Here is a 57,671-nt window from a genome sequence, read left to right as displayed (position 1 = left end):
ATCTGTAATTAATTTTTGTGCTCTATATTTTTGGCTCGCTTCTAGATCTAATCTAGTACGCCTCCGGAAATTATCAAAATCTGCTTGTAGTCGTAGATATCGATTATCTGCTTCCTCTAACTTTGCCTTCAGCAATTGAATTTCTTGTTCCTTTTCATCAACTGGAAGGACATCAACTTTTTCTGTTGTGCCATCCTCTTCAAAAATAGTCTCAACCGTTTTATCATCGGTAAGTTCAACATTATCAGTATTTTCAATCTCAACTTCTTCATTTATCGTGTTATTATTCTCATTTGTCAACTTACTCACCTCCCTTAAAGCATTTGCACCCATTTATATTAAAATTCATATTCACAAGTAAGGGCATGAAAAATACGGCATTTCACCTAGGTAAAATAAACGGTTTTTCACCCTTACTCAATATTTCCAGTGCTATTTATTTTGATACAACTTTGTTAAAACAGCCGTTAAATCCTTACTAAAAAATTGTAATAAGCTAATGACTCGAGAATATTCCATTCTTGTAGGACCAAGGATGGCAATCGTTCCTAAATTTTCAGCCCCTGCTGAATAGGTAGCTGTGATTAGGCTGCAATTATCCATGACACTATTATTATTTTCTCTGCCAATTTTGACGTGAATACCCGCTGAATCATTTCTGATTAAGTTATAGATCCACTCTTCTTGGTCAATCATTGTTAGCAGGCTGCGAAGTTTTGCTACATCATGAAACTCCGGCTGGCTTAACATATTTGTTTTTCCACCAAAGAAAAGTTTTTCATTGCTAGGCATTTTTAATGAATCAGCGATCGTATGCAGCATTAAATCATAATTATGGATATGCTGCCTTAAGAGCATGGCAACTTCCTTATAAATTTTATCATTTAAGTCTTCAAGAGGAACTCCTGCTAAACGATCATTCAAGATATTTACTGTTTTTTCTAAATCACTTGCATCCACGGAGGGCGGTAAAGAAAAGGTCCTGTTTTCAACATGTCCCGTATCTGTTACAAAAATAGCCACCGCGGTTTCTTTATTTAATGGGATGATTTGAATTCTTTTCAACTTATTAATACTTACTGCAGGACCAAGGACAATCGATGTGTAATTGGTTAGTTCCGATAATATTTTTGCTGACCTTTGAATAATTTTTTCGAACTCGAAAATTTTCTCAGCAAAAATCGACTGAATAATGGATACATCATGCTGATTTAACACCTGTGGAGACAGGAGATGATCAACATAATACCGATAACCTTTTTCCGATGGGACACGCCCTGAAGAGGTATGTGTCTTTTCAATAAATCCCAACTCTTCAAGGTCGGACATTTCATTGCGAATAGTTGCCGAACTAAAGGAAATTTCCTCTTTTTTCGACAAGCTTCTTGAGCCGACTGGTTGGGCAGATCGAATAAAGTCATCAACAATAACCTGAAGAATTAACAATTGACGATCTGTTAACAACATTTATCACCTCTGTTAGCACTCCTAGTTACCGAGTGCTAATTATATTAATAAATTATCAAAAAAGGGGGGATGGTGTCAATCAAAAAGAAACATAGACGAGCTGAAGTAAGACTGTTAATAAAATCCAATGGTTATCTTAAAAATGCCTGAAAAACTTCATTTCCTAACAATCGGCCCTTTTTTGTTAAAAATATATGATCTTTCCCCACTTCTAACCACTGTTTAGCAGTTAATTCCGCAATCTCTTTTTCGAATAACTGAAGTGGATCAACAGCAAACTTTTCAATAAAGTGACGGACCGATACACCAGCTGTTTTGCGTAAACCTAAGAACATTTCTTCTTCCATTTGTTCTACTTTTGTGGTCTGATGTTCCTCAATAACAGGGAGTATACCACTATTAATTTGGTCCATATATCTTTTTAACGGACCTGTATTTGAACGTCTTATCCCATTTAAATAACTATGTGCCCCTGCTCCAAACCCATAATAGGGTTCGTTGTTCCAATAGGTTAAGTTATGCCTGCTTTCAAAACCAGGTTTGGAGAAATTACTAATTTCATATTGGTTAAATCCATGCTTTTCCATTTCTTCCATTAGTAATTCATACATGGCTGCTTCCACATCCTCACCAGGAGTAGGCAGCTTTCCTTTTTTCAGTAAGTTATAAAAGACCGTTTTCGGTTCAATGATTAAGGAATAGGCTGAGTAATGTGAGATATCAAGGGAAAAAGCTTCTGTTAACGACTCTTTAAAATCAGTTATCGTTTGTGACGGTAAACTGAAGATCAGATCGATGCTGATATTGTCAAAACCTAAAGATTTTGCGTTATCAATTGTTTGATAAACATCTTTCGCTTTATGAACGCGACCGATTTTTTTTAGTAATTCCTCATTAAAGGTTTGCACACCAAGGGATAGGCGATTTACACCTGCATCTTTTAATATTTGTAATTTTTCTTTCGTTAAATCACCTGGGTTCGCTTCAAAGGTAAATTCCAACTGCTTGCTCTTGGGTAAATTCCTGTTAATACTCTCGCAAAAACGATCCAGTTGCTGCTCATTTAACGATGTCGGCGTACCTCCACCGACAAATATCGTTTGCAGATCACTTGTAGGAAAATGGTTAACCGTCATTTTCATTTCTTGATCAAGTGCATTTAAATAGTCATCTACCGGCTGTCCCTTAAGAAATACTTTATTAAAATCACAATAATGGCAAATATGTTCGCAGAAGGGGATATGGAGATAAGCAGATTTAATCATTTCTTTCACTTCCTCTGTTCTTGTAACAAAAAGAGGCTAGAATTCGCCCGAAAAAATGGCTTGTCCTAACCTCCCGCTAGTTTATTTTTTTGTGTTGTTATCATCCATTTTTAAGACAGCCATGAATGCTTCTTGTGGTACTTCAACGGATCCAACTTGTTTCATCCGCTTCTTACCTTCTTTTTGCTTTTCTAACAATTTACGTTTACGAGAGATATCTCCACCATAACATTTTGCTAATACGTTTTTACGCATGGCTTTAATTGTGGAACGAGCAACAATTTTTTGACCAATTGCAGCCTGAATAGGAACCTCAAACTGTTGTCGTGGAATAAGTTCTTTCAGCTTTTCGACGATGATTTTTCCGCGTTCATACGCAAAATCTTTATGGACAATAAAGCTGAGTGCATCGACCTTTTCAGCATTTAACAATATGTCCATTTTAACCAGACTCGAAGGCTTATAACCAATTAGTTCGTAATCAAAAGATGCATATCCTCTTGTGCTTGATTTTAATTGATCAAAGAAATCGTAAACAATTTCCGCTAATGGCATCTCGTAGATGATACTCACCCTATTTTCAGCCAGGTATTCCATCGTAACAAAAATCCCGCGTTTAAGTTGGCAAAGTTCCATAATAGTTCCTACATAATCATTCGGAGCCATCATTGTTGCTTTTACATATGGCTCTTCCACACGGTCTATTTTTTGTGGATCTGGTAAATCCGATGGATTATCCACCTTTATTTCAGAACCATCTGTCATGTGAACGTGATAGATAACACTTGGTGCAGTCGTAATTAGGTCGATTTTGAATTCACGCTCAATCCGTTCTTGAATGATTTCCATATGAAGAAGTCCTAAAAATCCACAACGGAAACCGAATCCAAGTGCCTGCGATGTTTCAGGTTCAAATTGAAGTGATGAATCATTTAACTGCAGCTTTTCAAGCGCTTCACGCAGGTCATTAAATTTCGCTGTATCAATTGGATATAACCCGCAATAAACCATTGGGTTGAGTTTGCGGTAACCAGGAAGGGCTTCTGTTGCCCCATTTTTCGCATTTGTAATCGTATCACCGACACGAGTATCGCCGACATTTTTAATCGATGCAGATAAAAAGCCAACATCTCCGACAGTTAACTCATCAAGCAACGTCGCTTTTGGTGTAAATACACCTACCTCATTCACTTCAAATTCTTTCCCAGTAGCCATCATTCTTACTTTGTCGCCAACTTTAACAGTTCCTTCGACAACACGGATGTAGGCAACAACACCACGATAGGCATCATAGAGGGAATCGAAAATCAGCGCTTTTAATGGTGCTTCCGGATCTCCGGTTGGTGCAGGAACTTTTTGCACAACCTGTTCTAGGATTTCTTCGATCCCGATACCAGCTTTTGCTGAAGCTAATACAGCTTCTGAAGCATCCAAGCCGATGACTTCCTCAATTTCACCGCGGACCCGTTCTGGGTCAGCACTAGGTAAGTCGATTTTATTGATGACTGGTAATATTTCAAGGTCGTTATCAAGGGCAAGGTAAACGTTCGCTAGTGTCTGTGCTTCAATTCCTTGTGCAGCGTCAACGACTAAAACAGCCCCTTCACAGGCTGCAAGACTCCTTGATACCTCATACGTAAAATCGACATGTCCCGGTGTATCAATTAAATGGAAAATATATTCTTCTCCATCTTTAGCTTTGTATTTTAACTGGACGGCATTTAACTTAATGGTAATCCCGCGTTCTCTTTCAAGGTCCATTGAATCTAATAGCTGGTCTTTCATTTCCCGAGAGGTTAAGGCATTGGTTTTTTCCAAAATACGGTCAGCCAATGTTGATTTCCCATGATCGATATGGGCAATAATCGAGAAATTTCTAATTTTTGATTGTCGTTTAAGTCTTTCATTATTGTTCACGGTATTTCACTCCTACTATACTCGCACATATACACTATTTTGAATTATATCAATAGGATTAACAAGATTCAATGGAAACTCTAATAAGATTATTTCCTGAAATAAAATAGCGGCACCCAAAAGGTGCCACTTACACGTTTTAATCAGCTATGAGATCAACTATTTTTTCGGAGGCACCTGATATCCCTTCAGACATCTTCTTTCCCATCGAAGAGAAAAAATTATAAGCACTTATTTCTTCGAGTTTCTTCTTCTTTGCCTCAAGATCATGGCTTGAAATATCATTCCCCAGAAAGGTAGCTCTTAGGTCATTGTCCGTTTCATTTAAACTGACAGCATTTTGAAAATTGGGATCATCATAGCCTTTCATTTTATGAATACCATCATTAGCTAATTGCATTCCTACTAAAACAGAGATTAACATGAGAGCGCTTAAGCATAAGCTTTTTAACATGAACATCTTCATAAAAAATGCTCCCTTACATCTATTGTTTATTGGTTGATTGCTCAACATCCTTGTTAACTTTTTCAGCCTGCCAGTAAAATTCACTAAATACATCCGCAAGAGCGTCAGCTGACCGATTTAATTCTTCAAACGTATTATCCACTCCGCCAAATTCAATTAAGATTGCATTATTGGAAAGGTTTTGGTTGTAGATACTATTAGACCCAGCTTCATTTTTAATGATTACTCCCCTACTTAAACCCTTATATTTTTTTTGCAGTTGATTGTGGAGTTCTGTTGCTAGTTTTGCATTCTTTTCATAATTTGGGTTTTTGCCACCGATTACAAACGCAAGCTTTGCAAAGGACTTTCCATTAATGCTAACTGTTGTTTGGTTCTTGCGGCGTGAATCTCTATGAATATCAATAAAATAATCTAAATCACGGTTTGATGCCATGGCTGCTTGAACAACCGGGCGAGATTCCTGGTACGATTTTGGGTAACCTAAACCTTTTTTATTTAAGTTCGCCTGGATATCAGTTTTATCAATAAAAGTACCGATTCCTCGATCCTCTAAGCTCGTTTTTAATTGATCGCCAATTTTGGTGACGTTAATTTGTGAATGGTAAGCTTTATCAGGATCTGTCACACCTTTGAGATAGGGTAAATAAGATTCCCGCGTATGTGTAAAATAAACATATACAACCTTGTGATTCCCTGTTGTTTGTCCCGGTGTTGAAGGGGGCTTTTCACCTGATGGCTTCTCGATACCTTCTAAATTTTGCAAAGCAGCCTCCCCCTCTGCTTTCATAATTTCGATAGGAGGTGCAGATTCAATTGGCATATTGGTGTAATTAGTACCCTCACCAGCCACAAGAATTTTCCCATCAAATTGAAAGAATCCGGGAAGCTCTCTGCCAAGCAAGCTTCGAGGATCATTTAAATTTATATTGCTTGATAGCTTAAATACCAAGTTGGTTAATTTAGGAGTTGACGTCCAATCTTGTCCAACTGATAAAAAATGATGGTTTTCCCAGCCCATTAATTGATAAAGCAGCTCTCCATTCACGTTGGTTGCAGCCTGATTTACTGAAGATGACATAGGCCGATATTGTGGCTTTAACGAGGTTAATAATCCACTAATAGAGAAAATCATTATCATAAATATTAACAGTAATCCAGCGGCTTTTAGTAAACTTGATCCTTGTACCATAACAAACGTTCCTGAATTTCTAGCTTTCATGGTTCCACCTCGCAAATCGGATTCTAGTAAATCTTATGAAGATACTAGAATCGATAGAACCACTAGTTATATTTTCGAGGCACTTCCTGTAAAACATAGATTTCGAAAGTACCTCTGAAAATTCTTCTATTTTGTATAAAATCCAGCGTTCTCTTGGTCCACTGCACTATGAAGCGAGGAATTCAATCCGTTCGCAATCAAATTTGCCATATCTTCGATAAAAACGTCTACTTCCTTTGGAGTGACCATTAAATTATGTCCGATCGGAGATAAAACCTCATAAATTAATTTTCTTTTTTCATCATCCTCTAGTGTACCAATCATCCCAAGAAACGTCTTACGGTGCTTTTCCTCAGGTAAATCCTCTTCGGTCAATTTTCGCTTTTCTCCGAAACTCATTCCTGCTGGTGCAAGTGCCCTCGAAGGCCGATTTCCTTCACGAAGTTCTTTCCCAAAATGCTTGAGAATAAAATCAATCGTATCACTTGTAATGGAGACGGCATCGACCACGGTCGGAACTCCAATCGCAATGACAGGAATACCCAAGGTTTCCTTACTCAGTTCTTTTCTTTTATTACCGACACCTGAACCAGGATGAATGCCTGTATCAGAGATTTGGATCGTCGAATTCACTCTTTCAATCGATCGTGATGCTAGTGCATCAATGGCAATCACAAAATCAGGTTTTGTTTTTTCAACAACTCCAAATATGATATCACTCGTCTCAATCCCGGTTAAACCCATAACACCAGGTGATAGTGCACTTACGGATCGATAGCCTTCTTCGACATTTTCCGGCTGAAGCTGAAAAAGATGACGCGTAACCAACAAGTTTTCACATACCATGGGTCCAAGTGCGTCGGGGGTTACATTCCAATTTCCGAGCCCAACAACAAGACATGAATCCGTCTTTTTAATCCCAGTTCCCTCCAAAAAGTAAGCAAACTCTCTAGCGAAAATTTCTTCCACCTTTTGCTGTACCTCTGTATTTTGCTGACGAATCCCTTGTACTTCCACCGTTAAATATCTACCAGCTTTTTTGCCCAGCTGTTGTTCACCCTGTTTGGTCACTTCAACTAATGAAATCTTTATGTCATCAACATCTTTTTCCTTAATAATCACGCCTTCAATCTGTGAAAGATCCTTCTCTTGCCCAACAGTTCCTTTCTGCTGTGTAAGGACCATTTCCCTTGCTTCAATTGCCAAATCCGTTCGAACAGAGTACTGACTTAAGTCAATCGACTCACCCATTATTATTCACTCCCATCAAAATTTTCCTAAAATCTAGAAACTATTCCCTATTTTTGCCCTTTCCGGCATAAAACATGCAAATGATATTCTTCTTCGTAGAAACAAGTATTGCATTATAGGCTTCCATTTGATAAAATATTTCATGTTCTGAATTATTTTTTATGAATGTTAAGTCGAGTTCATATAGTGTCTCGATTCTTTGTAGGAGGTGAAAGTAATGCCTAATATTAAATCTGCTATTAAGCGTGTAAAAACAAGCGAAGCTCGTAATGCTCAAAATACAACTGCGAAATCTGCAATGCGTACTGCTGTTAAGAAAGTAGAAGCTGCTATTTCTACTAACGACGGTGCTGCTGCTAAAGAAGTATTTGCAACTGCTGCTAGTAAATTAGACAAGGCTGCTGCAAAAGGTCTTATCCACAAAAATGCTGCTGCTCGTAAAAAATCCCGTCTAATGAAAAAAACTAACGCTCTATAATTGAGCGTAAAAAAACGATTCCCTTTAACAGGAATCGTTTTTTTATTTCTTTAAATGAAATAGAAACATCTCAATCAATAAAGATTTATTCATGCCTCCTGTTTTCATTTGGTAGTCCGCTTCAGCAAGGAGGTCAATTATATTAGCCAATTCTTCATCTGTAAATCTAGGAGCTTGACCGAGAGCAAGTTTGACTCGGAATGGGTGTGTTTTCAAGAAACCTGCTATTTGCTGCTGTCCATATCCTTTTCTCGAGAGCTCCTTCACTTGATAAATTAACCTAAATTGTCCTGCCAACAATGCCAGAATCTTAATCGGCTCTTCATTTTGTTTTAACAAATCATAATAAATTCTTAAGGCTTCATCGAGTTTTCGCTGAACCACTTTTTCAATGAGCGTAAAAATATTTTGCTCAAGTGAACGAGCAACTAATTTTTCCACTAGGCTGACATCAATTCTTTTTTCATCTGCAGCGTATAATGCTAATTTGTCCACTTCACTTGTAATCATAAACATATTTGTTCCAACCAATGCGAGCAATTGTTCAATAGCATCAGGTTCAAATTCAATCCCACTTCTTTTCGCCCTGCTCTTTACCCAGTTTCGTAAATCATGTTCATTTAACTTTTTGGCTTCGACTATTTCAGCATTTCTTTTTAATTCTTTCGTTATTTTTTTCCGTTCATCCAATTTTTCATATGGTGCCGAAATAACTAATACTGAGTAGGGTGCCGGCTCTTTTAAATACATTTCGAACCTAGATAAATTATGATCAATCTTTTCTTTTGATTTTTCAGCCGTTAAAAAAACAGGATTATGTAAAAAGATAACTTTTCTTTCTCCTAAAAAAGGAAAGGTTTCAGCATCTTCGATTGCAACCTCAATTGGCGTTTCCTCTAAATCATAGCTTGCAAAATTAAAATCCTTTTCTTCTTCGTTTAAAATATGGTTAAGTAATAATTGCTTTGTTTCATTTATTAAGAATGTCTCTGTTCCAAATAATAAATAAATAGGAGCAATTTCCTTTTGTTTAATTTTTCTCCAAATATCCACTACCATTTGTCAGCGCTCCCCTTCTCCCACTCATATATATGGTAAAGAAGCTTGGACAATTTGACAAGCATTTAAAGGGAATTAGCACTTATCAATAAGTGCTAATTCCCAATCTATAATGAACGCCTGCAATAGAAGCCCTAGGATATTCTATTGTCTGGCGGAGTTCCTTGTGTAAGTTTAGTGTAGCCTTTTATCAGTCTCACTATTTTGACAACTCTTGTCAGTTAAGGAAAGCATTTTGATGTACGCTGGATTTTTTCTTGAGAATGACTTATACTATATGTGAAATAGGAGGGGTAGACTGTGAATGAATTTGAAAAAGATGTGCAAAGTAAACGAAACGACGCGATTGATTCTGGGGTAGGATTTGGGGTTTCCTTTGGTTTTTTTGCCATAATGTTTATTGTTGCTACAGTCATTAAAGTAATCGGTTCATAATGAATGGCTACATATGGGTAATATAGGAGACTGCATTCGTGCAGTCTTTTTTAATTTTTCTTGAGATGCTTTATCCTATGGTAAATAGGGAGAAATGGTTCCTTTTCCTTGATAAAATTTATAGGTTATTGCTCCTTGCTGATCGGTTCGAAAAATAACTGTATTTGTTTTTCTTAATCGGTTAAGCACTTCTGAATGTGGGTGGCCAAAACGATTTTTTTCACCGACCGAAATTAATGCTATTCTTGGGTTAATTTGATTAATAAAAGATTCTGCACTTGATGTTTTACTCCCATGATGACCAGCTTTTAAAACATCAACCTTTAAATTAGGATATTTTTTTATGATTTTCTCTTCCCCTTCTTGATCAAGATCTCCGCCAAAAAACCAACTAACTCCCCCTAATTGAGCAATAAAGGCAATGGAGCCGCTGTTTCTTTCACCAGCAAAATTCTTTTCAGGTGAAAGGATATAAAATTCATTTTCCCCGCTAATCCACTTGTCTCCTTCTGACACTTTTATGACAGCAATGTTTTTCTTTTTCGCCTCCTCCAAAATGGCAAGTTCAGTAGTTGATGGCTCGACTACAGAAGGCATTAAGATTTGATTTACTTCAAGCTCTTTTAATATCGAGAATGCCCCCCCAATATGGTCCATATCCCCATGTGTTAAGATTAGTTTGTCAATCTTGGTAATACCTTGTCCTTTTAAAAAGGGAACCACTACATCCCTTCCTACCTCAAAGGCACTGGCTCGTTCCCTCCACTTTTCTTCTGTATAATTCATTGTCCCGCCTGTATCAATGAGATAGGTTCCTTCACCATGTGCAAGGTGAATCAAAATACTATCCCCTTGGCCAACATCAATCATGGTCACTTCACCATATGGATATAACCAGTTCCAGCCTTGTTGAAAAATAATCAGCACAGCACTCAATACGATTAGATGGACCTTCCTTTTCGGATACGCTTTAGTTTCCCAAATAAAAAAAATCAAAAGCAGGATTAAAATATACATAATGAGTAAAAACCAATTTGGTCTTCCAGGGATAAAGCGGAAGAAGGTAAAATCAGCAAGATATTCTATAAGATAATTGGAGAGGCTAATGATTGTTCTGAAAATACTAATAAGTATAAGCGGAGTTTTTCCGAACATAAACTGAATGATAAACAAAAGGTACAATCCTGGGAGGTATACAAATGAAAAAAGAGGAATATAGACCATATTGGCGATGATACCTATCATTGAAACCTCAAAGTAATGATACAGTAAGAACGGGAGTGCAGCTAATTGAGCAACTAACGAAGTCGCAAGCATACGCGTTATGGTCTTTTCATAGCCTTGCAAAATATATGGAGCAGACAAAATGATCACCAGACTCACTGAGAATGAGAGTTGAAAGCCAGCATCAAAAATCACCATTGGGTTAAAAAATAAATAGAAAATAAATGCCATGCTTATAGCATCCAGGGGAAAAAGCCTCACGCGAGCTCTTAACTTTACAGTAAGTAACACGAGGAAAATCATCATCGCTGAGCGAATAACAGATGGTGAACCGCCTGTCAGAATGACATAAATCGGCAGGATGAGGAGAAGAAAATTGATCATAAACTGTCTCGTTAGTCCGAATCGAATGCCGATATAAAAAACCATCGCAATTAATAACGAAACATGGAGTCCAGAAATGGCGAGCAAATGAACAATACCGGTTTTTTGGTACGCAGTTAAAACTTCCGGGTCAAACAAATTTCTGTCACCAAATAGTAAGGCGGCGGAAAGCGAAGCGATTTCTATCGGAAAATGTGACTCAAGATAATTAATACCAGAATATCGAAGTTGTTTTATCAATTCCAATGGAGAAGGTTTCATCGGAGAGCAAGTTTGCAATGGGTTTTCTTGTATCTCGATGATCCAATAAATGTTCTTCCTAGATAAATACATTCGGTAATTAAAAGCATTGGGGTTTTTGGCAATCGCCGGTTTTTCCAGAGTGCCTGACACCCTGCATAAACAATGATAAAAGGTTTTCGTCTTTAATAGATCTTTTTCTTGTTCTGATTGGATTTTGTAGCGGATGAGGAGTTTTTCCTTGTACCGTGCATCAGCAGCCTGCACTTGTAATAAGTCACCATCAATTTTTGGGTCCTCGGTATATTGAAGATTAAAGGTGGTAGTGGATGGGGGGATGACTGTTTTATTGGTTGAGACTGCGTGTTGACCGATCAACAAGAAGGTCAAAAAACACACAGCTACCAGCCCAAGTTGAAATTTCATAAATCGTTTGTATTTATAAAGAAGATAAAGATACAGGGTTTGTAATAAGAAAAAAGGAAGAAATATTAATTGAACACATAACAAACCAAATAAAGCTGCAATTGTAAAATAAATATATTTTCCATTCATTTGACTTCTCCATTTAGGTATTTTCATTACAAAATACGGAAGAGCCGGAAATAACCGGCATCAATCCGTAGAATTATTGACTAACCTTCCGTAAATCAATTACTGACTCATGCAGCTCTACCTTCTCAATGGTAACATTTGCCTGCTGAAAAAGTTCAATTGCATACGGGTGATTTTTATAATCCTCCGCGTAATAAACGGTTTTAATACCCGCTTGGATAATCGCTTTACAGCATTGTAAGCAGGGGAAATGGGTGACATAAATTTCAGCTTCTGCTGTCGGGACACCAAATTTAGCACATTGAAGCAGCGCATTCATTTCAGCGTGTATGGTTCTGACACAGTGATTGTCAATCACGAAGCAACCTTCATCAATACAATGGTCTCCACCAGCTATTGATCCATTATAGCCACCAGCAATAATTCGTTTATCCCTTACAATTGTAGCTCCCACTGTCAGCCTAGTACATGTGCTTCTTAGTGCGAGCAAATGGCTTTGTGCCATAAAATATTGATCCCATGAGATTCGTTCCACTTCTCCCACTCCCTTTTATGTTCTTCCACTTAAGTTTAATAGTGATTGTCCCTATAGGTCAATTAGAGATTTACTATATAGCAAGTAAATCTTTAAATTTTTCGAATGTTTTGTCCCCAATACCGCTTATATTTTTCAAGTCTTCAATCGCTTTGAAAGGGCCATTTGTATTCCTATATTCAATAATGGCAGCCGCTTTGGCTGGACCAATGCCAGGGAGATTTTGCAATTCAGTTTCATCGGCCTTATTTATATTAATTTTTGATTCTTTTTGATTACCGCTGGTAGTAATTTGGCTGCCGCCTATGGGTGCAGAAGGAAGTCCTTCCTCTCCCTTAGCAGGGATGTAAATGATCATTTCATCTTGGACATGCTCGGCAAAATTCACCTGACCTTGGTCGGCCTTGTCCGTTAAACCACCCGCTCGACTGATAACATCAATAACCCTCTCACTTGTATTTGCTTGGTATACTCCTGGAAGTTTGATTTGGCCCTTGACATCTACCATTATTTTCTCTGGCAATTCCGGAAGATTTGCAGGTTTCGTCTTTTCTGTTTCCTTCTCTTCCCCTTGAAGTTTCTCTTCACTACTTAGGGAATTAGTGGGAAGAGGCTCAGGGGTATCATTGACATAAAAAAAATAAAATCCACCGAGTGCAATAATCGCAACAACTACAACAATGATCTTGTGTTCAATCAACCAGTCTTTCACTTGAATCCTTCCTTTCTAAAGGTATATTTCACTTACAGTTTTCATATGGTTATAAAAGAAACTTGCATGCGAAGGAGGGTCGGAACAATGAAAATAGGCATTATCGGTACCGGTAATATGGGGAGAATATTGGTGGAGGCCTTGATTGACGGAAAAGCCATTTCCCCTTCCTCTATCATGATTACAAACAGGACAAAATCAAAAGCTATGGTGCTTAAAGATAAATATAGGGAACTAAGGGTTGGAGCGAATCCAAGAGAAGTTGCCGCGGAGTCCGACTTGGTATTTATTTGTGTAAAACCATTAGATGTATTTCAAGTTCTAGATGAAATTAAACCACATTTAAGCCCTGAAAAATGTCTCATTTCTATAACGAGCCCTATCAGTACAAGCCAAATTGAAAAGAAGGTTTCCTGTTCAGCCGTTAGAGTAATCCCAAGTATTACAAATCGCGCATTATCTGGGGTGTCATTGATTACCTATGGGGAAAATTGCAGAGACCATTGGAAAAGGAAAGTAGAGAAATTAATTACGAAGATTGGGGTGCCGTTTCATATTGATGAAAAAATAACGAGGCCTGCCTCTGATATTGTTAGCTGCGGGCCAGCTTTCTTCAGCTATCTTCTCCAAAGTTTCATCCAAGCGGCAGTAAAAGAGACAGAAATTGACGAAGATGCCGCTACAATTATGGCAAGTGAAATGATTGTTGGACTGGGTGAATTATTAAAGCAAGGGCATTATACACTTTCATCACTGCAGGAAAAGGTATGTGTAAAGGGCGGGATAACCGGTGAAGGTATAAAAGTACTGGATAACGAGCTCGGAGACGTATTTGGTCACCTATTTCAGGCTACGCAGGCAAAATTTAAAGAGGATCTAGATAAAGTAGAGACGCAATTCTCTAATTATTAATTTCGCCATTTACTGACAAATTCCTTCTTTTCTCATAATAAAAAGCCATCTTATTTTTTAGATGGCTTTCTTTATTTTTTTCGCTACAAAAAAGATTCGCTCTGATTGTGTTGCGGGCTTAGCATCTTTAAAATCAGCACAAACCTCCAACAATTCAAAACCAGTCTCGACTAACCAGTCTGAATATTGCTGGACTGGATATGTTCGTTGAAAATGAATCTCATCAAATCGGTCATACTTTCCTGTTCGTTCATCCAAAACAAAAAAGCTTAACTCATGTTCTACACTATTCGAACTTTCTCCAGAGAAGCTATTCCAGATAAATGATACATGATCCTCACTGGAAGCAAAGGTTTGATTAATGAATAAATGAGAAATTTTATAAATTGAATGAACATCAAAAATCAATATGCCTTCATCGCTCAAATGCTGGAAGGCGTTTGAAAAGGTCGCCATAACTTCTTGCTCGCTCTGAAGATAATTTAACGAATCACAAAAAATACCGATGACATCAAATTCCCCCTGGCCCTCTAAGTCAGCCATATTCTGCTGAAAAAACGGAATTCTAACCCCATCATCCTCGGCCTTCGCCTGTGCCACAGCTAGCATATCCTCAGATAAATCCACTCCCGTTACTTGAAAGCCGTCTTTCGCTAACCGGACGGAGAGTTCACCTGTCCCACATGCTAGGTCCAGCAAGCGAGTGCCAGTAACGTTATAGTTCACGCATTTATCTTTGACAAACTGGACCCACTCATCATATGGTGCGTCCTTCATCAGCTCATCATAGAGATAGGCAAATTGCTGATAGCTCATGTATTTAGCGCACTGTGGATGTCTTCCAACGGCGCATCGCCCCATAGACGCTCCAATTTGTAATAGCTTCTTTCGTCACGATGGAATACGTGGGCAACAACATCGCCAAGATCAATCAACACCCATCTTGCTTCATCATAACCCTCTATTCTTTTTACGTCATATCCATGTTCTTGGGCTTTTTCTTTCATTTCCTTTGCAATCGCCTGTACTTGTTTATCTGAGTTTCCGTGACATATGATAAAGTAATCAGCAATTAAAGAAATCCCCTTCATATTTAGGGCTAAAATGTCTTCAGCACGTTTGTCATCCGCTGCTTTAACAGCAATTTTTAGTAGTTCTTGATTATCCATTAATCAATCCTCCAGTTTTTTGATTAGATCATTGTACGTATAGAATGTATCAGGGTATATTGTTTGATTCTTTTTTAATAAAAACATGATCGTATTTTGAATGGCCTTAATTAGTGCTTTATCTAAATTTTCTTTAGCCATATCTCGTACCTCTTCCACACCTGGAAAATGACGGCCTGGTTCAATGTAATCGGCTAAATAAATAATTTTATCCAGTAAAGTCATTCCTGGTCTTCCTGATGTATGATAACGGATTGCTTCCAAAACTTCACGATCGCTGATGCCCGCTTCTTTTTCCACCAAGTAGGCCCCTGCAGGTGCATGCCACAATTCCGAATTAAATTCAAGCAAATCCTGCGGAAATCCTTGACCAGTAATGATTTCCTTCATTTCGTCTTTTGGACGAAATTTTGCATAATCATGAAAAATCGCAGCTAATTCCGCTTTTTGTTCATTTCCGCCATATTGTTTTGCAAGTGCTATCGCTGTCTCCATTACTCCCAAAGTATGCTGATAGCGATGATCGGTTAATTGTTCCTTTACAAGCTTTAACGCCTCTTCACGTTCCATATAAATGCTTCTCCTCGATATATTGAACGACCGGATCAGGAAGTAGATAACGAACTGTCTTTCCGTTTTTCACCCTATCCCTAATCATACTAGATGACACATCCAGTGCCGGAACATCTACATAAAGGACAGGGTAGTCTGTCTCACTGCTATACGTCGGTCTTTCAACTCCAACAAATTGGACAAGTTTAATAAGTTCATCAATTTTATGCCATTTCGGCAGGTATTCAATCATATCCGCCCCAATAATAAAGAAAAACTGATGGTCAGGATACTGGTCATTAATCATTTTCATGGTATCAACTGTATAAGAAGGGCCTTGCCTATGAAGTTCAATCGTTTCCACTCGAAAAGCAGCATTTCCACCGATTGCTAATTCCAGCATTTGCAGGCGATCTTCATTTTTAATCGATTCTGATTTTCTCTTATGGGGAGGCTCTTGGTTTGGCATAAACCAAATTTCATCAAGCTGAAGAGTGGAAAGAACCTCATTTGCAATTAAAAGATGTCCATAATGCGGAGGATCAAAGGTTCCTCCCAATATTCCCACCTTCAACATGCGATCGCCTCCTTATACTTTCAATTATGGAAGTTTAATTGTTTTCTTTTCCACAGACTCTTTATAAAGGACAATGGTATTTCCGATAAGTTGAACAATTTCTGCACCCGTACCTTCAGCTAACTGCTCAGCAACGGCCGCTTTATCTTCTTCACAATTTTGCAAAATGCTGACTTTAAATAGCTCTCTTGCTTCGAGTGCATCAGCAACTTGTTTAATCATATTTTCGTTTACTCCACCTTTACCTACTTGAAATATCGGATCTAGGTGGTGCGCCTTTGAACGTAAAAAACTTTTTTGCTTACCTGTTAACATGTTCTTCCTCCTAATTGTTTTAACACATTATCTCTCATTCTTTCCACATCAGGGAAAATTCCCGTCCATTTTTCAAAAGCAAGTGCTCCCTGATATACAAACATATCTATCCCGTTTTGGATGCTTGCTCCATTAAGACGCGCTTCTTGTAAAAATTGCGTTTCAAGCGGATTGTATATGATATCACAAAAGACGGTTTGATTCCTTATTTTATTTAGCGGGAATGGCTGCTCATTAATTTTTGGGGACATGCCAATCAGTGTCGTTTGAATAACTAGATCATATTCCCCTAATGATTCACTTGCCTCTTCAAACGAACAAGAACTAGAAAAAACTGAATAAGGACATTCTTTGATTAGTTCCCAGGCTTTCTCTATCGTGCGATTGGCAATGTTCAAGACGAGCGGATTTTCCTTTGCCAAAGTTAAATAGATGGCTCTCGCAGCCCCGCCTGCTCCAATAATCAGAACCTTTTGGTCTGTTATTTTAGGCAGAAAAGCATTTAAGCCTTTTAGAAAACCAGGGCCATCTGTGTTATAGCCAATTAGTTGACCGTTTTCATTTACAACGGTATTCACCGCCCCGATGTTCGCGGCCAATTCATCTATGCCATCCAGAAAGGGAATAATTTTACTTTTATGCGGTACAGTTACATTAAATCCACTGACGCCCAGCGCTTTTAATCCCTTGACAGCATCCTGTAAATCCACTTCCTTAACTTGAAATGGCAGATAGGCTGCATCGATGTTATAAAATGAAAATAAATCATTGATCATAACCGGAGACATACTATGTCCGATTGGATTCCCCAAAACAGCAAATAATTTCTTCATCTGAATTCCCCCCACCCATGTCAGCATGTGAAAACCTGACCTTAAAGATATCTATTTATATTAAGGATTTTCGAATTAATGCTTGTACACCTTTTGGTACATAGGCTGCTACTTTTGCACCCGCCTCATTTACGGTAATCCAGCCAAGTCCTGAGAAAACGATATCCGTTTTTGCTTCTTTCACAATAAATTCCTGTTTCACAAGCTCAGGAAAAGATTCTAATTGTTCCATACGAGGCGGTGTCAACATTTCCCCCACATGCTTTTCATAGAGTTCGTCCGCATTCTCGATTTTGGTCCTGTGAATATTCAATTCATTGGAAACATAACAAACAAAGGATCTTCGGCCGCCACTAATATAATCAAAGCGGGCCAGTCCGCCAAAGAATAAGGTTTGTCCTTCATTCAATTGAAACACTTTTGGCTTGATTTCTTTTTTTGGGGTGATAATTTTTAAATCCCTCTTATCAACATAATGCGCCATTTGATGATGGTTGATAATACCTGGCGAATCAATTAATGATTTTTCATCATCAAGTGGAATTTTGATAATATCCAACGTCGTCCCCGGAAAATGGGAGGTGGTAATAACATCGGATTCTCCTGTTACTTCTTTAATGATTCGATTGATAAACGTAGATTTCCCAACATTAGTACACCCAACCACATAGACGTCTTTACCATTTCGGTGTTCATCAATGGCCGCCGCCGTTTCCTTAACAAATAAGCCTTTCGCAGCACTTACAAGGAATACATCTTCTGGCTTTAACCCCAGTTCTTTGGCCTCATGCTTCATCCAGTGAATTAGCTTACTATGCTTCACAGATTTAGGCAATAAATCCACCTTATTTCCAACAAGAAGCACTTTATTGCTTCCTACAAAACGGTGTAAACCTGGAAGCCAGCTGCCATTAAAATCAAAAATGTCAACAATCATCACGATTAAGGCATCTGACTTTCCCATTTCATTTAATATTTTTAAAAAATCATCGTCGGTTAAGCTAACATCCTGGACCTCATTATAGTGCTTAAGACGAAAACATCGCTGGCAAATAATCATTTCTTTTTCCAAGGCCGATGTTGGGGCGTATCCTAGTTCCTCTGGGTTTTCTGTTTGGACCTTTACTCCACAACCCATACAAATATGTTGATGTTCACTCACACATTAATCCTCCCATTGAAGCATACCTTTTTTTCGAAACCAATTTAAAATTCTTCTCTCGGCAAAGCGGTTAAATTTTGTAAAAAATCCGTCAGTCTGTGCAACAGGGACAACCAGGATCGTATGAAAACCACCCCGGTTCCCGCCAAGTACATCTGTCAGTAACTGATCTCCAATTACCACTGCCTCTTCTTTTTTAATTCCCATTTGTGAAATGGCCTTGTGAAAGGCAATGGCAAACGGCTTCCTAGCCCTAAAAATAAAGGGGATTTTTAAAGGATCAGAAAAGGCTTTGACACGTTCTTCATTATTATTAGAAACAATTGTCACGAGGATATTATGTTTTCGAATTTCATCAAACCATTTGATTAATTGAGGAGTGGCATTGGGGCGATCCCATTCCACTAACGTATTATCCAAATCAGTAATGATCCCCTTAATCCCTTTTGCATTCAACTGTTCAGCGGATATATCAAGAATGCTTTTAACATGTTCATTCGGTAAAAATTGTTTTAGCACTAAGCTTACACCTCATTGAATTCTAAATATAATCGTTCAATATTTTTTTCTTGTACAATCATAACCAATTTTAACCTTTGTTTCAAAGATTAAATGTAATTTGTTTATAGTCTTATTATTCATCAAAAACTGATAATACATGATTTTAAAATATTATTGCTTTTTATAAGAGCTCCTAAATCTTTCTAAAATAGGATGAAATTAAAAAATTAAAAAAATATTTTTCGACAAATATCTTCATTTCACACCGTTGTGGATAAAGTTATTAACATTATACCCATTGAATCATACACATTTCATCATTTTATAAACAAAGTAATCACAAGTTATCCACCAGAACCTGTGGATAGTTAGAACGATTGTTCTATAGGAATAAATTTGGTAGATTTAGGGTACACCAATTGAACATACCATTTTATGCTTATGATTCATATATTAGAACTATTTATTTTCAAATCGGAGGTGGATTCTGCCGTGCGGAAACTGTCAGATGAATTATTAATTGAGTCATATTTTAAAGCAAGAGAATTAAACTTAAGCCCTGATTTTATTGGACTTATTGAGTCAGAAATGCTCAGACGCTCCTTATACCATAAAATAAAAATGTCGTCATAAAATTAACAATAGCCCTATTAGGGCTTTTCTTTTTGTCTAGCCTCAAGCCCAAGTCGCTGAGGCTGTTTTTCGTTACTGATTTCTCAAAACCCCAAGTTTTTCTCCAACCTTAATGTCCTTAGGTGTCTGAACGTTTGAATCCATTTGAAAAATATCTTTTTCGAATAACAGGACTACGGTCGAACCAAAACTAAAATAAGCCATTTCGCCGCCCTTCACTAATTCTGATCCCTTGTGTGTGGTTTCAATTGAATTAACAAACATAGCCCCAACCTTCACAATTGCAACATGCCCATAATCCGTTTTCACTTCAGTTATAACTCGATAATTCTTGGCGAGTGTTCTAACCCCATATTTTAGCCCCAGCTTATTGACTGGATATGATTTTGAACCAAGCGTCCATTGTTCGGTGACGATCCCATTGACAGGGCTGTGAATACGATGATAATGACTTGGGCTTAAATAAAGAATCATGTATGTACCATTCAAATACTTGGCTAACAGTTGTGGATTTCCCAGCATTTCTTCAATTGAATACGTCTTTCCTTTGACATGAATATCACTCGTCTCTTTAATCGGACCCACATCTTCGATAACCGCATCCACCGGACTGACAACCGAATTCTCACCTTTATCAATTTCTCTTGCATCCTTTTTCAATGTCCTGACAAATAAATCATGAAGAGTAGGATATTCTGATAAGCCCTTCTCCATTTCTTCTTGATTTAAATGATAAATCTTTGCAAAGGATGGTACCACGAAACGACTGACATTTGAACGAGCAAACCTTCTTAAAATTCCTGATGTCCACCTTCCATTTGTTAACTCAATCAATAGACGATAAAAGCCTTGGATCATCTAACTACCCCCAAATAGTGTAAAAATACTCTTTACGAAAAGACATAAAACGCTTAAAATTAAATAATATAGAATGAATGTAAGAAATTATTTACCTTCCGGCTTGTAAGAAAGGAGTGGTGTGGAGCATGTTTTTATTAGACGTACTAGATCAAACAATAAAAAAACTTAAATCACAAACAGCTAATGTTATCACTTTAACAAACTTATCATTGGGCGGTTTTGCCATTGTATTCGGACTTCATGGGAATTTGAGATTAAGCCTGCTGTTAATTTTTATTGCCGCATTGGCCGATCGTTTTGACGGCATGATTGCACGAAAATTTAATATTGAATCCGAGTTAGGAAAACAATTGGATTCCATGAGTGATATTATATCATTTGGCGTGGCACCTGCACTATTACTATATCAAGGAATTTTACATGAATTTGGCGGACCGGGTTCATTTTTTACGGTTTTCTATATCGGTTGTGGAGCCTTCAGATTAGCACGTTTCAATATAACGGAAAGCAATGGCTATTTTACTGGTCTACCAATTACAGCAGCAGGATGCTTGGCAACCTTAAGCTTTTTAGCCATTCCCTATATCCCTTCCCAAACATTCTTATTTATCATCATCATTCTATCATTCCTAATGGTTAGTCCATTTAAACTGAAAAAAGTATAGAAACAGCAAGAAAGCATCAATCAGTCCATGGTTGATGCTTTTTTTTCTAAAAAATTCCTACTTAAATAAAAAAGTTTATGGACAGACACAATTTCCCTTTTCCTTCATAGGAATTAATAATAGGCGAATAAGCCAAAAAAGACGGGGGTAGATGTGGATGTCTGGAATCTTAACAGCTCTCGGATATTTAATGAAGGAATTCTTATTTCTTGTTTCCTATGTAAAAAATAATGCCTTTCCTCAACCCCTATCTGCCGCAGAAGAAAGAAAATATCTTCGATTGATGGCAGAGGGAGATTCCCATGCGCGCAATATGTTAATTGAACACAACCTAAGATTGGTCGCGCATATAGTAAAAAAATTCGAAAACACTGGGGAGGATTCGGAAGATTTAATATCAATCGGAACCATTGGGTTAATTAAAGCGATTGAGAGTTACTCCGAGGGGAAAGGAACAAAGCTCGCCACCTATGCCGCACGTTGTATTGAGAATGAAATTTTAATGCATTTACGAGCTCTTAAGAAAACAAAAAAAGATGTTTCCTTGCATGATCCAATTGGTCAAGATAAGGAAGGAAACGAAATATCATTAATCGATGTGCTTAAATCAGAATCAGAAGATGTGATTGATACGATTCAGCTGAACATGGAGCTGGAGAAAGTGAAACAATATATTGAAGTGCTGGATGACCGAGAAAAGGAAGTAATCATCGGGCGATTTGGTCTTGACCTACAAAAAGAAAAAACACAACGGGAGATTGCCAAAGAATTAGGAATATCACGAAGTTATGTTTCAAGGATTGAAAAACGCGCCTTAATGAAAATGTTCCATGAATTCTATCGAGCCGAAAAAGAGAAGAAGAAAAAGTAGAAAAGCGGAAGCGCCCGTTTAGCGGCGTATGGACTGGAGCGCTTCGACTGAGATAAAGGAAACACGGAGAGCGTAGCGATCCGATGTTGACTTATCGTAGGGAGGAGAGCGAAGTCCACTAGCCGCTGGGCGCTGGAGCTAGACAGTTATCTAAGTTCAAAATTTTATATTTTTAATTTTAAGCAAAAAAAACAGAGCTAAAGATTATTTCAGCTCTGTTTTTCCATTTTGTAAAGGATTATTCCACTTCATTCCACCATCAATAGATTCATATACATCATTCTTATAAGTAGTGAAGGCGATTTGGTTCGGATCTCTTGGATTAATCGCTAAATAAGTAATTGGATTATCATAATCAAGGAATGGGAAAGCGATATTCTTTTCTTCTCCAGTTGCAGGATTGATTGTTTTTAATAGTACTTTTTCGTCTTCCACACTTGAAAATAAAATCGAGTCTCCACTAAATGTAAGTGCCGTAACCATAAATGGATCTGTAATCTGCTTCATGGTGTTCCCATGGTCGGTCGAATAAAAAATACCAGACCTTGTCGACATCGCGATGATATTGCCATTTTTCGGATGAACCGCAATCATCCCAAATGAATCAGCGTTAAAATCCTTTAATGCACTTTTTTTCCACGTCGCTCCATTATCCAGAGAATAATTCACGCCTTGACCCAGTTTTCCATTAGGTTCTTCGTTAATTACATAAAGACCCTTTCCTGAAAAACTCGCACCCACGAAATGGAACAGCGACTGATTATAAAAGGATAATTTCTTGAGGGTTAGTCCTTTATCAACACTCTGAATTACACCGAGTGGGTCCTTAAGACCCGATCCTTTTTGAGGTTGACCGCTTGCGATAAAACCAGCACTTATCGCTTGAAAGCCAAAGTAATCATGTTGGTTCGTTGTTGTTTCATACCATTCAGAACCATTATACATTTTTAGGCCGTCATCTGTAGCTACGTACAAAGCAAAATCATTTCCTGGATAGCCAATACCAAGAATCTGACCTACTTTTAATGATTTCGCCTGGATAATATCAAAGTTTACTTTTGCTATCTTTTCCTTTTCAGGTTTCTGTTCTTGGCTTTTATTTGTGCAGCCTGAGGCCAAAATCAGCATGATTCCTGTCAAAATAGCAAGATAGACTTTCATTGTAATCTTCACTTTTTTCCCTCCATATTAAACTATGAGGTATTCATTTATGAATCCTTATCCATCCACTTATACCCCAGTCCCCATACGGTTGTCAAATAATCGTCAACAGGAAATCCTGTTTTCCGTAATTTATCCCGTAAATTCCGAACATGGGAATCAATCGTCCGGTCTTCTGTTGGAGCGGCATAACCCCATATCGTCGTCAAAAGATGTTCCCGGGTAAACACTTTGTTATGATTCTTCAGTAAAAGCGCTAATAAAGAAAATTCCTTTGGTGTGACAGGTATATGCTGATTCTTGTATGAAACATCAAAAGAATCCTCGTTTAATGAAAGACCATTAAAGTCAATGAATGCTGGATGACCTGCTTGTCTTCTTAAGACAGCGTCTATACGAGCAGTTAACTCCTCTTCGTCGAATGGTTTAGAAATATAATCATCAGCACCCATTTTTAGGCCTTTAACAATATCATTTTTTTCACTGCGTGCGGTTAGCATAATGATCGGGATGTCCCAGTTTTTTCGAATCTCCTTACATGCTTCCCACCCGTCCATTTCGGGCATCATAACATCTAACAAGATTATATCTGCTTTCTCCTTTTCCAAGTAACAAATTGCCTTGAGAGCGGAAGATATTTTAATGCAGTTATACCCTCTAGGAGTTAAATAAAGAGAAAGTAAATCTAACATTCTTGTTTCATCATCAACGAGTAGTATTTTTTTCACTAGTTTCCTCTCCCGTATATTAGATCTAGGATTAAATTATACTACATACGGTTGAAAAACAAATTTGAAGATTAGGTGAATTACTTTTTTATTCCCTTTTGCATCCCATCCTTCGGAAAGCGTAATGTATAGAATTTTTAGAAAAATAACTATATAATAATGAAAGTACAAAAATAAAGGAGGTACATAGAATGACAGCCACTCCATATTCGGATGTGTGGGACCTAGAAATAATTTTTAAAGGCGGCAGTGATTCCAAAGAATTTGCAGACCACTTAACCCTTACTTCAGAGTTAATTGATCTTTTCCAAGCAAAAGCTAGCAGTTGGACTCCACTCAATACAACCGAGGATTCAAAATTCCTACAAGAGTTACTTGAAGACTTTGAGCATGCCGCCAAAAAGCTTCGTCAAGCCGGTGCCTTTGTTGGATGTTTGCAGGCACAAAATACCGAAGACAAGAAAGCATATAACCTGGAAGCAAGAGTGACCAGTCTAAGTGCTGCTTTCCAAACTGCTCTTAGTAGATTTGATAGCTTATTAACAACAATCAACGATGACGTTTGGGTACAGTTGTTAGCAGATGAAAAACTCAAAGTGCTCTCTTACATATTAAATGAACGACGAGATCGTGCAAAAGATAAGCTCTCTAAAGAAGAAGAAGCTATTATCAGCGCCCTTGGTGTGGACGGTTACCATAGCTGGGGTCAACTGTATGATTTAATCGTAGGAAAAATTAAAATCCCGTTTAACGAAAATGGCAAAGAGAAACTACTCTCTGTCGGGCAGGCTTTCAACAAATTTTCCAGCCCAGACAGGGAAATTCGAACAGCTATTTTTGAAAATTGGGAAAAAGCTTGGGGAGATCAAGCAGACATCTTGGCTAAAACACTTAATCATCTTTCTGGTTTCCGTTTAAGTGTCTACAAAAAGCGTGGCTGGGAGGATGTTTTGAAGGAACCGCTTAGTATTAACCGCATGGAAAAGAGAACGCTGGAAACAATGTGGACAGTTATTTCGGAAAATAAACAAATGCTGGTTAAATACCTAGAGCGTAAAGCTACGCTGTTAGGACTTGAAAAATTAAGTTGGTATGATTTAGATGCTCCATATGGAAAAACAGCCTCAAAGGTTTCTTATCAAGAAGGTGCTGAATTTATCGAACAGAACTTTGCTATCTTTGGTGAGAAAATGGCTTCATTTGCCCAGAAGGCGTTTAAAGAACAATGGATTGAAGGAGAAGATCGCCCTGGAAAAGCACCTGGCGGCTTTTGTACTTTCTTCCCTGAAAGTAATCAATCCCGTATTTTCATGACTTATTCAGGCACTCCATCTAACGTCTCAACCCTTGCACATGAACTGGGACACGGATTCCATACATTCGCAATGAAGGGTGTTCATCATCTCAATCGCAATTATGCGATGAACGTTGCTGAAACCGCCTCAACCTTTGCGGAAATGATTGTAGCTGACGCGGCAGTGAAGAATGCGAAGGACGAAGAAGAAAAGCTCGTTTTATTAGATGATAAAATTCAAAGAACGGTTGCACTATTAATGAATATACATGCCCGTTTCTTGTTTGAAACGCGTTTTTATGAAGAAAGAAAGCAAGGTCCTGTTGCAGTGGAACGGTTAAATGAATTGATGCTTGCCGCACAAAAAGAGGCATATAGCAATGCTTTGGAAGAATATCATCCGTTATTCTGGGCTTCGAAGCTCCACTTCTTTATAACCGGTGTTCCATTCTATAACTTCCCATATACATTTGGTTATCTTTTTTCACTTGGTATCTATGCACAGGCTCTTGAGGAAGGCAGGGGCTATGAAGATAAGTACATTGCCTTGTTAAAGGATACAGCCTCAATGTCGGTCGAGGACCTAGCGCAGAAACATTTACAAGTAGATTTGACGCAACCGGAATTTTGGGAGAAGGCAGTCCGTATTTGTCTTGATGATATTAATGAATTCTTGGCTTTGACTGAAGTTAAATAAGATGAAAAAAAAAGCATCGACCGATTATTTTGGTCGATGCTTCTTAATTATTCCACACTAAGTTCAGCTGAAATAACGCAGCTGATTGCCGCAGTAATGACGATAGCCATCACAACCATGAACATACTCTCCACCCCTTAGATAGATCCTGTTCTTTCTAATTTGAATTTATCATATTTTCACAGTAACTAGCTTAAGGAATTGTGGAGATTTTGTTAACAAACACTTACGGCTATTAGCAATTCGATTTCAATATGATATCATTTTGACCCTTTTTTCTTTGGTATAAAGAATAGAGACAATAATAAGATATGCAGCGGCATGATTGTTACCTCCTAATTTTTATGACTAGCTAGGTGGTATCCTTCGAAACCCAGAGACTAGCGCCACGACCTTGCATTAGTAAAAACAACATATTTAAAACCACCTTTCTTATCAGCAAATTTTTTTCTAATTACATCCCACGGTACATAGATGCTTGACGGTCTTTGTTTTGTTCGTACAGCTTCTCAACCATTTCTTGATGAATAGCTTCTTCCGTGCTTACTTTTCTTTTCTTAATCGTAATTGAAAAAAAGAATATATTTAGGGTCATGACAAACCACCTCCTTTAAGTAATCATTTGTAGTGAAATCGCAACAGATTCAATTTATGCTTTACATATCCAAAATGCTCGTAAAAAGGGCACAAAAAGGCCGCAGAAGAGTATCCCTGCGGCTCTGGTTTTTTAGGCACAAAAATACCGCAAGGCGTCATTCTCCCTGCGGCATGGATATGTATTGTAACTTAATTTAAAATTAAGCAATCCATTCCAGACTGGTCGAATGTTTGATATTCATATTCAATTGTTACGATCATTCCAGTTGCTGATACCATACCGTTTAACGCAATCGCTCCAGTTAATGTAAACATCATTTTCCTCGACCTCCTTTTTTGGAATTTTTTACTTACTACGGTAATTATATCCACACACAAATACTTTGTAAACCTTTTTATGGAAACTTTTTTAAATTAATTCAAATGCCCAAAAAGGTGTCAGGCACCATGTGAATTTTTCACATGGTGCCTGACACCCATCCTTTTATGAATTTAATGCTTTCTCGAGATCTTCAATGAGGTCTTCTACGTCTTCTAGGCCGACTGAGATTCTTACTAGACCATCGGTAATCCCTAGTTCAGCTCGGCGCTCTGCTGGAATTGACGCATGGGTCATCCTTGCTGGTACTGAGATTAAGCTTTCAACTGCTCCAAGGCTTTCTGCCAAGGTAAAATATTTCACTTTACTAAGTAATTTGTCTGCATTTTCGGCACTCCCGACATCAAACGAAACCATACCGCCAAATCCTCTCGTTTGTTTTTTAGCGATCTGATGATTCGGATGTGTTTCAATTCCAGGGTAGTAAACTTTTTTTACATTTGTGTGCCCTTGGAGGAATTCCACAATTGCTTTCGTATTTGCTTCCATCTCTTCCAAGCGTATTCCGAGTGTTCTAATTCCGCGAATTAACAGCCATGAATCCTGCGGTCCCAAGATCCCACCGGTAGAATTTTGAACAAAATGGAGCTCCTCAGCAAGCTTTTCACTATTTACCACAGCTAAACCTGCGACTACATCACTGTGCCCGCCAAGGTATTTTGTGGCACTATGCAAAACAATATCCGCCCCAAGTTCGATAGGGTTTTGCCAATATGGCGTCGAAAATGTGTTATCAACAATAGTTAAAAGATTATGTTCTTTTGCAAGCTTTGCGACAGCTTCAATATCAGTAATCTTTAGAAGCGGGTTTGTAGGTGTTTCTAAATGAATGGCTCTTGTATTTGGTCGAATCGCGCTTAATATCGTTTCAGATTTACTTGTATCCACAAAGGTAGAGTCAATTCCCAATCGATTCAATACTTTCGTCATTACCCGAAATGAGCCGCCGTAAACATCATCAGTTAAGATCACATGATCCCCACTGTTAAACAGCATCATCACAGCTGTCATGGCTGCCATTCCAGAGCCAAAGGCAAATCCAGCTTTGCCTCCTTCAAGCTCTTTAATCAATTCCTCAAGCGCATGTCTGGTCGGATTTCCTGTTCGTGAATATTCGAAGCCTTTATGCCCGCCGACACCTTCTTGCTTAAATGTACTCACTTGATAAATGGGAAAGGTAACTGCACCAGTAGCTGGATCGTTACTAATTCCTCCATGAATTAATTGCGTTTTTCTTTTCATCTAAATCCCTCCTTCAAAAATCTTCTTACTTAAGTAACGCTCACTTCCGTCTGGAAAAATAACCACAATATTTGTTCCAGGCATTGCCTTTTCTGCCTCTTTAAGTGCAGCATAAAAAGCGGCGCCAGAAGAACTGCCGACTAGAAGTCCTTCCTTTACAACTAATTCCTTTACATGGTTAAAGGCTGTCGCATCCGGAACAGTATGGATTGCATCAAAGTAGTCCGGGTCCATATACCCTGGCAAGAATTCCATTCCGATGCCTTCGGTCCGATGCGGACCAGATTCCCCGCCATTTAGGATCGATCCTTCCGGTTCAACGATAACCGTTTTAACTGCTTTTTTATGGTCCTTTAAATACCGAGCAGTCCCCATAAATGTTCCGCCTGTACCTGCACCAGCAACAAAAATATCAATTTGACCGTCCATTTGATCCCAGAGTTCAGGGCCAAGCGTTTTATAATACGTAGCGGGGTTAGCAGGGTTGGCAAATTGCTGCGGGCAATAAGACCCTGGAATTTCTTTTAGAAGCTCCTCAGCCTTTGCAATCGCGCCCTTCATCCCCATTTCTGTTGGCGTGTGAACGATTGTGGCCCCTAGTGCTTTCATCAGCTCTTGCTTTTCGATACTAAATTTTTCCGGAACACATAATATTACTTGAATTCCTTTATTTATAGCCGCTAGCGCTAGGCCAATCCCGGTATTCCCTGCCGTTGGCTCAATAACTGTTCCGCCCGCCTGCAATTTCCCACTTGAAAAAGCTTCGTTTAATAGTTCGATCCCAAGGCGGTCTTTTACACTGCCTCCAGGGTTCATAAATTCTAGTTTTGCAAAAATACGAACTCCCTCAGACAAAGGAAATTGTGTAATTTCAACAATAGGTGTATGCCCAATTAGTTCATGTACATTTTTGTAAACCTTCATTTTTTCACCTCTTCTAACTATCGTAAAGCTGCCACCATTTTCATAACCAATGTCGCAGAATTAGTTGCCGCTTTATCGATAAATTGGTCAAAAGAAACTTCAGATTCTTTTCCAGCAATATCAGAAAGTGAGCGAATAATAACAAAAGGTACGCCAAAACGATGAGCCACTTGTGCGATTGCTGCTGCTTCCATTTCGACGGCTTGCAGGTCATGAAATTTTGACCGGACAAAATCGACACGTACAGGGTCCTCCATAAAAGAATCTCCAGTGACTATTAGGCCTTTGACAATTTGGAAGTTTTCAAGTTCTGATGCTGCTGCTTCTGCGACTGTAATTAATTTAGCGTCCGCTATAAAGGCAGCTGGCAACTGCGGAACCTGGCCATATTCATAACCAAAAGCAGTTACATCTACATCATGATGGCGAACCTCCGTTGAAATAACGGCATCACCTACATTTAGTGCAGGATTAAAGCCACCAGCAGACCCTGTATTGATGATGCAATCAGGCTTATATTTTTCAAGCAGAATAGTAGATGACATGGCAGCGTTGACCTTACCAATTCCAGAACGAAGCAGAATGACATCCACTCCATGCATTTTTCCAAAGGTAAATTCACAGCCTGCTATAGTTTCCTGTGTTTGATTGTCGATATTGTCTCTAAGTAAAGTTACTTCTTCTTCCATTGCTCCAATGATTGCGATTTTCATACTGTGACCTCTTTCTTGTATTCATAATTATTATCAGATTTACTGCTTATAATCTTCCTCGGAACCATACATTGTATCCGCAAACACTATTCTACCGCTTTTGTAATGAGCATGCTACAATGTGCTGCACCTTCTTACCTATTCACTCCTAATTGAATACATCAATCCTATGAGTATACTATGGGTTCGTGAAAAACCTGTTCCCAACTTATCATATTTTGCAAATTCGTCAATATTTTCGTTGTGAGATTGCCTCGAAATGTCTAAAATGCGCAAAAAACCTCTCGAGATTTCGAGAGGTTTTTTCAATATCGATTACTGATTTAATTCAGCCAGTTCTTCCACCTTGGTAGGTTTCCAACCTTGACCATCAACCCATTGGAGATATACATTAAACTTTTGCTGTTTATCTTTTGAAGCGACGGTTCCAAACGAGCCATTTGTGGTAGACCTATCTCTTCCCAGCCAATAAACGGTCATATTACCTTTGTCTAAACCAGTTGCATAAGAAATGGCATTCAACATTTCTTGCCAGTCAGCCGAAGACTCGTCATAAACTGGAGTATGCTCGCCTGATTGCGATGTACCAACAGGCTGCCAAGCAGGATTTTCAGTTGCTTTTATCACATTCGAATTGCCGTCTCCCTCTGTCACGACAGCCTGTGATTCATCTGCTTCCTCTGGTGTCGTAGTTTCCTCAGATGTGGAAGAATCCTCTGATGTCGCAGCATCTTCACTTAGTTCTTCTTCTTCGGCAGCAGGATCAGTTACACTGCCATCGTCATTTGTAGTGACAGTTTCAGACTCTTTTTGTTCATCTTTATTTTCCTTTTGCTCTGTTTTTGTACTTTCCTTTTTTGGTGATGCATTGTCATTTCCAGTAGCAAAGATATTATATGCGACAAAAATAATTAGTAAGAGCACAACGATGATTAAACTATTTAAGACGATATTGGTCTTTTTTCTTTTTGAGCGGTAACCTGAACGCGAATTAGAATTCAAATCATTAGTCAAATTAATTCCCTCCTAAAATAAAATACGGAAGCTCCCCTTGGTACAAGGAGCCAGACATTTATAGACTCTCAATATTCTAACATGATTTTATGAGAACTTGAAGGAAAAAACATTACCTATTGCATCCCATTATCTTTTTCATACAGCATTTTAACCATATCAGCAAACAACAAATTTACCCCGCCCTCTGAATCTAGTACATCCAAATTCACTGCTACAAGTACATATTTGGGATTCTCGTAAGGAAAATAACCAGCGAACCATTTATTATGCAACTGCCTGCCTGCTTCATATTTTCCTGTTTCCGCTGTGCCTGATTTTCCTGCTACCTCATATGGCAAGTCCTTAAACCATCTTCCTGTGCCGTTCGGGTTCAAGATAACTTCCCGCAATAACTTTTGCAGCTTCATCGCGGTATAGGGAGAAATGGTATCTCCCTTTAAGCTTTGCTCCGGAAAATTGACCATTGTCGTACCGTTTTTGTATTCAATTTTTGATACGGCCCTAACCATCTCTTTTTCACCACCCCTTGCGATCGTCGCCATCATATTAGCGACGGCTAAAGGGGTAGCCCGTACTTCATGTTGTCCAATCCCGGACATCGCGGCGAAATTAGCGTCCTTCCTTGCGTCCTCAGAAAGAAACACTCTTCCTTTGTCCTCATCCGCGAGCTGTTTAAAATCATTCGTATGATAGATATCCCCCTGCCAGCCAACCGAACCGGTAAGCGACAATTTTTCTGCATAATCTTCTAAAAGGTTGGGATTCATTTTTTGTAATTCACTAGCTAGCTCTCCAAAGGTACGATTACAACTCCTTGCAAAGCTATTCGTGAAATCCAACATTCCATAATTGTATTTTAACTCTGGTTTACCATTGATTTTCTTACTGCAATCAAATAGACGCTTCGGGTCATCAAGATTATGGTCTATGGCCGCAGCCGCTACAACCGTTTTGAAAACTGAGCCCATTATCTGTTGTTTCAACATCATATTTGTCATTCCAGCACCATTGTAGGGGTCATTTTTATTAATCGTTGGCCGCGAAACAAGTGACAACACGCTATTATCCTGAATATTAAGGAGAACCAAGCCCCCTTTTTTTATCTGATAGTGGTCAACTAAATTCTCCGCTTTTTGCTGAAGTGTCCTATCCAGGGTTGTCCGAATATTGACAGGATAAAACGGATTTGCCGGATCCACATATCTTACATTGATTCCAAAAAGCGGTGCACCACCGCCGTCTACATGATAAACCAGCTTTGATTTACCTTCAGGGAGCAGGAATTCACCAAAACTTTCTTCCAGCCCTGACACGCCAATTAAGGTTTTCTCCGACAATTCCTTACTCGGATATCGCTTCTTTAACTCTTTAGAATTTTCACCTGTCATCCCAAGCAACTGTTCCGCTGGTACTTGGGCACGTTCAAACTTTTTTTCTATCGCAAATACACCAGGTATTTTTAAGCTATTGATTCTTTCCATTTGTGAACTAGTAAGTTCATATGGTTCAGGGTCACCATAGGCAAAAGGCTTTTTTGCCCCTTCCACAGCCATCTTAAGGACAGTTATTGGTATTCCAGAAATACTTGAAACCTTGTCGGCCTCCCAATCCATTTTTTTTAAAAAGGGAAAAAGGACGAGAACTGCCACCTTTTTATGTGTGAGCATTGCACCATTTTGGTCAAGAAAGTTACCTCTGCCATTATCAATTACCAGTTCTTGAGTTCTTTGTTTGACACTTTCTTCGAGTAAATTTACGTTATGTTTAGAAAAGGTTTCTGTCTCAATTAACTGAATTTGCATTAAACGTACTAAAAGCAACAACAAACCTGTAATAGAAATAATAAGCCACCCAATGGCTCGTCTTCGCCACATAAAAAACACCTCGTCAAAAGTTTTGACGAGGTTTTCTTATTTCAAACAATATTCAAAAGAATAGTTATAATTTCGATTATTTAATGCTGACGATACGGACGCTCATTTCACCGCCGGGAGTTTGAACCGAAACTTGGTCGCCTACTTTTTTACCTAAAAGGCTTTTGGCGATTGGTGAATCGTTTGATATCTTCCCTTCAAATGGATCAGCTTCAGCGCTTCCAACAATGGAATACGTTTCTTCATCCCCATCTGGGAGCTCAACAAATGTAACGGAACTTCCTAATGTTACAGAGTCACTCGCCATAGCGGCCTCTGCAATAATCTTCGCATTGCGAACCATATTTTCTAAAGTTGTTATACGCCCTTCAACAAAAGCCTGTTCTTCTTTCGCAGAATCATACTCAGAGTTTTCAGATAAATCCCCGAAACTTCTCGCGATTTTAATTCTTTCAACCACTTCTTTACGTTTCACTGATTTTAAGTATTCAAGTTCTTGGACAAGCTTTTCTTTACCTGCTTGTGTCATTGGAAATACTTTCTCTGTTGCCAAAACCCTCACTCCTTCTAGTCATTAAGAATTGTGTATGTAAAATATGTAATATTATGCCAACCGGCATAATAGATAGTAGCGCGTCCTTTAATAAAAGGGCGCGCAACAAAAATAATTTTTCCAGTCTGAATTTTTCTAATTAGACTTTTCTTTTGCTATTGTTTCATAAAATTGACTTTTGTTCAAGAATTGTTTGAATTTTTGTGACCATTAAATCAATCGCCACATGGTTATGGCCGCCTTCAGGGATAATAATATCTGCATATCGTTTCGTAGGCTCAATAAATTGGTTATGCATCGGACGAACAACATTTAAGTATTGGTCAATGACAGAATCAAACGTCCGACCGCGATCTCTAATATCACGAGTCAAACGGCGGATTATTCTTAAATCAGCATCTGTATCAACGTACAACTTGATGTCCATTAAATTCCGGAGCCGCTCGTCCTCAAGTACTAAGATTCCCTCTAAAATAATAACATCTTGGGGTTGAACTGGAATCACTTTGTCAGAACGGGTGTGAATTGAATAATCATAAACCGGTTTTTGAATCGTCTCATAGCGTAAAAGCTTTTCGATATGTTCGATCAATAAGTCGTTATCAAAGGCAAGTGGATGATCGTAATTTGTTTTCAAACGTGCTTCAAATGGTAAATCACTCTGGTCCTTATAATAATAATCCTGTTCTAGCACCAAAATGGAATGATCTTTCAAACTTTCATAAATTGCTTTTGTTACACTGGTTTTTCCGGAGCCGGAGCCGCCGGTTACACCAATAACAACGGGTTTGCGCATCATGCTAGTTCTCCTTTCGCATCATGTTGTTAGGGTAGACCGGTTTGTCCACTTTAAATTGTACAATTTGAAGTGGATGTCTTGCTGCGTCCAATTCAATACCTTTTTCATCCCAGATTTTATCAATGACATGGGTAAAGTTTTGAATTTCAGGTCCGAAAAACTCTACTTCTTCCCCTGGTTTAAAATGATTACGTTGTTGAAGTGTAACCATTTTTGTTTCTTCGTCATAATCCAGTACAAGGCCTACAAATTCAAAATTTGTCTTCTTGCTATGATTACCAAACATTTGCTCTTTATACCCTGGCACACCTTCAAAAAATGCAGGAGCCGTTTCCCGGTTTGCACATTTGTCGAGTTCCAATAGCCAGTCTTTCTGAATGACAAAATTCTCAGGATCCGCGCAATAGGCATCGATCACTTTACGATAAACACTGACAACTGTTGCGATATAATGAATCGATTTCATTCGGCCTTCGATTTTCAAACTATCGATACCTAGTTCGATCATTTGTGGAATGGCTTGAATTAGATTAAGATCCTTCGGGCTCATTGCAAACGGTGCGTCACCTTCTTCATAAAGGGCAACTTCCTGGTTGCTGCCTTCTAACTTGTAAAGGTCATAATCCCAGCGGCATGATTGACAGCAGCCACCGCGGTTCGAATCCCTTGCAGTCATATGGTTGCTCAATGTACAACGTCCAGAATAGGCAATACACATCGCCCCATGAATAAAGGTTTCAATCTCAACATCGACCTTTTCTTTCATTTCTCTAATTTCTTCTGCACTTACTTCCCGTGCCAAGACAACACGTTCTGCCCCTGCCTCTTTCCAAAACTGGGCAGCTTTCCAGTTGGAGAGTGATTGCTGTGTGCTTATATGGATTTCAATTTCCGGAGCAAGACGGCGGCAAGTTTCAATAATTAACGGGTCAGCGACAATTATTCCCGCAATCCCAGTTTCCTTCAACCCAAGTATATATTCATCTAAACCGTCCAAATTTTCATTATGAGCGAAAATGTTGGTGGTCACGTAAATTCTTGCTCCGTATTCTCTCGCAAACTCCACGCCTTCCTTCATTTCTTCGAAGGTAAAGTTATCGGCATTTGAACGAAGTCCATATTCTTGGCCACCGATAAATACGGCATCTGCACCATAATGTACAGCAATTTTTAATTTTTCAAGATTACCTGCTGGAGCAAGGAGTTCCGGCTTCTTTACAATGACACGTTTTCCATCAATAATTTCAGAAATCTTATCTTTAACTGTATTCACAGCTGAACCCCTCCTTAATAAACCGTCTCTTTGAAATAAAATCCTGTATCTAATGAACGATTGGCCGGCTGAATTTCTTCAATTGCCGCTAACAACTCGTCCTTTTTATCTTCATAAGCATCCGGATCTTCGCTAAACAAATCAATTGCTTCACGGTAAGCCTTTGTTACTGCAAGAATATATTCAGAGCTTTTTAGGATTCCGTCGATTTTAAACGAGTCGACACCCGCTTCAAGCATCTCTTGAAGTTCATCAATGATACAAATATCATTTGGACTCATAATATGTGTACCGTTTTCGTCTTCAAAGATTGGATATTTATTTTCTCGTTCCTTATCATGTAAAAACATGTTTTCTTGCATATTTCGATTTTCAATTTCCATTACTTTTCCTTGATACTCATAATAATTTCCTAGCAGCGAACGTTTGGATTGGAACATACAGCTCATGCCGTGAACCTGTACTTCGATTTCCACTTCCGCATTTTCTTTCATTTCAACGATCGCATCCATATTAATTTCTCGTGCTAACACTGCCCGTTTCGCACCTTTTCTACCCCAATAATTGCAAGTGTACCAGTTTGTTCCTGTTGTTTCGGTGCTCCAGTGCAGTTTCATATCTGGGGCAACTTCTCTTGCCGTCATTAAAACGGCCGGATCACCAAAAATTATCGCATCAGCCTTTGCCGCTGATACAAATTGAATATAATCGCCGAGCTCTTCAATTTTTTCATTATGAAAAATCGCATTCATGGCTACATATACTTTTTTCCCTTTTGAGTGGGCTAGTTCGATCGCTTTTTGGACATCTTCTCGGTTAAATTCCCCTGCAAGTCGTAAGCCATACCGTTGTTCACCGACCACAAACGCGTCTGCACCAGCTTCACATAATGGCAAGATATCATTGACAGTCAAAGGAGTTACCAGTAATTCTGATTTTTTCATATCCTATCACCTCTCCTTTTGCTTATCGCAACCCCGTCCCCGACGGGTAATATAACAGAATCAAAATCCGGATGATTCATTAACCAGTGATTAAATTCATTAATCTTTTTGACGAGATTACGTATTCTTTTTGTTTCAATAACAGGTTCAGCAACCAAGCCTTTAAACAAAACATTATCGGTAATAATCATTCCATTATTCGTTAGATATTTAGAATAGATTTCAAAAAACTTTTTATATTGACCTTTCGCTGCATCAATAAAAATCGCGTCAAAAGAGGCATGTCCACTTACGGCATCCTCAACCTCTAGTGCATCACCCTTGATTAAAGTGATTTGATGACTATGTTCCGAACGACTGATAAACTGTTCAGCCAAGTGTATACGGTCCACATCGCGCTCGATTGTAACAATTTGGGCATTTGGGAGCGCCTCTGCCATTCGTAAAGCCGAATAACCTATCGCTGTTCCCACCTCAAGTATTTTCTTTGAATCGTGAATTCGTAATAATTGCAGCATCGTTTCTATACCTGACAGTTCCATAATAGGAACATTATGAACACTCGCATAGTTTTCCATTTCTGTAAACAATAGATTTCGTTCAGAAATAAGACCTTCAATATAAGAATGCAGCTTCTCATTTAACAAGCTGCCCTCACCTCTATCCCTAATAAGAATTGCGCTTGGGCTAGCAATTCTCTAAGTCAAATACTTTTATTATCTCTATAGATAAAACTATTTAGACATGAAAAAATAGCGTTCACAGTAATCTTCAGCATTAACGGGTAGAATTCCGACATAATGCGTTCCAGGCAGCTATGGCCAGGTACCTTACTGTGAGTTACGCTATGGATCATTTATTAAAACACTTGAACCATTTTAACATAGATCAGTATAATATTTCAATAGAAAAACGGAGGAATGATAACATTTCCTCCGTAATGCAATTAATTTTTACTTGTAATATGCTTTGCTTTTTCCTTATTATGCTCTTCCAGTGTTTTAGTAAAAATAACATCACCATCTGCCGTTGCCAAGAAATAATAATAGTCAGTCTTCTCAGGCTCAAGTGATGCTTCAATCGAAGATTTTCCGGCATTGGCAATTGGACCTGGAGGCAGACCCGTATTTTGGTATGTGTTATATGGTGAATCCACTTCAAGATCTTCATATAACACCCTTTCCTTGTGTTTCCCTTGAGCATAGAGAACGGTTGGATCGGTTTGCAGCATCATACCCTTTTCGATCCGATTATAAAAAACACTCGCAATCGTTTTACGGTCCGCTTTTTCGGTCGCTTCCTCTTCAACCAATGAGGCCATGGTTAATAGTTGATGAACAGATAGCTTTTTTTTCTTACTTTGCTCTGAATAGGCAGATACAATCGTCCGGGTTTTATCAAGCATAGCAGTGACCATTTCTTCAACAGAGGGATTATGTTTGTAGAACGGATAGGTCGCCGGGTATAAATAACCTTCCAGTGGATATTTTACTGAAGAATTTAAGATTTCCTCGGTTAAAATATCCGGATATTTTGCCATTAGCGTTTTAATAAATTCTTTGTCATTTAATTTATTAAAAACAACATCTTCCTTCTGTTTTGTTGCTTTCGCCATCATGGCCGCAATTTCTTTCAGTTGTTTTCCTTCAGGAATGGTAATTTTGAAACTAGCCTTAGCCAGTACCTTACCGGTTTTTAGACGGCTAACGATTTCGGGGACATCCATGGAAGGACTTAGTTGATACTCCCCTGCCATAAACCCGCCTTCATTCTTAAGCTTTACATAATATTTAAATACTTTTGCACTTTTTATGATCCCACTTGATTCTAACTTTTCGCCGATACCTGTGACTGATGAGCCAATCGGAATATCCACTGTTTTCAGTTTCTTACTACCTGCGTCAACAGGATTAAGTGCTGATTCTATGTACAAATATCCTCCACCACTAATTAAGACTATTAATAATAGCAAAAAAATTGAAATAATCAAAACAATTTTTCTGACAACTTTTGCTTCTTTTTGATGTTCAAGCATTTTTTTACGGATAACATCTTTTTTGTCTGTTGTCATTTGACTCCCCCTTCCCTTTATACCAACGCATATATAGGTTTTGTAAACTATTAATGTGTAACATTAAAAAAATAGACATCTTAATTATTTCAGCACATAGTACGAAAAATGTCAATTTAACAATAAATTTGTCAGTTTTTAATACAGTAAAGACAAAAAAAACCGGCTATTAAATCAGCCGGTTTATCCATATTCTATTCTTCTTCCGCTTCTTGGTCTTCATTGAAGGTATTGAACACTTCTTCAACCATGTCCCATTCCTCGTCCGTTTCAATTTGCAATAACGGACCATATCCGCCATCCTCCGTAGGAATATAAGCGTAAACATGAATATCAACATCTTCTTCATCATCATCAAAAGATCCTACAGGATAAAAGAATACATAAGATTTTTCGAACTCATCAGAATCAAAAGTAAAAAGCACTTCATGTAATTGTTCGTTACCATTTTCGTCTACCAGTGTAATAAATTGTTCTTCATCATGTTCTTGTTCGTGATCGTGTGCCATTTCTTCACCTCATTAATTTTTACTATCCAGATAGCCTTGCAGGATCATCACTGCAGCCATCTTATCAATTACTTTCTTACGTTTTTTCCGACTCACATCGGCTTCAAGTAATACGCGCTCAGCTGCCATTGTTGTTAGACGCTCATCCCAAAGAACAGTTGGCACTGCAAATTTACTTTCAATTTCTTTTGCAAATTGCATACTCGCTTCTGCGCGCGGTCCAATCGTCCCGTTCATGTTCTTAGGCAGACCGATGACAACAGTATCTACTTGATACTCTTTTATTAATTGACCAATTTCCTCAAAACCAAACACATTTTTTTCTTCATTGATTTTGAGAGTTGTAAGGCCCTGGGCAGTCCAGCCAAATTCATCGCTTAAAGCGACACCGACTGTTTTAGTGCCTACATCTAAACCCAATACGCGCATTCATTAACCCTCTCGCTGTTGTTTTAGATAGGATTTCACTAATTCTTCAATAATTTCATCTCGTTCAAGTTTGCGAATAATATTGCGGGCATCGCGATGACGCGGAATATAGGCAGGATCTCCTGATAAAAGATAACCAACAATTTGGTTGATCGGATTGTAGCCTTTTTCCTGCAAAGCTTCATAAACTTGAAGAAGAACGTCATTTATATCATGCTCAAACGGTTCTTCAGGAAAATTAAATCGCATCGTTTTGTCAAATGAGCTCATTGCATACACCTCGCTTTTTATTTGAGGAGAGAATTGTATTGTCTAGCGGAAGCGCCTGGGCACTTCCGCTTTTTAGCTTAGTTACCTACATTTTACACTACTTTGTCCTATTATCAAATGGATTTTACCCATTCATCAACGAATTGAAGTGCAGCATCCAATTTTTCCGGATCCTTACCACCTGCTTGAGCCATGTCAGGACGACCGCCGCCGCCGCCGCCGCAGCGAGAAGCAACTTCTTTGATTAACTTTCCAGCATGATAACCTTTTTCAATTAAATCCTTGGTAACTGCTGCAATTAAGTTAACCTTTCCTTCATGGGCACTACCCAGAACAATTACGACCGAGCCCAGTTTTTGCTTCAAATCATCAGCCATATTTCTTAAATTATTCATATCAGCACCTTGAACATTTGCAGCTAACACTGTTACCCCATCAATTTCTTTCGCCTTTGATACGAGATTTCCGGCTTCAATATTCCCAAGTTTTGTTGAAAGAGATTCGTTTTCTCTGTGAAGTTGTTTGATTTCTAGCATTAAACTATCAATTCTATTAACAATTTCTTTCGGATTGGTTTTTAGTTTCTCAGCTGCATCCTTTAACAAGCTCACTTGCTCATTTAATGATTTGTAAGCTGATTCACCGGTTACCGCTTCAATCCTTCTCGTTCCAGCACCAATTCCGCCTTCAGAAATAATTTTAAACAACCCAATCACAGATGTATTTGGAACATGGCAGCCGCCGCAAAGCTCTAGGCTATAATCGCCAACCCTTACTACACGGACAATATCACCATATTTTTCTCCAAAAAGAGCCATTGCCCCCATTTCTTTCGCTTCAGCAATTGGCTTTAAGCTGATGTCAAGCTCGATGTTTCTCCAGATTTTTTCATTGACGATTTTCTCGACTTTTTCAAGTTCTTCTGGTTTAATTTGACCAAAATGCGAAAAGTCAAAGCGGAGACGATCTGGTTCTACAAGGGAACCAGCTTGGTTCACATGTTCGCCTAGAACGTCTTTTAAGGCTTGGTGTAACAAATGGGTTGCTGTATGGTTTTTAATAATTTTCACGCGGTTTTCAGCATCAACCTCAGCAGTCACCTTGTCGTTCGTTGTTAAGGTTCCTGATTTAACTACTACTTGGTGAAGATTTTGACCATTTGGTGCTTTTTGAACATCCTTAACCGTTATGCTAGAATCTACACCTGTTATCAAACCGCGGTCAGCAATTTGCCCGCCGCTCTCTGCATAAAACGGTGTCACATCTAGAATTAATTGTACTTCCTCGCCACTAGATGCTTTGTCGACAAGTTCACCATTTTTAATGATTGCTGCCACAGTAGAATTCGTTTTAAGTTCTTCATAGCCGACAAACTTACTTTCAACCTTAACATCTCTAAGGACACCGCCTTGGACCTGCATCGAGTCGACATCTTGTCTTGCTGCCCGGGCACGCTCACGCTGTTGCTCCATTTCTACTTCAAAGCCTTCATGATCAACCTTCATGCCCTCTTCTTCAGCATATTCCTCTGTTAATTCAACCGGGAACCCATATGTGTCATAAAGTCGGAAAATATCAGCACCAGTGATGGTTTCACTGCCTTTCTCTTTTTCCTTCTTAATCACAGTTGCTAAAATCGCTAAGCCTTCATGAAGTGTTTCATGGAAGCGTTCTTCCTCACTTTTGATAACTTTTTGAATAAAATCGGTCTTGTCTTTCACTTCCGGATAGAAATCATCCATGATTTCACCTACGACAGGAACAAGTTCGAACATAAACGGACGATTAATATTAATTTGTTTAGCATACCGGACAGCCCTCCGAAGCAAGCGGCGCAGTACATAGCCACGACCTTCATTTGAAGGCAATGCCCCATCGCCGACCGCAAAGGCAACCGTACGAATATGATCTGCAATTACTTTGAACGCAACATCGGTCTCTTTGTTCTGTCCGTATTTTTCGCCGGAAATCTCTTCTGTTGCCCGAATAATAGGGATAAATAAATCTGTATCAAAATTGGTAGGGACGTTTTGAACAACAGAAGCCATTCGTTCTAAGCCCATCCCCGTATCAATATTTTTCTTTGGCAGCGGTGTATAAGTACCATCCGGGTTATGGTTAAATTGAGAAAATACTAGGTTCCAGACTTCTAGATAACGGTCATTTTCTCCACCTGGGTAGAGTTCAGGATCCGTAGGATCATTTCCATACTCTGGACCGCGGTCATAGAAAATTTCTGTATTCGGACCGCTTGGACCTTCACCAATATCCCAGAAGTTCCCTTCAAGACGAATAATCCGCTCCTCTGGCAGACCAATGGTGTTATGCCAAATTTCATAGGCCTCGTGATCTTCAGGATGGATCGTAACTGAGAGAAGTTCTGGATCCCAGCCAATCCATTTCTCAGACGTTAAGAACTCCCATGCCCATTCAATAGCTTCTACTTTAAAATATTCACCGATTGAAAAGTTACCAAGCATTTCAAAGAATGTATGGTGGCGAGCTGTTTTTCCGACATTTTCAATGTCATTGGTTCTGATAGATTTCTGCGCATTTGTAATTCTAGGATTTTCAGGAACGACACGTCCATCAAAATACTTCTTTAAAGTTGCGACCCCACTATTAATCCATAATAGTGATGGATCATCATGCGGCACAAGTGATGCACTCGGTTCAATGGTGTGACCTTTTTCTTTACTAAAAAACTCTAAAAACATCGAACGAATTTGTGAACCTGTTAAATTTTTCATTAGTAGACCCTCCTTTTTTATAAAAAAGCATACAAAAAAGCCCTCATCCCAAAAACAGGGACGAGAGCTTGTCTCGCGGTACCACCCTGATTACGGATACAAAACACGTATCCATCTCTCAATAATCCCTTAACGCAGGAATACGGCAGTGGTTAGCTGCACTCCAGATTAGCTTTCTGTCGTCCTTCATCTAGAGCTTCTTTCAGCCAGGGAAGCTCCTCTCTTCTACGCAAATGCGTTACAGATGGTCTCTACAACATACTCAATCCTTCAACATTTTCATACAAATAATCATTCTATATCACGAATTATAGCTACCCGAAAAAAGTTTGTCAATCTATCACCCGCTTATGTGGAAGGTTCTTTTGCTTTCCTGCGAATAAAATGATTTTTCGCGTGAATAATAGCCACTTTTATTACCACTAAAACAGGAACAGCCAAGATAAGTCCAAGTATTCCACCGACTTCTCCCCCAGCTGTTAACGCCATCATGATTATTAAGGGGTGCATATGAAGACTTTTACCTACAATCAATGGAGATAGGATGTTTCCTTCTAGAAATTGAAGCCCAAAAACAATCACCATTGTAATCACAACTAATTTTACGGACGATGTGGCAGCGATGATGACTGCTGGTACAGCTCCGATGATGGGTCCAAAATAGGGAATGACATTGGTCACTCCAACAATCAAGCCTAAAATTAAAGAGTATTTTAGTTGAAATATCCAAAACAAAAGGGCTGAGACACTGCCAATGATTACACATACCAGAAGTTGCCCTCTTATGTAACTGCCCAGCGATTCATCAACGTCTTTTAGGAATAGTGTCCCCTTCTTCCGCCACTGTTTAGGGGTAATATACCATAGAGATCGTTTAATCAATTGAAAATCCTTTAGCATATAAAAGGCAATGAACGGAATGATCATCATTATTAAAGCAGAATTAAAAAAACTAATTAAAATATTTACAATGACTGACAAAAGAGAATCGAGCTTTTTTTCAAACGCATCAATTCCATCATTAATTCTAGTTTGCAAGCCGTCGGGCCATTCTCTTGTGTGCGATTGAAGCTTATCAATCCATCCTCTGTATTGCTCTGCTAAAACTGGCGCGCTCTCGGAGAGGTCTTTTATTTGGTCGATCATCGCAGGAACTCCCTTATATACGCAAATACCCAGACCACCAAAAAATAAAATATAGATAAGAAAAATAGCGAGTCCTCGATGCATGCCTTTTTGGTGTAATTTTTCGACAATTGGATGCAGCAAATAGGTGATAAATCCTCCAATCACAAAAGGGAGGATAATAATTGTTGCTGCCCTAAAGACAGGCATCCAAACAAAGCGGATTTTTAGAAACACATAGATGGCAATTAATAAAAGGAGTAAAAACCCGATGCGGTAATACCATTTCATTTGAATCTCCACGTTTTATGCCTCCTTTTCATGTTAGTTTTAGAGACACTTGGTGGAATTATGCATCAGAAAAGCGGTAGCGCATGTTAACAGGTATGAACCGAAACGCAAAAATCCCCCTCGAATTTGAGGGGGATTCAGTTCTAAAATATCGCGCGCCTTACTTTCTTTGTCATTCTTTTCATATTTCGGGCTGACATCATATTATTTCTTGAGGCCACAGAATAGGCAGCCATCCCAGCACCAATAGCAATCATCGTCGTCGTCATCATTTTATTCATACGTTTCACCTCTTTAATAGACGTTAAATAAGTTTACATGGTTAACTTTGATAACGGTCTAACACAAGCGCTTCCGCTTTTTTATCTTAAAGGGTGTAACGACGCTCTTCTTCTTCAAACAAATCATCTAAGGAACTAAGTGACCCGTCTTCTTCGACTTGATGGGTACTGATTAGGCCTTTGTTTACTGTAAGTTCAATAAAGCAATTCCAGCAATAATATTGGTTGATACCAATTTTACCGATATCCTTGCTTTGACAATTGGGACACTTAAACATGGAAAGACACCTCACGTATTATTTACATCTACGATAATGGCATCCTTTCCGATAGCTAAGGGCTTCCCGGATTGAATGACTTGTTTGCCTTCCGTAAGATCCGAAAAGAAGCCATCCGTGATTTCGTACCCTATGATTGTGCCCAATTCTTCCTGAAAATATACATCTTTTAACAATCCAAGCGATTCCCCGCTCTTAGATAGCATCATCATTCCATCTAGAGAATGTTGATGAGTAAGTGTATATTCTAGGTCATCTTTCAGTTTTATCAAATAGCCGTCGTCATCAATCATTATTCCATCTAAGCCGAAGGAAGCCACTTTCTCGATGTCCAGAAAAAAGGATTGTTTGAAAAAAACGCCTTTTTTAATCAGTAAGCCATTTACCTTACCGTTACTTGAGATACATAAATCACAAACCTCACCAATTTTCTGGCCGCTTTTTGTATTAAAAACAGGCTGTCCTTTCAGTAACGAAAATGTCCGCAAAGAGTGTCCCACCTCCTGTGAACATTTATAGTGTTAGTCATTTAACATAAAATCATAAGGTGAAACGTTTTCCATGCCAATCATTGGATCTTCCTGTATGAAAAGATCCTCGTAGGACAAGCCATCGGTAGAATTTTCACCTTCTGCTGTTTTAGGAACGATTGGTTCATGATTTTCTCCAGCATTTGGTCTAGCTGTAATTGATTCCTGGAGCTTTTGGCATAGGGTTGTTTGTCTAGAGAGTTCATCCGCTCTTTCAACGCCCAGTTTGAGTGCATCTACTTCTCCGCAAAGGATCAAGGATTGTTTACTTCTGGTAATCGCTGTGTAGATCAAATTTCTACGTAACATCCTATAATAACTTCTCGTCACTGGTAAGATGACAATCGGAAATTCACTGCCCTGCGATTTATGAACAGAACAGCAATATGCATGCGTGATTTGATTTAAGTCCTGCTTTGTATACTCGACTTCATTGCCTTCATAGGAAATATAAATCATATCCTGCTTTTCGGTATTTTCCTTCGCATAAATAATCGAGATGATTTCCCCAATATCCCCGTTAAAAACATTACTTTCTGGTTGATTTACAAGCTGTAGAACCTTATCACCGATCCGATACTTTACCTCACCAAAAGCAATTTCCTTCCGCTTGCCGTCAGGGTTTGGATTAAATATTTCTTGCAGCAATACATTTAAACGGTCGATTCCAGCAGGACCTCTATACATAGGGGCTAATACTTGAATATCCTTTGCCGAATATCCTTTATTCTTGGCATTTTGAGCTACTTTTTCTACAACCTGAGATACCTGCGCTGTTGAACATTTGATAAATGAACGGTCTGCTTGCTTCACCGTAATATCGGCAGGTAAATAACCCTTTTTGATTTCATGGGCAAGCTCGATTATTGACGAACCTTCTGCCTGGCGATAAATATCGGTTAGGCGGACCGTGGGAATCCGTTCAGATTCCAGCATATCCTTTAAAACCTGGCCTGGTCCTACGGAGGGCAATTGATCTTCATCCCCGACTAGAATGACTTGAATATTTTCAGGGAGTGCCTTAAACAGTTGATTAGCAAGCCAAATATCAAGCATCGACGTTTCATCGACAATGATAATTTTCCCTTCAAGCGAGCTCGCGTCATCACGGTCAAATCCTTCCTGCCCATTAAATCCGAGGAGACGATGTATGGTTACCGCTGGAAGTCCCGTCGATTCACTCATTCTTTTTGCCGCTCTACCAGTCGGTGCTGCAAGCAAAAATGGGAATGGCTCCCCCTTTTTATGGTAATCCTTAGGCTCTAAGGTACAGCCATGCAATTCGGCATAAAGCTCAACAATCCCTTTAATAACAGTCGTTTTCCCTGTTCCAGGTCCACCTGTTAAAATCAACATCGGCGACATTAACGCCGTTTGGATGGCTTCTCGCTGCGTCGGTGCATATTGGACCCCAAGCCGTTCCTCTAAACTTCCTAACGATAGCAGAAACTCAGATTCGGGAAATTGATCTTTATATTCGGTTTGTTCAAGGATCCGGTGGATATTCGTCACAAGCCCTTTTTCTGCAAAATATAAAGAAGGCAAGTAAACTCGTTTCTCTTCCCCCATTAATTTACCCTCTTCTTGCAGCTTAATGACTTCATTGGATATATCTATGTAGTCGATTTGATCACGCTTGTTATCTTCTAATAATACTTTTACTTGCTCCAATAAGTCTTCAGCATTTATGTATACATGCCCTGTTTGCATGCTTTCATTTTCAAGGATGTAGAGACAGGCTGCTTTGATCCGGTCAGGATGGTTTCCGGAAATACCCAGCTGGTAGCCAAGCTCATCGGCCCGGCCAAACCCGATTCCTTCAATATCCTCAACCAGTTGATATGGATTTTTCTGCATAATGTCAAGTGTTTCATCTTTATAGGCTTGATAAATCCGCATCGAAATCTGCGGTCCAAATCCATATTGATTTAAAGCAACCATCACTTGCTCGAGTCCTTGATGCTCCATCAACGTATCGTAAAGTAATTTTGCTTTTTCAGGAGGGAGTTTTGGTATGGAGTCTAGCAATGACGGCTGATTAAGAATTTTGGATATGGCGTCTTCTCCTAAGGTTTCTACAATGTTTTCAGCGGTCTTTTTTCCGATCCCTTTGAACATTTCTCCAGATAAATAGTTGATAACCCCTTGTTTCGTTTGGGGCATGTCCTTGCGAAAATGATTGGTATGAAATTGCATCCCAAACTTTGGATGATCCTTAAATTCTCCGAAAAAGATATAGGTTTCTTGTTCATGAATTTTCGGAAAATAACCGGTGACCACTGCTTCTTTGTCCTCATAAGGATGATTTGTTTCATCGACGCGAATCCTTAGCACGGTGTAAAGGTTTTGATCATTGTGAAAAATGGTCACAATCGGTCTTCCTTTTACGAATTTTCCTTGTTCAGTAAATAAATCAAGTGTATCTTGCTTTTCCATTTGGCTCCCTCCTTTCTGAAAAAATAAGAAAAATTACTGGTTACCTTCGATTAACTTTTTCGCGTGACCAGCAAGTAAATGGTCTGGTTGAATTTCAAGTGCTTTATTAAACATTTCAACTGCTTTCACAGGATTTTCTTGAAAAGCGCAAGTGACACCTAAATTATAATAGGCATCGGAATGTTCCGGATCTAGTTCGATACATTTTTCAAATTGAATCAGCGCTTCAGAAATTAACTCAAGCTGCGCTAGACATAACCCATATTGAAAACGTGCTTCCGCATCATTTTCATTTAACTCGACGCTTCTTTGTAAATATGGAAGCGCAAATTTCCCTTGATCCAACTGAACAAGTGTCAGCCCCAACATGAAGTAATTATCACTTGACTGCAGACCTTTTTTCATAGCTGTCTCAAACATATTCTTGGCTTCGTTGAAGAGGTCGTTACTAAATAACAAGGTTCCAATACTATAATAAGCCGCCGCAGCGTTTTCATCTATTTCAATTGCTTTTTGATAAAAATTAAGTGCCTTTTCGTCGTCCCCAACAGCGGAAAGTACATTTCCGAAATTAATATAGGCAACTGGGTCGTTTGGGTTTTCTTGAATGGCTTCATTAAAGGCCTTTGCCGCCTCTTCCAGATTGCCATCCTGCATGTATTGCACACCTAATTGGTTTTTATCCATTTAAATCAGCTCCAATCCTAAGTGAAAGTATATCATATTTTATTAAAAAAAAAGCCTGACTCCTAGAAAAGGAATCAGGGTCTTTATTAGCCAACATATGTTAATCGTTCACGATTTTTAAAGACGTGGTCAATTGTCCCTCCGCCTAGACATTCATCGCCATTGTAAAAAACAACGGCTTGTCCTGGAGTGATGGCACGAATCGGCTCATCAAAAACGACCTCAACTTGAGCATCTTCTAAAAGACGCACGGTTACTTTATGGTCTTCCTGACGATAGCGGAATTTTGCCGTGCATGTAAATTCAGCTGGCTTTTCTCGGTCCGATACCCAGCTTACGCCGACAGCAGTAATGGAATCTGAATATAGTTTTTCATGATGAAAACCTTGGCCCACATAAAGAACATTTCTTTCTAAGTCCTTACCGATGGCAAACCACGGTTCACCCGCTCCACCAATTCCTAAGCCATGTCTTTGACCGATCGTATGATACATTAACCCCTCGTGCTTGCCTTTGACCTCACCATCGAACGTCTCCATGTTTCCTGGCTGAGCCGGCAGATATTGACCTAGGAAATCTTTAAAATTTCGTTCCCCGATGAAACAAATCCCTGTGCTATCTTTTTTTGTAGCAGTGGCAAGATTCGCTTCTTTGGCAATTTCACGAACTTTTGGTTTTTCAAGATTACCTATCGGGAACATAACTTTACTAAGCTGCTCCTGCGTCAACTGGTTCAAGAAATAGGTTTGGTCCTTATTTTCGTCAAGACCGCGGAGCATCTTATATTCTCCATCACGATATTCAACTTGTGCATAATGACCAGTAGCCAGATAGTCCGCACCTAATTTCAATGCATGCTCTAAAAAGGCTTTAAATTTAATTTCCTTGTTACACATTACATCCGGATTAGGTGTCCTGCCTGCTTTATATTCTTCAAGGAAATAGGTAAATACCTTGTCCCAATATTGTTTTTCAAAATTCACTGCATAATAAGGGATCCCGATTTGATTACAAACGCGAATGACATCCTCATAGTCTTCGGTTGCCGTACAAAAACCGGTATCATCCGTGTCATCCCAGTTTTTCATAAAAATTCCGATGACATCGTAGCCTTGCTGCTTCAACAAAAGTGCTGCCACAGAAGAATCTACTCCCCCTGACATTCCAACAACAACCCTTGTGTTTTTTGGATCTTTTCTTTCCATTGATTTTCACCTCTCTTATGCTGCAAAGTCGTCGAAGATTTATTTTTTCAGACGAGTAACAACTTTAGCTGTTTCCTCAGCCGCCTTGATTACTTCCTCGGTAGTCGTATTAAAGCCAAAGCTGAAACGAATCGAATTAGTTAATCGTTCTGATTGTTTCCCAAACATGGCAACAAGCACGTGGGAAGGTTCAATTGAACCCGCAGTGCATGCCGAACCGCTCGAAACAGCAATTCCCGCTAAGTCGAGATTCACTAGCATCGCTTCCACACTTGTTCCAGGAAAGCTTAAGTTTAATACATGTGGTAATGAATATTCAAGCGATCCGTTTCTGTCAAATTCTACATCTAACTGACGGAGCCTTTCCATCAAGGTCTTTTTCAAATCAAAGAATCTATTACGCTTAGCTGTACGATCTTCATTTGCAATCAACACAGCTTCATGAAATCCAACAATCGCCGCAATATTTTCCGTCCCAGCACGTCTTTTTCTTTCTTGCTCACCGCCGAAGGAACGAGGAGACAGCTTCACATTGGAACTGGCATAAAGAAATCCTGCTCCTTTAGGCCCGTTTATTTTATGGGCAGAGACAGATAACAAATCAATCTGGCTTTCATTGACATCAATGTTTTCGACACCGTAAGCCTGAACGGCATCGGTATGGAATATCGCTTGATGATCTTTTAATAACTGTCCAATCTCGGTAATTGGTTGGAGTGTGCCTACTTCATTATTACCATACATAATCGACACCAAAATGGTATCTTCCCTTAAGGCAGCACGAAGTTCAGTCATTGATATTCGCCCTGTTTCATCCACAGGTAAATACGTGACTTCAAAGTCCATTTTTTCTAACTTTTTGCACGCATGAAGAACCGCATGATGCTCCGCTGCGGAGGTAATAATATGCCTGCCATTTTGCTGATAGGTTTCCGCAACCCCAAATAACGCCATATTATCTGCTTCGGTTCCTCCACTTGTAAAAATAATCTCGTTTTCCTTTGCACCAATGCTGTCCGCTAGCACCGCGCGCGCTAAGTCAATCGAGTGCCGTGCTTCCCTGCCAAAAGAATGGATGCTTGAGGGATTTCCGAAAGTTGATTTCATCACCTCGAGCATTTTTTCAATAACCCTTGGATGCATGGGAGATGTGGCAGCATGGTCGAGATAGATTCGTTCCACATTTACACCTTCTATCAAAATAATTCTCCAATGTTACTTTTTACCCTAAATATAAAACATATAACCATCCGGCTCTTCATCATTACTATGATTTGCTAAATCTTCTAACGTAGTGTTTTCCAAAACATCCTTAATAGCATCCCGAATCCGAATCCACAGCTCCCGTTTGGCCGGTTCTTCATCTTCAATACCTTCAACAGGAGTGATCGGTCCTTCTAGGACACGAATGACATCCCCTGCTGTAATTTTAGATGGAATGTCTGTTAAGATATAGCCACCGTATGCACCCCTAATGCTTTTTACTAAACCTGCATTACGCAATGGGGCAATTAATTGTTCCAAATAATGTTCCGATAAATCATTTGCTTGCGCAATCGTTTTTAATGAAGTCGGGCCCTCACCATGTTTTTTAGCAAGTTCAATCATGATCGTCAGACCATAGCGACCCTTTGTTGAGATTTTCATACCGCACCTCTATTCATATCTATATTAAAAATAAAAATCCTTAGTAATTTGATAGGCATTAAAATTATATCATATTCTTCTTTAATATGCTTTTTCAAGGAAAAATGATAATGTAAAGCTATACATAATCTAAATGACAATAGAAAAACCTTTTTTTGGAGAGATGTAACATGCAGCAAAAGCCTTTAGCCTTTCGGATGCGGCCTCGAACGATTGATGAAGTTGTCGGACAGGAGCATCTGGTAGGAGCAGGAAAAATAATTTCAAGAATGGTGAAGGCCAAACAGCTGACCTCGATGATTTTGTATGGACCTCCTGGTATTGGCAAAACTTCGATTGCCAGTGCGATTGCCGGCAGCACAAAGTACGCCTTTCGAACGCTAAACGCGGTGACGAATAATAAAAAAGATATGGAAATTGTTGCTGCTGAAGCAAAAATGTCAGGAAAAGTTATTCTGCTCCTCGACGAAGTCCATCGTTTAGATAAAGCAAAGCAAGACTTTTTATTACCTTATTTAGAAAATGGAATGATTGTATTAATCGGTGCGACGACTAGTAATCCCTACCATGCCATTAATCCTGCGATCCGGAGCCGCTGTCAGATTTTTGAATTAAAGCCGCTAACTCCGGATGAAGTCAAGCAGGCCTTGATTCGTGCTCTTGAGGATGACGAACGCGGTTTTGGTAAATTAAAGGTTGAAATTGAGGATGCCGCGTTAATGCATTTTGCACAAGGTTCGAATGGTGATGTAAGGAGTTCTTTGAACGCACTAGAATTAGCAATCCTTTCAACAGATAAGGATGAATCTGATATCATCCATATCAATGTCGAAACCGCTGAAGAATGTTTGCAAAAGAAAAGCCTTGTTGCCGATAAAGACGGGGATGGCCACTATGATGTCTTGTCAGCCTTTCAAAAGTCGATTCGGGGCAGCGACGTCAATGCTGCTCTTCATTATCTGGGCCGATTAATTGAGGCCGGTGACCTGCCGAGTATCAGCCGCAGATTGATTGTCATTGCCTATGAAGATATCGGACTAGCCAACCCACAAGCCGGCGCGCGCACGTTAGCGGCGATTGAAACCGCCGAAAGAATTGGTTTTCCAGAGGCAAGAATTCCACTTGCAAATGCCGTGATTGAACTATGCTTGTCACCAAAATCTAACTCGGCTGTCTTAGCCATTCAGGCCGCGCTCGAAGATATTCAAAAAGGCATCGTCGGCGAAGTACCTGACCATCTAAAGGATGCCCATTATAAAGGGGCAAAAGAGCTTGGCAGAGGAATTGACTACAAATACCCACATGACTATGAAAACGGCTGGGTACCGCAACAATATTTGCCCAACAAATTAAAACACAAACAATACTACCAACCAAAGAAAACCGGAAAATTCGAGCAGGCACTTGCGATTGTCTATGAGAAACTATCAAGGAAGAAATAATAATAAGGGTGTCAGGCACCATGTGAAAAATTCACATGGTGCCTGACACCCTTTTCTTTATCTAGGCAGCCACGTCTCGTTTTTTAAAGACAAGAAAGGCTAATAATTGGAATATTACAAAGTAGATGAGGAGCATGATGACTGAAAATGACATCGACATTCCTTCCATCATGGGTGTACCGTCCACATATTGCATTAAGTCGGTGTTGGCAAACAAGATGTATTTAGCCCAGCTAAATTTTATCGAAAGCAATACTGTAAATTGAGCCCCTGTGAATAACAAAAATAATGATAAGCCAATTGCTAGAGAACTGTTCCGGAAAACTGATGAAATCATAAACGCCATCGTCGCAAGCATTATCGTGTCAATGGATCTAAACCCATAATAATTCATTAGATAAACAATGATATTTTGCTCCGTTACCTGCCCATTGGAATAATTCAAATATGGCACAGGATGGTCAGGCGTTCCAAACAGGATGGAACCAAGTAAAGTAGAGAATGCAAATAGGATGGCCAACATCAGCAACGCAAACAACATAACGGTAAGATATTTGGATGCTAAGATTTTGCTGCGATTTATCGGCCGGATTAATAATAGCTTGATGGTACCCCAGTTGAATTCACTCGCAACAATCCCTGCCGAAATAATTATCGTAAATAATCCTGCTAGGATAATCAGTTGTGAAGCGTCTTTCACGAACGTCCAGACATTATATTTTTCATTATAGGGTATATGATGCTTTATTCGGTAGTCATTAATAGCAATTTCTTCCTTATAAAACTGCTTCTCCAGCTTCGAATTGCTTTGCTCCAACTGCTTCTTTAGTGCATCATTTTCCTGCTGTAATGTTTGTTCCCAGTTTTTATCGAGGTTGAAATCCTGTTCCTGGTATTTGTGAAAAATACCAAAAATAGAAATGATAACAACCAGGATTGAAATCATTACATACGTTCCAGGGCGTCTAAAAATTTTCATCCATTCATTTTTAATTAAATTAACCACGACTTGGCGCCCCCTTTTCGGTTGTCAGTTCAAGGAAGCGATCTTCTAAAGTCTTGGCTACTTCTTTGATCGCAAAAACTTGAATATCCTCTGAAACAAATGTTTTCACTAGATGCGGAATTTCTTCTTTTGGAAGCTCCACATTTATACCATTCCTTGAACGGTTTGCTCGAACATTGGGATAGTGGGTCTCCAAAAGAGCCAAAGCCTTATCACTAGGGGCCACTTCGAGTTCATAGGTCATTTCAGTTTCACCGTGAACTAGCTCATGAACAAGCTGCACATCGATCAAGCGCCCATTTTGAATAATCCCAATCCGGTCACACATCATTTCCATCTCTGAAAGCAAATGACTTGAAACGATCACGGCCAGGTTTTTTTCACGTGCTAGGAGGCGGACATAGTCACGAATTTCCCTTATTCCAGCAGGGTCTAAACCGTTGGTTGGTTCATCAAGGATTAACACCTGTGGATCATGCAATAGACACTGCGCTAACCCTAATCTTTGTCTCATACCCAGGGAGTAGGTTTTTACCTTGTCATTTATGCGGTCAGTTAATCCCACAAGCTCCACTGTTTCGGCAATCTTCTCCTTGGAAATTCCTTTTGACATTCTTGCATAGTGGACAAGATTTTGATAGCCAGTTAGAAATTTATACATTTCCGGATTTTCAACAATCGCACCAATATGCCGCACCGCGTCTTCAAAATCACTTTTAATACTTGAACCGCCAACACTGATATCCCCTGATGTAATACCCATTAAACCAACTATCATTCGAATAGTTGTAGTTTTCCCTGCTCCATTTGGCCCTAAAAAACCAAATACCTCTCCTTTATTTACTTGAAAGCTAATATTATCTATTATTGTTCTTCCTTTAATTACTTTTGTAACATTTTTTAACTCAACGATTTTTTCCAACCTCTCACTCCTCTCAATGTATCCTCACCTAGTTTATCTTATTGCAGAAGTATTTACCTCATAATAAGGTTATTACCAAAAATGATTTCGGCAAATTTTAACAAAATATTCATATACTTTCCACTAAACGTACCCTCTATTTTGTAAAATAAGATTAGGTTCTATTAAAATGAGAGGAATTGGACTATGGCATGGCATTAAAGTCTCGTTGTGAGTGGAAGGAATTAAAAATTATGAGATCTTTAAACATACGAAGTAATTTATCTCCAACAGAAAAGAAGTACTTTTTTAAGCTTCCTACGTTGCTTTTTCCATTTAGCCCGAGTTTAAGTAAGCCTAGTACCTTACTTCGTAAAATAACCCTAAACCAATAAAAGTTTAGGGCCCCAATACAATTCTTATTTCTCATCAGATACTCGTTGGATTTTTATGCTGCTTAATAATTGTCCTACCACATAGCTTGCCATGATCAGACCTGCAGCAGATGGAACAAAGGCATTGGACGCTGGAGGCATCTGTGCTTTGCGGATAGGTGCATTTTCATTGCCGACTTCCTTTTTAATATCCTCACGAATAACTATCGGACTTTCATCGGAAAAAACAACCGGAATCCCTTTATGGATTCTTTCCTTGCGCAGCTTCGTGCGGATGACTTTTGCGATCGGATCCGTATGAGTTTTCGAAATATCAGCAATCTTAAAACGGGTTGGGTCCATTTTATTGGCTGCTCCCATACTTGAAATAATTGGGATATTTCTCTTCAAGCATTCCTTCATTAAATGAATTTTATAGACAATCGTGTCAGAAGCATCGACGACAAAATCCAAATTATGGCTAAAAATCTGTTCATATGTCTCTTCTGTATAAAACATTTTTAATGAAATGACTTCACAATCTGGATTGATATCTTTGATCCGCTCTTCCATAATCTCTACTTTAGGTCGACCAACAGTTGAAAGCAAAGCAATCAGCTGTCGGTTTATGTTGGTAATATCAACATCGTCTTTATCTATTAAAATTAACCGGCCAACGCCAGAACGGGCCAGAGCTTCAGCAGCAAAGGAGCCTACCCCGCCGATACCTAAAACAGCAACCGTGCTATTTTTCATAATATCAAGGCCTTCTTTGCCGATGGCAAGTTCATTACGTGAAAATTGATGCAGCATTATGTTCACTCCAATATATTAAATTCGTTAAGTTTCTTTTTCCCGATTAAAAATATATCATACACTCCATTAAAAACAAGTATCTTGATAGGAATAATAAAGTTGGAAAGCAAAATAAAACCTCCCGCAACGTTCAGGAGGTTGATTTTAAGCAAATAGAAAAGAGTCCCAATTATGCCGTCACTCTTAATTCCTTAGTTTTGATCCCGCCCTCAGCAGGTGGGTGTCCTGTTCCCGAAATTGTAAGTCCCCTTACCCGTATAAGGGTGAGGCATTTACGCAATCAGGAAACTCTAGACTCCCGTATAAATAATGTTCGGTCAAAACTTCAGGCAACGCAACGTACATTTCAGGACTCTTCTTTGATGGTTTTATAATAGCATATTAAAAATCGGTATTCAAGGTTTCATAAAAGCGATTTCCTGCTATTTTTTGACATTTAGTGACAAATTTAATTCCTTTAATTGCGCCTCAGAAACTTCACCAGGAGCGTTCGTTAACAAGCAGCTTGCACTTGCGGTTTTTGGAAAAGCAATCGTGTCCCTTAAATTCGTACTGCCAGCAAGAAGCATGACTAATCTATCAAGACCGAGCGCGATACCGCCGTGTGGAGGTGTCCCATATTCAAACGCATTTAACAAGAAACCAAATTGTTCCTTTGCTTCTTCAGGTGTAAACCCAAGTAAGCTGAACATCTTTTCTTGGATATCACGTTCAAAAATCCGAAGTGACCCACCGCCTAGTTCATACCCGTTTAAGACAATATCATACGCTTGGGCACGTACTTTTGAAGGATCTGAATCTAAATACTCTAGATCTTCTCTAAACGGCATCGTAAACGGATGATGGGCAGCGTAATAACGGCCATCCTCTTCATCATACTCAAGAAGCGGCCAGTCCGTTACCCATAAGAAATTGAACAAACTTGGATCAATTAAATCTAAATCTCTTGCTAGCTTTTGTCGAAGTGCACCTAAAGCATCGGCGACAACCTTCTTCTTATCAGCAACAAACAGAAGCAAATCCCCTGCCGAAGCTTCAAGCGTACTCGTAAGTGCCTTTGTGTCTTCTTCAGAGAAGAATTTTGCAATCGGACCCTTAAGTCCATCTGCGTCCACTTTAAGCCAAGCAAGCCCTTTTGCGCCATACACAGCAACGAAGTCTGTTAAGGCATCAATGTCTTTACGAGAGTATTTCTCAGCTGCACCTTTTACATTGATCGCTTTTACTTGACCGCCATTTGCCACTGCCGAAGCGAATACTTTAAAGCCTGAGTCCTTGACGATTTCTGAAAGATCGACAAGCTCTAGTCCAAAACGAGTATCAGGTTTATCCGATCCAAACCGGCTCATTGCTTCGTCGTAAGTCATGCGTGGGAAGGCAGCAGGTACGTCTACTCCTTTTACTTCTTTCATTAACTTCGTCATCATTTTTTCCATCATACCCATGATATCTTCTTGGCTTAAAAAGCTGGTTTCAATATCGATTTGTGTGAATTCCGGCTGACGGTCGGCACGTAAGTCCTCATCACGGAAACAGCGCGCAATTTGATAATAGCGTTCAATTCCCCCCACCATAAGTAACTGTTTAAAAAGTTGGGGTGATTGTGGTAACGCATAGAATTCTCCCGGATGAACACGGCTTGGCACTAAATAATCACGTGCACCCTCAGGCGTACTTTTTGTCAAAATGGGTGTCTCAATATCTAAAAAGCCTTCACCGTCCAGGAAATCCCTGATCTGCTTTGTTACTTTGTGACGCATTTTTAAGGTTTCAAAAATCACCGGACGGCGGAAGTCTAGGTAACGGTATTTTAACCGAACATCCTCTGAGGCATCGGTTTTGTCAGAAATCATGAATGGCGGTGTTTTCGCTTCATTTATGATCGTTACTTTTTCCGCTTGCACTTCAATTTTACCTGTTTTCAAATTCTCATTGAAGGTTGCCTCATCGCGGGCTACCACAGTACCCACAATATCTAAAACAAATTCGTTACGGATCTTTTCAGCAATTTGCAACGCTTCTTTAGATAAATCAGGGTTAAACACTACTTGAACAACTCCTGAACGGTCGCGAAGGTCGATAAAAATTAATCCGCCTAGGTCGCGTCTTTTTTGGACCCAGCCTTTCAAGGTTACTTTTTCACCAACTGCTGATTCAGGTATTTCCC

At 39.1% G+C, this 57,671-nt stretch carries 59 protein-coding genes, 1 other RNA gene, 1 pseudogene and 1 other annotated feature (2 of these 62 running past the window's edge); of the genes and pseudogenes, 8 read left to right on the top strand and 53 right to left on the bottom strand.

Going from position 1 to position 57,671, the window contains the following annotated elements:
• From grpE to gpr, 7 genes are all read right to left on the bottom strand, one after another.
• Positions 1–300, bottom strand: partial view of a nucleotide exchange factor GrpE gene (gene grpE / locus QF028_RS04365; protein ID WP_429464348.1) — the 5' portion only. 300 nt of this gene lie to the left of the window's left edge; only the first 300 of its 600 coding nucleotides appear in the window; its start codon is at positions 298–300; the stop codon falls past the left edge of the window.
• Between the two features lie 132 nt (positions 301–432).
• Positions 433–1,464 (bottom strand): heat-inducible transcriptional repressor HrcA, encoded by a 1,032-nt coding sequence (gene hrcA / locus QF028_RS04360; protein WP_429472178.1) that lies wholly within the window; start codon positions 1,462–1,464, stop codon positions 433–435.
• Positions 1,465–1,598: 134 nt separating this feature from the next.
• Positions 1,599–2,732 (bottom strand): radical SAM family heme chaperone HemW, encoded by a 1,134-nt coding sequence (gene hemW / locus QF028_RS04355; RefSeq protein WP_429464346.1) that lies wholly within the window; start codon positions 2,730–2,732, stop codon positions 1,599–1,601.
• Between the two features lie 81 nt (positions 2,733–2,813).
• Complete coding sequence (lepA, locus tag QF028_RS04350; protein WP_214731552.1) at positions 2,814–4,649, bottom strand: translation elongation factor 4; 1,836 nt, start codon at positions 4,647–4,649, stop codon at positions 2,814–2,816.
• A 139-nt stretch (positions 4,650–4,788) separates the two neighbouring features.
• Complete coding sequence (locus tag QF028_RS04345; RefSeq protein WP_214998464.1) at positions 4,789–5,115, bottom strand: DUF3679 domain-containing protein; 327 nt, start codon at positions 5,113–5,115, stop codon at positions 4,789–4,791.
• A gap of 19 nt (positions 5,116–5,134) precedes the next feature.
• Positions 5,135–6,337: a stage II sporulation protein P gene (spoIIP, locus tag QF028_RS04340; protein WP_429464343.1), complete on the bottom strand. Its 1,203-nt coding sequence runs from the start codon at positions 6,335–6,337 to the stop codon at positions 5,135–5,137.
• A 126-nt stretch (positions 6,338–6,463) separates the two neighbouring features.
• Positions 6,464–7,588, bottom strand: a complete 1,125-nt coding sequence (gene gpr, locus QF028_RS04335) for a GPR endopeptidase (protein WP_429464341.1) — start codon at positions 7,586–7,588, stop codon at positions 6,464–6,466.
• Positions 7,589–7,805: 217 nt separating this feature from the next.
• On the opposite strand from gpr, the gene rpsT reads away from it, so the two are divergent.
• The gene (gene rpsT, locus QF028_RS04330) at positions 7,806–8,066 is read left to right on the top strand and encodes a 30S ribosomal protein S20 (RefSeq protein WP_088089041.1); all 261 of its coding nucleotides are present in this window, start codon (positions 7,806–7,808) and stop codon (positions 8,064–8,066) included.
• Positions 8,067–8,108: 42 nt separating this feature from the next.
• Here rpsT and holA read toward each other — a convergent pair whose 3' ends face one another.
• Positions 8,109–9,125, bottom strand: a complete 1,017-nt coding sequence (gene holA, locus QF028_RS04325; RefSeq protein ID WP_429464338.1) for a DNA polymerase III subunit delta — start codon at positions 9,123–9,125, stop codon at positions 8,109–8,111.
• A gap of 300 nt (positions 9,126–9,425) precedes the next feature.
• Between holA and QF028_RS04320 the strand changes: the two genes are divergently transcribed.
• Complete coding sequence (locus QF028_RS04320) at positions 9,426–9,560, top strand: YqzM family protein (RefSeq protein WP_026563518.1); 135 nt, start codon at positions 9,426–9,428, stop codon at positions 9,558–9,560.
• 75 nt (positions 9,561–9,635) lie between these two features.
• On the opposite strand, the gene QF028_RS04315 is transcribed toward QF028_RS04320, so the two are convergent.
• From QF028_RS04315 to QF028_RS04305, 3 genes and pseudogenes are all read right to left on the bottom strand, one after another.
• Entirely contained in the window at positions 9,636–11,963 is a 2,328-nt protein-coding gene (locus QF028_RS04315) for a DNA internalization-related competence protein ComEC/Rec2 (protein ID WP_429464336.1), read from the bottom strand.
• Positions 11,964–12,051: 88 nt separating this feature from the next.
• Positions 12,052–12,498, bottom strand: a pseudogene (locus QF028_RS04310) (ComE operon protein 2); the annotation flags it as partial.
• 73 nt (positions 12,499–12,571) lie between these two features.
• Positions 12,572–13,210: a helix-hairpin-helix domain-containing protein gene (locus tag QF028_RS04305; RefSeq protein WP_429464334.1), complete on the bottom strand. Its 639-nt coding sequence runs from the start codon at positions 13,208–13,210 to the stop codon at positions 12,572–12,574.
• Positions 13,211–13,297: 87 nt separating this feature from the next.
• Here QF028_RS04305 and comER point away from each other — a divergent pair, with 87 nt between their 5' ends.
• Positions 13,298–14,122, top strand: a complete 825-nt coding sequence (comER, locus tag QF028_RS04300; RefSeq protein ID WP_214998458.1) for a late competence protein ComER — start codon at positions 13,298–13,300, stop codon at positions 14,120–14,122.
• A gap of 57 nt (positions 14,123–14,179) precedes the next feature.
• On the opposite strand, the gene QF028_RS04295 is transcribed toward comER, so the two are convergent.
• Genes QF028_RS04295 through QF028_RS04260 form a run of 8 tightly spaced genes read right to left on the bottom strand, consistent with a single transcriptional unit; the run spans position 14,180 to position 19,249 of the window.
• Positions 14,180–14,938, bottom strand: coding sequence for a class I SAM-dependent DNA methyltransferase (locus QF028_RS04295; protein WP_429464332.1), 759 nt, complete (start codon positions 14,936–14,938; stop codon positions 14,180–14,182).
• A complete protein-coding gene (gene rsfS / locus QF028_RS04290; RefSeq protein ID WP_168245136.1) occupies positions 14,935–15,291 on the bottom strand; it encodes a ribosome silencing factor in 357 nt (118 codons plus the stop codon). The genes QF028_RS04295 and rsfS overlap by 4 nt, the downstream gene beginning before the upstream one ends.
• Positions 15,292–15,294: 3 nt before the next feature.
• Complete coding sequence (yqeK, locus tag QF028_RS04285) at positions 15,295–15,861, bottom strand: bis(5'-nucleosyl)-tetraphosphatase (symmetrical) YqeK (protein ID WP_098934397.1); 567 nt, start codon at positions 15,859–15,861, stop codon at positions 15,295–15,297.
• Positions 15,851–16,420: a nicotinate-nucleotide adenylyltransferase gene (locus tag QF028_RS04280; protein ID WP_429464329.1), complete on the bottom strand. Its 570-nt coding sequence runs from the start codon at positions 16,418–16,420 to the stop codon at positions 15,851–15,853. The genes yqeK and QF028_RS04280 overlap by 11 nt, the downstream gene beginning before the upstream one ends.
• 24 nt (positions 16,421–16,444) lie before the next feature.
• Entirely contained in the window at positions 16,445–16,735 is a 291-nt protein-coding gene (yhbY, locus tag QF028_RS04275) for a ribosome assembly RNA-binding protein YhbY (protein ID WP_088089051.1), read from the bottom strand.
• Positions 16,729–17,568: a shikimate dehydrogenase gene (aroE, locus tag QF028_RS04270; RefSeq protein WP_429464327.1), complete on the bottom strand. Its 840-nt coding sequence runs from the start codon at positions 17,566–17,568 to the stop codon at positions 16,729–16,731. The genes yhbY and aroE overlap by 7 nt, the downstream gene beginning before the upstream one ends.
• Positions 17,569–17,623: 55 nt before the next feature.
• Complete coding sequence (gene yqeH, locus QF028_RS04265) at positions 17,624–18,730, bottom strand: ribosome biogenesis GTPase YqeH (RefSeq protein ID WP_214731574.1); 1,107 nt, start codon at positions 18,728–18,730, stop codon at positions 17,624–17,626.
• Between the two features lie 3 nt (positions 18,731–18,733).
• Entirely contained in the window at positions 18,734–19,249 is a 516-nt protein-coding gene (locus QF028_RS04260) for a YqeG family HAD IIIA-type phosphatase (RefSeq protein ID WP_168245142.1), read from the bottom strand.
• A gap of 474 nt (positions 19,250–19,723) precedes the next feature.
• Here QF028_RS04260 and QF028_RS04255 point away from each other — a divergent pair, with 474 nt between their 5' ends.
• On the top strand, positions 19,724–19,864 hold the full coding sequence (locus tag QF028_RS04255) for a sporulation histidine kinase inhibitor Sda (RefSeq protein ID WP_098259603.1): 141 nt from the start codon (positions 19,724–19,726) through the stop codon (positions 19,862–19,864).
• Between the two features lie 72 nt (positions 19,865–19,936).
• Here QF028_RS04255 and QF028_RS04250 read toward each other — a convergent pair whose 3' ends face one another.
• Entirely contained in the window at positions 19,937–20,722 is a 786-nt protein-coding gene (locus QF028_RS04250; RefSeq protein WP_429464324.1) for a phosphatidylserine decarboxylase, read from the bottom strand.
• 128 nt (positions 20,723–20,850) lie between these two features.
• Here QF028_RS04250 and pssA point away from each other — a divergent pair, with 128 nt between their 5' ends.
• Complete coding sequence (gene pssA / locus QF028_RS04245; RefSeq protein WP_088089057.1) at positions 20,851–21,390, top strand: CDP-diacylglycerol--serine O-phosphatidyltransferase; 540 nt, start codon at positions 20,851–20,853, stop codon at positions 21,388–21,390.
• A gap of 157 nt (positions 21,391–21,547) precedes the next feature.
• Positions 21,548–22,261 carry an RNA polymerase sporulation sigma factor SigK gene (sigK, locus tag QF028_RS04240; protein ID WP_214998451.1) on the top strand — a complete coding sequence of 238 codons (714 nt, stop codon included), beginning with the start codon at positions 21,548–21,550 and terminating at the stop codon, positions 22,259–22,261.
• A gap of 204 nt (positions 22,262–22,465) precedes the next feature.
• On the opposite strand, the gene QF028_RS04235 is transcribed toward sigK, so the two are convergent.
• Together QF028_RS04235 and QF028_RS04230 are read right to left on the bottom strand one after the other, a co-directional pair.
• Positions 22,466–23,434: a F510_1955 family glycosylhydrolase gene (locus tag QF028_RS04235; protein ID WP_429464322.1), complete on the bottom strand. Its 969-nt coding sequence runs from the start codon at positions 23,432–23,434 to the stop codon at positions 22,466–22,468.
• Positions 23,435–23,469: 35 nt separating this feature from the next.
• Positions 23,470–24,150 carry a response regulator transcription factor gene (locus tag QF028_RS04230; RefSeq protein WP_429464320.1) on the bottom strand — a complete coding sequence of 227 codons (681 nt, stop codon included), beginning with the start codon at positions 24,148–24,150 and terminating at the stop codon, positions 23,470–23,472.
• 191 nt (positions 24,151–24,341) lie between these two features.
• Here QF028_RS04230 and QF028_RS04225 point away from each other — a divergent pair, with 191 nt between their 5' ends.
• Entirely contained in the window at positions 24,342–26,141 is a 1,800-nt protein-coding gene (locus QF028_RS04225) for a M3 family oligoendopeptidase (protein ID WP_429464318.1), read from the top strand.
• Positions 26,142–26,595: 454 nt separating this feature from the next.
• Here QF028_RS04225 and QF028_RS04220 read toward each other — a convergent pair whose 3' ends face one another.
• The 26 genes from QF028_RS04220 to cymR all read right to left on the bottom strand — a co-directional run bounded on the left by QF028_RS04220 (position 26,596) and on the right by cymR (position 50,965).
• The gene (locus QF028_RS04220) at positions 26,596–26,736 is read right to left on the bottom strand and encodes a YrzI family small protein (RefSeq protein WP_214731585.1); all 141 of its coding nucleotides are present in this window, start codon (positions 26,734–26,736) and stop codon (positions 26,596–26,598) included.
• Between the two features lie 191 nt (positions 26,737–26,927).
• A complete protein-coding gene (locus tag QF028_RS04215) occupies positions 26,928–27,056 on the bottom strand; it encodes a hypothetical protein (protein ID WP_282599551.1) in 129 nt (42 codons plus the stop codon).
• Between the two features lie 166 nt (positions 27,057–27,222).
• On the bottom strand, positions 27,223–28,359 hold the full coding sequence (locus tag QF028_RS04210; protein ID WP_429464316.1) for a bifunctional cystathionine gamma-lyase/homocysteine desulfhydrase: 1,137 nt from the start codon (positions 28,357–28,359) through the stop codon (positions 27,223–27,225).
• Entirely contained in the window at positions 28,360–29,283 is a 924-nt protein-coding gene (locus QF028_RS04205) for a PLP-dependent cysteine synthase family protein (RefSeq protein WP_168245152.1), read from the bottom strand.
• Positions 29,284–29,300: 17 nt separating this feature from the next.
• A complete protein-coding gene (gene mtnN / locus QF028_RS04200; protein WP_429464313.1) occupies positions 29,301–29,996 on the bottom strand; it encodes a 5'-methylthioadenosine/S-adenosylhomocysteine nucleosidase in 696 nt (231 codons plus the stop codon).
• A 315-nt stretch (positions 29,997–30,311) separates the two neighbouring features.
• Positions 30,312–31,010, bottom strand: a complete 699-nt coding sequence (locus QF028_RS04195) for a YrrS family protein (RefSeq protein WP_429464311.1) — start codon at positions 31,008–31,010, stop codon at positions 30,312–30,314.
• A 116-nt stretch (positions 31,011–31,126) separates the two neighbouring features.
• Positions 31,127–32,887 carry a peptidoglycan D,D-transpeptidase FtsI family protein gene (locus QF028_RS04190; protein ID WP_429464309.1) on the bottom strand — a complete coding sequence of 587 codons (1,761 nt, stop codon included), beginning with the start codon at positions 32,885–32,887 and terminating at the stop codon, positions 31,127–31,129.
• 76 nt (positions 32,888–32,963) lie between these two features.
• Positions 32,964–33,440, bottom strand: coding sequence for a transcription elongation factor GreA (gene greA, locus QF028_RS04185; RefSeq protein WP_098934406.1), 477 nt, complete (start codon positions 33,438–33,440; stop codon positions 32,964–32,966).
• 163 nt (positions 33,441–33,603) lie between these two features.
• On the bottom strand, positions 33,604–34,239 hold the full coding sequence (gene udk / locus QF028_RS04180; protein ID WP_088089069.1) for a uridine kinase: 636 nt from the start codon (positions 34,237–34,239) through the stop codon (positions 33,604–33,606).
• A gap of 1 nt (position 34,240) precedes the next feature.
• Positions 34,241–35,512 carry a peptidase U32 family protein gene (locus QF028_RS04175; RefSeq protein WP_429464306.1) on the bottom strand — a complete coding sequence of 424 codons (1,272 nt, stop codon included), beginning with the start codon at positions 35,510–35,512 and terminating at the stop codon, positions 34,241–34,243.
• 14 nt (positions 35,513–35,526) lie between these two features.
• Entirely contained in the window at positions 35,527–36,456 is a 930-nt protein-coding gene (locus QF028_RS04170; protein WP_215014685.1) for a peptidase U32 family protein, read from the bottom strand.
• The gene (locus QF028_RS04165; RefSeq protein WP_429464303.1) at positions 36,453–37,103 is read right to left on the bottom strand and encodes an O-methyltransferase; all 651 of its coding nucleotides are present in this window, start codon (positions 37,101–37,103) and stop codon (positions 36,453–36,455) included. The genes QF028_RS04170 and QF028_RS04165 overlap by 4 nt, the downstream gene beginning before the upstream one ends.
• 299 nt (positions 37,104–37,402) lie before the next feature.
• A complete protein-coding gene (mltG, locus tag QF028_RS04160) occupies positions 37,403–38,527 on the bottom strand; it encodes an endolytic transglycosylase MltG (RefSeq protein WP_410883770.1) in 1,125 nt (374 codons plus the stop codon).
• A 194-nt stretch (positions 38,528–38,721) separates the two neighbouring features.
• Positions 38,722–39,036 (bottom strand): DUF1292 domain-containing protein, encoded by a 315-nt coding sequence (locus QF028_RS04155; protein WP_214998437.1) that lies wholly within the window; start codon positions 39,034–39,036, stop codon positions 38,722–38,724.
• Positions 39,037–39,048: 12 nt separating this feature from the next.
• Complete coding sequence (ruvX, locus tag QF028_RS04150; RefSeq protein WP_214998436.1) at positions 39,049–39,465, bottom strand: Holliday junction resolvase RuvX; 417 nt, start codon at positions 39,463–39,465, stop codon at positions 39,049–39,051.
• A 3-nt stretch (positions 39,466–39,468) separates the two neighbouring features.
• The gene (locus QF028_RS04145; RefSeq protein ID WP_066257787.1) at positions 39,469–39,735 is read right to left on the bottom strand and encodes an IreB family regulatory phosphoprotein; all 267 of its coding nucleotides are present in this window, start codon (positions 39,733–39,735) and stop codon (positions 39,469–39,471) included.
• Between the two features lie 113 nt (positions 39,736–39,848).
• The gene (alaS, locus tag QF028_RS04140; RefSeq protein ID WP_429464300.1) at positions 39,849–42,485 is read right to left on the bottom strand and encodes an alanine--tRNA ligase; all 2,637 of its coding nucleotides are present in this window, start codon (positions 42,483–42,485) and stop codon (positions 39,849–39,851) included.
• Between the two features lie 53 nt (positions 42,486–42,538).
• Positions 42,539–42,768 (bottom strand) — a binding site (T-box leader).
• A 65-nt stretch (positions 42,769–42,833) separates the two neighbouring features.
• Positions 42,834–43,913, bottom strand: a complete 1,080-nt coding sequence (locus QF028_RS04135) for an AI-2E family transporter (protein ID WP_429464298.1) — start codon at positions 43,911–43,913, stop codon at positions 42,834–42,836.
• A gap of 131 nt (positions 43,914–44,044) precedes the next feature.
• Entirely contained in the window at positions 44,045–44,182 is a 138-nt protein-coding gene (locus QF028_RS04130) for a YrzQ family protein (protein WP_410883776.1), read from the bottom strand.
• A gap of 86 nt (positions 44,183–44,268) precedes the next feature.
• Positions 44,269–44,460, bottom strand: a complete 192-nt coding sequence (locus QF028_RS04125; protein ID WP_168245164.1) for a hypothetical protein — start codon at positions 44,458–44,460, stop codon at positions 44,269–44,271.
• Positions 44,461–44,471: 11 nt separating this feature from the next.
• The gene (locus QF028_RS04120; protein WP_410883778.1) at positions 44,472–44,948 is read right to left on the bottom strand and encodes a PRC-barrel domain-containing protein; all 477 of its coding nucleotides are present in this window, start codon (positions 44,946–44,948) and stop codon (positions 44,472–44,474) included.
• 33 nt (positions 44,949–44,981) lie between these two features.
• A complete protein-coding gene (gene recD2, locus QF028_RS04115) occupies positions 44,982–47,426 on the bottom strand; it encodes an SF1B family DNA helicase RecD2 (RefSeq protein WP_429464295.1) in 2,445 nt (814 codons plus the stop codon).
• Positions 47,427–47,459: 33 nt separating this feature from the next.
• Positions 47,460–48,113 carry a tetratricopeptide repeat protein gene (locus tag QF028_RS04110; protein WP_214998430.1) on the bottom strand — a complete coding sequence of 218 codons (654 nt, stop codon included), beginning with the start codon at positions 48,111–48,113 and terminating at the stop codon, positions 47,460–47,462.
• Positions 48,114–48,199: 86 nt separating this feature from the next.
• Positions 48,200–49,318 (bottom strand): tRNA 2-thiouridine(34) synthase MnmA, encoded by a 1,119-nt coding sequence (gene mnmA / locus QF028_RS04105; protein WP_429464292.1) that lies wholly within the window; start codon positions 49,316–49,318, stop codon positions 48,200–48,202.
• 39 nt (positions 49,319–49,357) lie between these two features.
• Entirely contained in the window at positions 49,358–50,500 is a 1,143-nt protein-coding gene (locus tag QF028_RS04100) for a cysteine desulfurase family protein (protein WP_429472176.1), read from the bottom strand.
• A gap of 45 nt (positions 50,501–50,545) precedes the next feature.
• The gene (gene cymR / locus QF028_RS04095) at positions 50,546–50,965 is read right to left on the bottom strand and encodes a cysteine metabolism transcriptional regulator CymR (protein ID WP_088089084.1); all 420 of its coding nucleotides are present in this window, start codon (positions 50,963–50,965) and stop codon (positions 50,546–50,548) included.
• 170 nt (positions 50,966–51,135) lie between these two features.
• Between cymR and QF028_RS04090 the strand changes: the two genes are divergently transcribed.
• The gene (locus QF028_RS04090; protein WP_429464290.1) at positions 51,136–52,407 is read left to right on the top strand and encodes a replication-associated recombination protein A; all 1,272 of its coding nucleotides are present in this window, start codon (positions 51,136–51,138) and stop codon (positions 52,405–52,407) included.
• Positions 52,408–52,468: 61 nt separating this feature from the next.
• On the opposite strand, the gene QF028_RS04085 is transcribed toward QF028_RS04090, so the two are convergent.
• The 5 genes from QF028_RS04085 to aspS form a co-directional block, all read right to left on the bottom strand.
• Positions 52,469–53,413: an ABC transporter permease gene (locus QF028_RS04085; RefSeq protein ID WP_429464288.1), complete on the bottom strand. Its 945-nt coding sequence runs from the start codon at positions 53,411–53,413 to the stop codon at positions 52,469–52,471.
• Positions 53,406–54,335 (bottom strand): ABC transporter ATP-binding protein, encoded by a 930-nt coding sequence (locus QF028_RS04080; protein WP_429464286.1) that lies wholly within the window; start codon positions 54,333–54,335, stop codon positions 53,406–53,408. Before QF028_RS04080 ends, QF028_RS04085 begins: the two co-directional genes overlap by 8 nt.
• Before the next feature lie 398 nt (positions 54,336–54,733).
• A complete protein-coding gene (locus QF028_RS04075) occupies positions 54,734–55,501 on the bottom strand; it encodes a tRNA threonylcarbamoyladenosine dehydratase (protein WP_168245173.1) in 768 nt (255 codons plus the stop codon).
• 161 nt (positions 55,502–55,662) lie between these two features.
• Positions 55,663–55,860, bottom strand: a non-coding RNA gene (gene ssrS / locus QF028_RS04070) — 6S RNA.
• A gap of 66 nt (positions 55,861–55,926) precedes the next feature.
• Positions 55,927–57,671, bottom strand: partial view of an aspartate--tRNA ligase gene (gene aspS, locus QF028_RS04065; protein WP_429464284.1) — the 3' portion only. Its footprint extends 25 nt past the window's final position; the window shows 1,745 of its 1,770 coding nt (coding positions 26–1,770); the start codon falls outside the window, past its right edge; it ends in the stop codon at positions 55,927–55,929.

It is taken from the genome of Neobacillus sp. B4I6 (genome assembly GCF_050434045.1).
In the GTDB taxonomy this organism is placed as follows: domain Bacteria; phylum Bacillota; class Bacilli; order Bacillales; family Cytobacillaceae; genus Neobacillus.
This window is presented reverse-complemented; position numbering and strand designations above follow the sequence as displayed.

What these genes read in the sequence shown, in the direction of transcription:
- hemW (WP_429464346.1), bottom strand. Translation starts at nt 2,732, where the DNA reads ATGATTAAATCTGCTTATCTCCATATCCCCTTCTGCGAACATATTTGC.
- QF028_RS04345 (WP_214998464.1), bottom strand. Translation starts at nt 5,115, where the DNA reads ATGAAGATGTTCATGTTAAAAAGCTTATGCTTAAGCGCTCTCATGTTA.
- spoIIP (WP_429464343.1), bottom strand. Translation starts at nt 6,337, where the DNA reads ATGAAAGCTAGAAATTCAGGAACGTTTGTTATGGTACAAGGATCAAGT.
- gpr (WP_429464341.1), bottom strand. Translation starts at nt 7,588, where the DNA reads ATGGGTGAGTCGATTGACTTAAGTCAGTACTCTGTTCGAACGGATTTG.
- rpsT (WP_088089041.1), top strand. Translation starts at nt 7,806, where the DNA reads ATGCCTAATATTAAATCTGCTATTAAGCGTGTAAAAACAAGCGAAGCT.
- holA (WP_429464338.1), bottom strand. Translation starts at nt 9,125, where the DNA reads ATGGTAGTGGATATTTGGAGAAAAATTAAACAAAAGGAAATTGCTCCT.
- QF028_RS04315 (WP_429464336.1), bottom strand. Translation starts at nt 11,963, where the DNA reads ATGAATGGAAAATATATTTATTTTACAATTGCAGCTTTATTTGGTTTG.
- comER (WP_214998458.1), top strand. Translation starts at nt 13,298, where the DNA reads ATGAAAATAGGCATTATCGGTACCGGTAATATGGGGAGAATATTGGTG.
- QF028_RS04295 (WP_429464332.1), bottom strand. Translation starts at nt 14,938, where the DNA reads ATGAGCTATCAGCAATTTGCCTATCTCTATGATGAGCTGATGAAGGAC.
- rsfS (WP_168245136.1), bottom strand. Translation starts at nt 15,291, where the DNA reads ATGGATAATCAAGAACTACTAAAAATTGCTGTTAAAGCAGCGGATGAC.
- yqeK (WP_098934397.1), bottom strand. Translation starts at nt 15,861, where the DNA reads ATGGAACGTGAAGAGGCGTTAAAGCTTGTAAAGGAACAATTAACCGAT.
- QF028_RS04280 (WP_429464329.1), bottom strand. Translation starts at nt 16,420, where the DNA reads ATGTTGAAGGTGGGAATATTGGGAGGAACCTTTGATCCTCCGCATTAT.
- yhbY (WP_088089051.1), bottom strand. Translation starts at nt 16,735, where the DNA reads ATGTTAACAGGTAAGCAAAAAAGTTTTTTACGTTCAAAGGCGCACCAC.
- aroE (WP_429464327.1), bottom strand. Translation starts at nt 17,568, where the DNA reads ATGAAGAAATTATTTGCTGTTTTGGGGAATCCAATCGGACATAGTATG.
- QF028_RS04250 (WP_429464324.1), bottom strand. Translation starts at nt 20,722, where the DNA reads ATGATCCAAGGCTTTTATCGTCTATTGATTGAGTTAACAAATGGAAGG.
- pssA (WP_088089057.1), top strand. Translation starts at nt 20,851, where the DNA reads ATGTTTTTATTAGACGTACTAGATCAAACAATAAAAAAACTTAAATCA.
- sigK (WP_214998451.1), top strand. Translation starts at nt 21,548, where the DNA reads ATGTCTGGAATCTTAACAGCTCTCGGATATTTAATGAAGGAATTCTTA.
- QF028_RS04225 (WP_429464318.1), top strand. Translation starts at nt 24,342, where the DNA reads ATGACAGCCACTCCATATTCGGATGTGTGGGACCTAGAAATAATTTTT.
- QF028_RS04220 (WP_214731585.1), bottom strand. Translation starts at nt 26,736, where the DNA reads ATGACCCTAAATATATTCTTTTTTTCAATTACGATTAAGAAAAGAAAA.
- QF028_RS04215 (WP_282599551.1), bottom strand. Translation starts at nt 27,056, where the DNA reads ATGATGTTTACATTAACTGGAGCGATTGCGTTAAACGGTATGGTATCA.
- QF028_RS04210 (WP_429464316.1), bottom strand. Translation starts at nt 28,359, where the DNA reads ATGAAAAGAAAAACGCAATTAATTCATGGAGGAATTAGTAACGATCCA.
- QF028_RS04205 (WP_168245152.1), bottom strand. Translation starts at nt 29,283, where the DNA reads ATGAAGGTTTACAAAAATGTACATGAACTAATTGGGCATACACCTATT.
- mtnN (WP_429464313.1), bottom strand. Translation starts at nt 29,996, where the DNA reads ATGAAAATCGCAATCATTGGAGCAATGGAAGAAGAAGTAACTTTACTT.
- QF028_RS04190 (WP_429464309.1), bottom strand. Translation starts at nt 32,887, where the DNA reads ATGTGGCGAAGACGAGCCATTGGGTGGCTTATTATTTCTATTACAGGT.
- udk (WP_088089069.1), bottom strand. Translation starts at nt 34,239, where the DNA reads ATGATGCGCAAACCCGTTGTTATTGGTGTAACCGGCGGCTCCGGCTCC.
- QF028_RS04170 (WP_215014685.1), bottom strand. Translation starts at nt 36,456, where the DNA reads ATGAAAAAATCAGAATTACTGGTAACTCCTTTGACTGTCAATGATATC.
- mltG (WP_410883770.1), bottom strand. Translation starts at nt 38,527, where the DNA reads ATGACAACAGACAAAAAAGATGTTATCCGTAAAAAAATGCTTGAACAT.
- QF028_RS04155 (WP_214998437.1), bottom strand. Translation starts at nt 39,036, where the DNA reads ATGGCACACGATCACGAACAAGAACATGATGAAGAACAATTTATTACA.
- ruvX (WP_214998436.1), bottom strand. Translation starts at nt 39,465, where the DNA reads ATGCGCGTATTGGGTTTAGATGTAGGCACTAAAACAGTCGGTGTCGCT.
- QF028_RS04145 (WP_066257787.1), bottom strand. Translation starts at nt 39,735, where the DNA reads ATGAGCTCATTTGACAAAACGATGCGATTTAATTTTCCTGAAGAACCG.
- alaS (WP_429464300.1), bottom strand. Translation starts at nt 42,485, where the DNA reads ATGAAAAATTTAACAGGTTCACAAATTCGTTCGATGTTTTTAGAGTTT.
- QF028_RS04130 (WP_410883776.1), bottom strand. Translation starts at nt 44,182, where the DNA reads ATGAATAAAATGATGACGACGACGATGATTGCTATTGGTGCTGGGATG.
- QF028_RS04125 (WP_168245164.1), bottom strand. Translation starts at nt 44,460, where the DNA reads ATGTTTAAGTGTCCCAATTGTCAAAGCAAGGATATCGGTAAAATTGGT.
- recD2 (WP_429464295.1), bottom strand. Translation starts at nt 47,426, where the DNA reads ATGGAAAAGCAAGATACACTTGATTTATTTACTGAACAAGGAAAATTC.
- QF028_RS04110 (WP_214998430.1), bottom strand. Translation starts at nt 48,113, where the DNA reads ATGGATAAAAACCAATTAGGTGTGCAATACATGCAGGATGGCAATCTG.
- mnmA (WP_429464292.1), bottom strand. Translation starts at nt 49,318, where the DNA reads ATGGAAAGAAAAGATCCAAAAAACACAAGGGTTGTTGTTGGAATGTCA.
- cymR (WP_088089084.1), bottom strand. Translation starts at nt 50,965, where the DNA reads ATGAAAATCTCAACAAAGGGTCGCTATGGTCTGACGATCATGATTGAA.
- QF028_RS04090 (WP_429464290.1), top strand. Translation starts at nt 51,136, where the DNA reads ATGCAGCAAAAGCCTTTAGCCTTTCGGATGCGGCCTCGAACGATTGAT.
- QF028_RS04075 (WP_168245173.1), bottom strand. Translation starts at nt 55,501, where the DNA reads ATGCTGCATCAATTTTCACGTAATGAACTTGCCATCGGCAAAGAAGGC.